At 57.7% G+C, this 57,671-nt stretch carries 37 protein-coding genes, 22 pseudogenes and 1 other annotated feature (2 of these 60 cut by a window edge); of the genes and pseudogenes, 21 read left to right on the top strand and 38 right to left on the bottom strand.

Annotated elements, in window-relative coordinates; genetic code table 11:
- From J1C56_RS23990 to J1C56_RS23940, 11 genes and pseudogenes are all read right to left on the bottom strand, one after another.
- Positions 1 to 1,072: the 5' portion of an ABC transporter ATP-binding protein gene (locus tag J1C56_RS23990; RefSeq protein WP_214392512.1), read on the bottom strand. It extends 20 nt beyond the left edge of the window; 1,072 of the gene's 1,092 nt are visible here — the first part of the coding sequence; its start codon is at positions 1,070 to 1,072; its stop codon lies beyond the left edge, outside the window.
- Positions 1,073 to 1,076: 4 nt separating this feature from the next.
- The gene (locus J1C56_RS23985) at positions 1,077 to 1,904 is read right to left on the bottom strand and encodes an ABC transporter permease (protein ID WP_214392511.1); all 828 of its coding nucleotides are present in this window, start codon (positions 1,902 to 1,904) and stop codon (positions 1,077 to 1,079) included.
- A gap of 5 nt (positions 1,905 to 1,909) precedes the next feature.
- Entirely contained in the window at positions 1,910 to 2,758 is an 849-nt protein-coding gene (locus J1C56_RS23980; protein WP_214392510.1) for an ABC transporter permease, read from the bottom strand.
- A 49-nt stretch (positions 2,759 to 2,807) separates the two neighbouring features.
- Positions 2,808 to 3,896, bottom strand: coding sequence for an ABC transporter substrate-binding protein (locus J1C56_RS23975; protein WP_214392509.1), 1,089 nt, complete (start codon positions 3,894 to 3,896; stop codon positions 2,808 to 2,810).
- Positions 3,897 to 3,972: 76 nt separating this feature from the next.
- Positions 3,973 to 4,680, bottom strand: a complete 708-nt coding sequence (locus J1C56_RS23970) for an aspartate/glutamate racemase family protein (RefSeq protein ID WP_214392508.1) — start codon at positions 4,678 to 4,680, stop codon at positions 3,973 to 3,975.
- 488 nt (positions 4,681 to 5,168) lie between these two features.
- The gene (locus J1C56_RS33060) at positions 5,169 to 5,321 is read right to left on the bottom strand and encodes a hypothetical protein (protein ID WP_246591860.1); all 153 of its coding nucleotides are present in this window, start codon (positions 5,319 to 5,321) and stop codon (positions 5,169 to 5,171) included.
- A gap of 361 nt (positions 5,322 to 5,682) precedes the next feature.
- Positions 5,683 to 6,312 carry a hypothetical protein gene (locus J1C56_RS23960; RefSeq protein WP_214392506.1) on the bottom strand — a complete coding sequence of 210 codons (630 nt, stop codon included), beginning with the start codon at positions 6,310 to 6,312 and terminating at the stop codon, positions 5,683 to 5,685.
- A 255-nt stretch (positions 6,313 to 6,567) separates the two neighbouring features.
- On the bottom strand, positions 6,568 to 7,038 hold the full coding sequence (locus tag J1C56_RS23955) for a 2,4'-dihydroxyacetophenone dioxygenase family protein (protein WP_214392529.1): 471 nt from the start codon (positions 7,036 to 7,038) through the stop codon (positions 6,568 to 6,570).
- A 261-nt stretch (positions 7,039 to 7,299) separates the two neighbouring features.
- Positions 7,300 to 8,557: pseudogene (gene hisD, locus J1C56_RS23950) on the bottom strand (histidinol dehydrogenase).
- Between the two features lie 214 nt (positions 8,558 to 8,771).
- Positions 8,772 to 9,321, bottom strand: a pseudogene (locus tag J1C56_RS33500) (cupin domain-containing protein).
- A 484-nt stretch (positions 9,322 to 9,805) separates the two neighbouring features.
- A pseudogene (locus J1C56_RS23940) lies at positions 9,806 to 10,063 on the bottom strand (DDE-type integrase/transposase/recombinase); the annotation flags it as partial.
- Positions 10,064 to 10,166: 103 nt separating this feature from the next.
- Between J1C56_RS23940 and J1C56_RS23935 the strand changes: the two are divergent.
- The 3 genes and pseudogenes from J1C56_RS23935 to J1C56_RS33045 all read left to right on the top strand — a co-directional run.
- Positions 10,167 to 10,259 (top strand): annotated as a pseudogene (locus J1C56_RS23935) (AAA family ATPase); the annotation flags it as partial.
- Between the two features lie 415 nt (positions 10,260 to 10,674).
- Positions 10,675 to 11,379, top strand: coding sequence for an aspartate/glutamate racemase family protein (locus tag J1C56_RS23930; protein ID WP_214392505.1), 705 nt, complete (start codon positions 10,675 to 10,677; stop codon positions 11,377 to 11,379).
- A gap of 193 nt (positions 11,380 to 11,572) precedes the next feature.
- Positions 11,573 to 11,728: pseudogene (locus J1C56_RS33045) on the top strand (IS1595 family transposase); the annotation flags it as partial.
- A gap of 25 nt (positions 11,729 to 11,753) precedes the next feature.
- Here J1C56_RS33045 and J1C56_RS23925 read toward each other — a convergent pair.
- From J1C56_RS23925 to J1C56_RS23885, 9 genes and pseudogenes are all read right to left on the bottom strand, one after another.
- A complete protein-coding gene (locus J1C56_RS23925; RefSeq protein ID WP_214392504.1) occupies positions 11,754 to 13,190 on the bottom strand; it encodes an amidase in 1,437 nt (478 codons plus the stop codon).
- A gap of 427 nt (positions 13,191 to 13,617) precedes the next feature.
- Positions 13,618 to 14,640: an ABC transporter ATP-binding protein gene (locus J1C56_RS23920; protein WP_214392503.1), complete on the bottom strand. Its 1,023-nt coding sequence runs from the start codon at positions 14,638 to 14,640 to the stop codon at positions 13,618 to 13,620.
- The gene (locus tag J1C56_RS23915; RefSeq protein ID WP_214392502.1) at positions 14,633 to 15,640 is read right to left on the bottom strand and encodes an ABC transporter ATP-binding protein; all 1,008 of its coding nucleotides are present in this window, start codon (positions 15,638 to 15,640) and stop codon (positions 14,633 to 14,635) included. Before J1C56_RS23915 ends, J1C56_RS23920 begins: the two co-directional genes overlap by 8 nt.
- Positions 15,637 to 16,569 carry an ABC transporter permease gene (locus J1C56_RS23910; RefSeq protein WP_214392501.1) on the bottom strand — a complete coding sequence of 311 codons (933 nt, stop codon included), beginning with the start codon at positions 16,567 to 16,569 and terminating at the stop codon, positions 15,637 to 15,639. The genes J1C56_RS23915 and J1C56_RS23910 overlap by 4 nt, the downstream gene beginning before the upstream one ends.
- Positions 16,566 to 17,555, bottom strand: a complete 990-nt coding sequence (locus J1C56_RS23905) for an ABC transporter permease (protein ID WP_214392500.1) — start codon at positions 17,553 to 17,555, stop codon at positions 16,566 to 16,568. Before J1C56_RS23905 ends, J1C56_RS23910 begins: the two co-directional genes overlap by 4 nt.
- Complete coding sequence (locus J1C56_RS23900) at positions 17,552 to 19,234, bottom strand: ABC transporter substrate-binding protein (RefSeq protein WP_214392499.1); 1,683 nt, start codon at positions 19,232 to 19,234, stop codon at positions 17,552 to 17,554. Before J1C56_RS23900 ends, J1C56_RS23905 begins: the two co-directional genes overlap by 4 nt.
- 605 nt (positions 19,235 to 19,839) lie before the next feature.
- Positions 19,840 to 20,790, bottom strand: a pseudogene (locus J1C56_RS23895) (IS3 family transposase).
- Positions 20,441 to 20,557 (bottom strand) — a sequence feature (AL1L pseudoknot). It overlaps the preceding pseudogene by 117 nt.
- Positions 20,791 to 20,805: 15 nt before the next feature.
- Positions 20,806 to 21,771, bottom strand: coding sequence for an IS481 family transposase (locus J1C56_RS23890; RefSeq protein ID WP_214392498.1), 966 nt, complete (start codon positions 21,769 to 21,771; stop codon positions 20,806 to 20,808).
- A gap of 237 nt (positions 21,772 to 22,008) precedes the next feature.
- On the bottom strand, positions 22,009 to 23,292 hold the full coding sequence (locus tag J1C56_RS23885) for an ATP-grasp domain-containing protein (protein ID WP_214392497.1): 1,284 nt from the start codon (positions 23,290 to 23,292) through the stop codon (positions 22,009 to 22,011).
- A 135-nt stretch (positions 23,293 to 23,427) separates the two neighbouring features.
- Here J1C56_RS23885 and J1C56_RS33740 point away from each other — a divergent pair.
- Positions 23,428 to 23,877: pseudogene (locus J1C56_RS33740) on the top strand (helix-turn-helix domain-containing protein); the annotation flags it as partial.
- On the opposite strand, the pseudogene J1C56_RS33040 reads toward J1C56_RS33740, so the two are convergent.
- Positions 23,845 to 24,093: pseudogene (locus J1C56_RS33040) on the bottom strand (IS110 family transposase); the annotation flags it as partial. The pseudogenes J1C56_RS33740 and J1C56_RS33040 overlap by 33 nt on opposite strands.
- A gap of 178 nt (positions 24,094 to 24,271) precedes the next feature.
- On the opposite strand from J1C56_RS33040, the gene J1C56_RS23875 reads away from it, so the two are divergent.
- Positions 24,272 to 25,312 carry an IS110 family RNA-guided transposase gene (locus tag J1C56_RS23875; protein WP_214392495.1) on the top strand — a complete coding sequence of 347 codons (1,041 nt, stop codon included), beginning with the start codon at positions 24,272 to 24,274 and terminating at the stop codon, positions 25,310 to 25,312.
- A 616-nt stretch (positions 25,313 to 25,928) separates the two neighbouring features.
- Positions 25,929 to 26,267, top strand: coding sequence for a hypothetical protein (locus J1C56_RS23870; protein WP_214392494.1), 339 nt, complete (start codon positions 25,929 to 25,931; stop codon positions 26,265 to 26,267).
- A gap of 3 nt (positions 26,268 to 26,270) precedes the next feature.
- Here the strand turns inward: J1C56_RS23870 and J1C56_RS23865 are convergent, their stop codons facing one another.
- Together J1C56_RS23865 and J1C56_RS23860 are read right to left on the bottom strand one after the other, a co-directional pair.
- Entirely contained in the window at positions 26,271 to 26,990 is a 720-nt protein-coding gene (locus J1C56_RS23865; protein WP_214392493.1) for a GntR family transcriptional regulator, read from the bottom strand.
- Between the two features lie 304 nt (positions 26,991 to 27,294).
- Positions 27,295 to 28,569, bottom strand: a complete 1,275-nt coding sequence (locus J1C56_RS23860; RefSeq protein WP_214392492.1) for a pyridoxal phosphate-dependent decarboxylase family protein — start codon at positions 28,567 to 28,569, stop codon at positions 27,295 to 27,297.
- Positions 28,570 to 28,831: 262 nt separating this feature from the next.
- Between J1C56_RS23860 and J1C56_RS23855 the strand changes: the two genes are divergently transcribed.
- From J1C56_RS23855 to J1C56_RS23835, 5 genes and pseudogenes are all read left to right on the top strand, one after another.
- Entirely contained in the window at positions 28,832 to 30,607 is a 1,776-nt protein-coding gene (locus J1C56_RS23855) for a M81 family metallopeptidase (protein ID WP_214392491.1), read from the top strand.
- Entirely contained in the window at positions 30,604 to 31,974 is a 1,371-nt protein-coding gene (locus tag J1C56_RS23850) for an amidase (RefSeq protein WP_214392490.1), read from the top strand. The genes J1C56_RS23855 and J1C56_RS23850 overlap by 4 nt, the downstream gene beginning before the upstream one ends.
- Before the next feature lie 608 nt (positions 31,975 to 32,582).
- Complete coding sequence (locus J1C56_RS23845) at positions 32,583 to 33,512, top strand: cyclase family protein (protein ID WP_338001494.1); 930 nt, start codon at positions 32,583 to 32,585, stop codon at positions 33,510 to 33,512.
- Between the two features lie 525 nt (positions 33,513 to 34,037).
- Positions 34,038 to 35,030, top strand: a pseudogene (locus J1C56_RS23840) (IS110 family RNA-guided transposase).
- Between the two features lie 579 nt (positions 35,031 to 35,609).
- Positions 35,610 to 36,017 (top strand): annotated as a pseudogene (locus J1C56_RS23835) (IS110 family transposase); the annotation flags it as partial.
- A 117-nt stretch (positions 36,018 to 36,134) separates the two neighbouring features.
- Here the strand turns inward: J1C56_RS23835 and J1C56_RS23830 are convergent.
- On the bottom strand, positions 36,135 to 37,028 hold the full coding sequence (locus J1C56_RS23830) for a TauD/TfdA dioxygenase family protein (protein WP_214392488.1): 894 nt from the start codon (positions 37,026 to 37,028) through the stop codon (positions 36,135 to 36,137).
- Between the two features lie 1,401 nt (positions 37,029 to 38,429).
- On the opposite strand from J1C56_RS23830, the gene J1C56_RS23825 reads away from it, so the two are divergent.
- Positions 38,430 to 39,191, top strand: a complete 762-nt coding sequence (locus tag J1C56_RS23825) for a LuxR family transcriptional regulator (RefSeq protein ID WP_214392487.1) — start codon at positions 38,430 to 38,432, stop codon at positions 39,189 to 39,191.
- A 294-nt stretch (positions 39,192 to 39,485) separates the two neighbouring features.
- On the opposite strand, the pseudogene J1C56_RS23820 reads toward J1C56_RS23825, so the two are convergent.
- The 9 genes and pseudogenes from J1C56_RS23820 to J1C56_RS23775 form a co-directional block, all read right to left on the bottom strand.
- Positions 39,486 to 40,653 (bottom strand): annotated as a pseudogene (locus tag J1C56_RS23820) (IS66 family transposase).
- 311 nt (positions 40,654 to 40,964) lie between these two features.
- Positions 40,965 to 41,139: pseudogene (locus J1C56_RS33735) on the bottom strand (transposase); the annotation flags it as partial.
- A 658-nt stretch (positions 41,140 to 41,797) separates the two neighbouring features.
- Entirely contained in the window at positions 41,798 to 43,063 is a 1,266-nt protein-coding gene (locus J1C56_RS23810) for an ATP-grasp domain-containing protein (protein WP_214392485.1), read from the bottom strand.
- Between the two features lie 476 nt (positions 43,064 to 43,539).
- Positions 43,540 to 44,325: an SDR family oxidoreductase gene (locus tag J1C56_RS23800; RefSeq protein WP_214392484.1), complete on the bottom strand. Its 786-nt coding sequence runs from the start codon at positions 44,323 to 44,325 to the stop codon at positions 43,540 to 43,542.
- Positions 44,326 to 45,065: 740 nt separating this feature from the next.
- On the bottom strand, positions 45,066 to 46,094 hold the full coding sequence (locus J1C56_RS23795) for an IS110 family RNA-guided transposase (protein ID WP_214392483.1): 1,029 nt from the start codon (positions 46,092 to 46,094) through the stop codon (positions 45,066 to 45,068).
- Positions 46,095 to 46,229: 135 nt separating this feature from the next.
- Positions 46,230 to 46,418, bottom strand: a complete 189-nt coding sequence (locus tag J1C56_RS23790; protein ID WP_246591855.1) for an IS3 family transposase — start codon at positions 46,416 to 46,418, stop codon at positions 46,230 to 46,232.
- A gap of 22 nt (positions 46,419 to 46,440) precedes the next feature.
- Positions 46,441 to 47,214 (bottom strand): IS3 family transposase, encoded by a 774-nt coding sequence (locus J1C56_RS23785; RefSeq protein ID WP_246591854.1) that lies wholly within the window; start codon positions 47,212 to 47,214, stop codon positions 46,441 to 46,443.
- A 95-nt stretch (positions 47,215 to 47,309) separates the two neighbouring features.
- Positions 47,310 to 47,444: a helix-turn-helix domain-containing protein gene (locus tag J1C56_RS33730; RefSeq protein ID WP_214392481.1), complete on the bottom strand. Its 135-nt coding sequence runs from the start codon at positions 47,442 to 47,444 to the stop codon at positions 47,310 to 47,312.
- 197 nt (positions 47,445 to 47,641) lie between these two features.
- Positions 47,642 to 47,809 (bottom strand): annotated as a pseudogene (locus J1C56_RS23775) (ISNCY family transposase); the annotation flags it as partial.
- Between the two features lie 203 nt (positions 47,810 to 48,012).
- On the opposite strand from J1C56_RS23775, the pseudogene J1C56_RS33725 reads away from it, so the two are divergent.
- From J1C56_RS33725 to J1C56_RS33715, 3 genes and pseudogenes are all read left to right on the top strand, one after another.
- Positions 48,013 to 48,159 (top strand): annotated as a pseudogene (locus J1C56_RS33725) (IS5/IS1182 family transposase); the annotation flags it as partial.
- Entirely contained in the window at positions 48,120 to 48,209 is a 90-nt protein-coding gene (locus tag J1C56_RS33720) for a hypothetical protein (protein WP_420797428.1), read from the top strand. The pseudogene J1C56_RS33725 and the gene J1C56_RS33720, both read left to right, overlap by 40 nt.
- A gap of 310 nt (positions 48,210 to 48,519) precedes the next feature.
- A pseudogene (locus J1C56_RS33715) lies at positions 48,520 to 48,765 on the top strand (integrase core domain-containing protein); the annotation flags it as partial.
- On the opposite strand, the gene J1C56_RS23760 reads toward J1C56_RS33715, so the two are convergent.
- Both J1C56_RS23760 and J1C56_RS23755 read right to left on the bottom strand, forming a co-directional pair.
- Positions 48,716 to 50,026, bottom strand: coding sequence for an aminotransferase class I/II-fold pyridoxal phosphate-dependent enzyme (locus J1C56_RS23760; protein ID WP_246591853.1), 1,311 nt, complete (start codon positions 50,024 to 50,026; stop codon positions 48,716 to 48,718). The pseudogene J1C56_RS33715 and the gene J1C56_RS23760 overlap by 50 nt on opposite strands.
- Positions 50,027 to 50,646: 620 nt before the next feature.
- A complete protein-coding gene (locus J1C56_RS23755) occupies positions 50,647 to 51,018 on the bottom strand; it encodes a hypothetical protein (RefSeq protein WP_214392480.1) in 372 nt (123 codons plus the stop codon).
- Between J1C56_RS23755 and J1C56_RS33915 the strand changes: the two are divergent.
- Positions 50,969 to 51,106, top strand: a pseudogene (locus J1C56_RS33915) (IS110 family RNA-guided transposase); the annotation flags it as partial. The gene J1C56_RS23755 and the pseudogene J1C56_RS33915 overlap by 50 nt on opposite strands.
- On the opposite strand, the pseudogene J1C56_RS23750 reads toward J1C56_RS33915, so the two are convergent.
- Positions 51,083 to 51,808: pseudogene (locus J1C56_RS23750) on the bottom strand (IS21 family transposase); the annotation flags it as partial. The pseudogenes J1C56_RS33915 and J1C56_RS23750 overlap by 24 nt on opposite strands.
- 205 nt (positions 51,809 to 52,013) lie before the next feature.
- On the opposite strand from J1C56_RS23750, the pseudogene J1C56_RS33030 reads away from it, so the two are divergent.
- The 3 genes and pseudogenes from J1C56_RS33030 to J1C56_RS23735 form a co-directional block, all read left to right on the top strand.
- Positions 52,014 to 52,169: pseudogene (locus J1C56_RS33030) on the top strand (IS1380 family transposase); the annotation flags it as partial.
- 76 nt (positions 52,170 to 52,245) lie between these two features.
- Positions 52,246 to 52,883, top strand: a pseudogene (locus J1C56_RS33710) (IS6 family transposase).
- A 540-nt stretch (positions 52,884 to 53,423) separates the two neighbouring features.
- A complete protein-coding gene (locus tag J1C56_RS23735) occupies positions 53,424 to 54,464 on the top strand; it encodes a phosphotriesterase family protein (RefSeq protein ID WP_214392479.1) in 1,041 nt (346 codons plus the stop codon).
- Between the two features lie 171 nt (positions 54,465 to 54,635).
- Here J1C56_RS23735 and J1C56_RS23730 read toward each other — a convergent pair.
- Both J1C56_RS23730 and J1C56_RS33495 read right to left on the bottom strand, forming a co-directional pair.
- Positions 54,636 to 55,078 (bottom strand): annotated as a pseudogene (locus tag J1C56_RS23730) (ATP-binding protein); the annotation flags it as partial.
- A gap of 13 nt (positions 55,079 to 55,091) precedes the next feature.
- Positions 55,092 to 55,253 (bottom strand): annotated as a pseudogene (locus J1C56_RS33495) (IS630 family transposase); the annotation flags it as partial.
- A gap of 157 nt (positions 55,254 to 55,410) precedes the next feature.
- Here J1C56_RS33495 and J1C56_RS23725 point away from each other — a divergent pair.
- Positions 55,411 to 55,673, top strand: a pseudogene (locus tag J1C56_RS23725) (transposase); the annotation flags it as partial.
- Between the two features lie 202 nt (positions 55,674 to 55,875).
- Positions 55,876 to 57,671 carry the 5' portion of an asparagine synthase (glutamine-hydrolyzing) gene (gene asnB / locus J1C56_RS23720; RefSeq protein ID WP_338001493.1) on the top strand. 106 nt of this gene lie beyond the right edge of the window, so 1,796 of the gene's 1,902 nt are visible here — the first part of the coding sequence; its start codon is at positions 55,876 to 55,878; its stop codon lies beyond the right edge, outside the window.

The following is a 57,671-nucleotide window of genomic DNA, read 5'->3' as shown; positions in this document are numbered from 1 at the left end:
CATCGGAGGCTGCGAAGCAAAGCCGCACGGGTTGTCCCGGCACGACCGTTGGAATCCTCCCGACATTCTTTCGGATTACCTGCAACCGAGTCTCACCCGGTAGGTCGACGACCACATGCACATCGGCCCCCAGAGGCGCCACGTCGACTACGACACCCTCTAAGAGATTCTGGTCTGGCTCATCACTCACAACACCCTGTGTGACGTCCATGAGTTCAATATGTTCCGGTCTGATGCATAGATCGGCACTTCCACGCCGGTCTGTCGGCGCTGATCTCGTGCGTATCTCAATTCCATTGCTGGTGATATAGGAGCTAAGGTCTCCACTTGATCGACCACGTCTGGTTGCGCAGAACCAATTGGATCTGCCAACGAATTCAGCTACAAACTTATCTGCGGGCGCCTTGTAGATTTCTATCGGAGAACCGCGCTGAATCACCTTTCCCGCATGCATGACAACGACTTCGTCTCCGAGGCTCAGAGCTTCCTCCTGATCGTGCGTAACGACAATGGTGGTCGCGCCTACTGATCTGAGGATTTCCTTTAGCTCGATACGCAACTCCAGGCGAAGCTTGGCATCAAGTGCGGATAGTGGCTCGTCTAGCAGGACGATTTGGGGGTCAGTTGCCAGCGCCCGGGCAAGCGCTACGCGCTGCTGTTGTCCACCGCTTAGCTGGCTAGGATATCTGGCCTCCATACCGAGCATGCGCACAAGTGACAGCATCTGCTGGACCCGAGAAGGTATCATCGGTTTCGGTGTTCCGCGGTACCGCAGTCCGTACGCGACATTCTGCTCCACCGTCATGTGTGGGAAGAGCGCGTAATCCTGGAACAGAAGCCCAACATTGCGTTCGTAGGGCTTTAGATGGTCAACGTTTTCGCCAGCGATTGCCACTGTGCCGCTGTTCGGCGTTGTAAACCCAGCTATCATGCGTAGCGTGGTCGATTTCCCACAACCACTCGGTCCCAAAAGGGAAAGAATCTTTCCTTCTTCTATTTCCAAGCAGACGCCTTCAACAGCGACAAATTCGCCGTATTTCTTGGTGACGTCTTTCAATTCAAGAACATTCATTGATTCAAGCCTTATAGATGCCGTGGCCGATAACCCGCTCGAGACCAAATATGCGATCGAGCACAATCAAAATGATGACAGTTAGCCCCATCAGAAAGACGGCGGCCGCAGCGAGCGTGAGATCGAAGTTCGACCTCATCAGACCTACGAGAGCGACGGGAAGCGGATACGTATTAAAGTCGCTCAAAAAGAGGCTGATTGTTAAATCGTCCATGGAGAATGCGAAGGCAAAGATCGCACCAGCGGCGATACTATTCTTAGCAAGCGGCAAAATTATCGTGAAGAAAGATTGGCGTTCATTGGCGCCAAGGCTCAATGCCGCTTCACCCAGCGTCGCACTTATGCCAGCCAGCCCAATCAGTGTCATTCTGATCGTAAAGGGAACTGTGATGAGAAGGTGCCCAGCGAGCATTTTAAGAAATGTTGGAACCGCGCTCAATGCCGAAAATGCCATCAGCAACGCAAACCCAATGATAACTCCTGGCAGCACTAGAGGCGACAGGAAAGCCGTCGTGACAGGATCCCGCCATTGCGCAGTCATTCGACTGATGGCCAGCGCGGCCAAGGCTCCAACCGTCGTCGCGCCGACGGTTGTCGCGGTCGCCAGCAGAAGGCTCGTGCGGAGTCCGGACCAGAGATAGCCATTATGGGCAAACTTGGTGAACCACTGCGTCGACAGACTCGGCGGAGGAAATTGGCCAAGATAGTTACGCGAGTCAAATGACATGATTACGGTCATCACCACTGGGAGCAGCAAAAACACTGCCGTCAGCGCGATTGTTGCCTTTAGGAGTACACCAAGACCGGCGTCTGTGTGTCGCTTGCTAAGCATTCTTACTATGTCCTGTCAAAGAACGTTGCAATCCTAGATATGATAAAAATCATCAGAAGCGATAAGACCAACATGATAATCGATATTGCAGCCCCGCTGGGGTAGTTAGATACTTCACTAAACCGACTGTAGATAATGTTTGAAATAAACTGTACCCTTCCGCGCCCCAGGATCCAAGGGATTGCGAAAGCGCTTACGCCAAATGTCATTGAAACCAAAAATGCAGACACGATTCCCTTAATGCACAGCGGGATAGTTACTGAAAGATGTGACTCTATTGCCGATGCGCCAAGAGACTGCGCGGCTTCAGTCAGGCGAGGGTTGAGATTCAGTATCGCCCCTATCATGATCAGGATCGATATCGGTATAGCATAGTGGAGCAATCCGACAATGATGATGATGTTAATATATGCAGTGCCGTTCATGTTGACACCAACAAAGGACATGAACGGGGCGAGTATCCCGACAGAACCGAATGTCAATTCGATCGCATAGATCCGAACCAATGCGCTCAAGAACATTAGGCCGACGAGAGCTGAGATCCAGATCTTTCGCACACTCGCAGATGCATTCTTCGCAATATAATAAGCGACCGGAAACGCTATGATGATAGCGATCACCGACGCGAAGAAGGCCAACACATAGGTTTGGCCAAAATAAGTCGCATAGACCGGGCCGGCGAATTCCGTATAATTCTTAACGGTAAGCGGGGCTCCCGCTACAGCCCCGATACGGCCTGGCGTGAATGTGCGAAAGCTCTCCGCAATGACCGTCCATAGGGGAAGGACAAGGAAGAAGAGATATACGGCTGCCGCCGGAAGCAGCAGCAGTAACTGGGATTTAAAATGTCTCATTTAGACCTCTGGCCGAAGCGCTTGCGCTGAGATACGCCCCGGCTTTCCGCTAGAGTAGAGGCTGGATTTCCTGCTCCCAGCGCTTCATCCACGCATCGGATTGTTCGGAAATATACGACCAGTCGGGAACGTAGGCGTACTTATTCATTTCATCGTTGTTGAACATAAAGGGTTTGGCCTCGTCAGAGACAGCGGCCTTGATATTGGCAGGCATAGCTCCAATAATCCGATTGTATTGCTCGTTTTTAGCGGGACTAATAAGGAAATTAATCAACTTGAACGAGGCGTCTGTGTTCCCGCCTTTGAGTACGCACCAACCTTCCTGCAAGTAGAACGTCCGGAACCCTGTTGTCATTGGATCCATCCTGTTAAGTAATCGCATTTTGAAGTTACGACGGGTCAACTCTGTGAAGGTCCCATTATTATTAAATGTTACGCTAGTCTCTCCGGAGGTGAGAGAATTTGATGTGTCAACATCAGCGTTCGCGACTCGCCCGATGTTTCCGCTGCGCGCCAATTTCTTTACGAATTCCCATGCCGGCTCCATATTTTTTTCGTCGCCGCCTTTGTAAAGCGCCAACGAGACCATCTGGACGTTCTGATTCAGTGTGGGAATAGGAAAGCAGATCTTGCCCTTCAGACGGGGGTCTAAAAGGTCGTCAAGCTTGGCAATTTCGAAGGGTGTGGTATCTTCCCGGTACATCCAGGACAGGGCTGTAATCGTACGAGGGATATTTACGATGTTTCCGGCGCCATCCTTGACGAGCAATTTTTGTGGAATATCGGCGAGATTCGGAACCTTTTCCAAGGTAACCGGCTCCGCCCAGCCCTCACGGGCGACTGTTTGCCACGACACGTCCCATCCGGTCAGAACATCAATGCCGGGGTGTGGCCACATGGCCTTGATCTTCGGCAGAATAGCCGCGGAACCACCTGTATGCAGGATCCAATTGACATTAATGTCCGACTGTTCGGCGGCCATTGCCTTCATTGCTTCGAAGTAGTCTCCGCCCCATTCAACCACAGTGATCGTCTCGGCAGCACGCGCCCCGGCTATCCGCGCGAGCGAGAGACCAACACCAGCAGCCCCAACCGAAGCTGCACTCTTTAAGAGATTTCGGCGTGACATTGTGAACATGATCGTTCTCCCATTGTGAGTATCACGGCAAGTTAGGCGCTAGGCTCGACGCGTAATTTTGACGCGCTCACCTCCCTCAGGCGACGGACGCCAAGGTCATTCGGCAGAGCGTGGTAATGTCGTAGACAGGCAGACCTGTCATTCGCCGGACCGCCGGCGCCGTCAACGGCATTGCCGTGCACTCGAATAGAAAGGCCTTGAGATCTGGATGTGAACCGCGGAGTCGCTCGGCGCACGCCAAGACATCTTTTTCTATATCCGCCATATCCGTCGGTGGCGGTGGTCGCATATTCTCATTTCGCACGAGTGCGCTATCTTCAATCCCTCCGATGACCACCCTGGCCCGTGCAAACGGATCGGTGAGCCCGAGCATATCTTCGCTCAAGTGCTTCGGCTGGGCGACCAGAACGGCGAGCTTAGCGGCGGCCGGCAATTGGCCGAGTAGCGCCGGCAGAAGCAGCAGGCTCGAAGACACCACGGGGACATTCACGGCCGCCGCCACGGCAGCTTGGTGTCGGATAAAGTAGCCACAGTTGGCGCTAATTGCCACCGCGCCGCGCTCGACTAGGCGCTTCGCTGCTGCAACGCAGGCGGACTCCAGTTCGGGCGCGCCAGGGACAACGAGATCCACCCATGCACCCACAACGGTTTCCGAAATGACGGGAAAATCGTAAGTAGCTGAACTCATCAAGGAGCCGCGTGGTGGCACCAGCGGCATGGCGTCTCTTGCCTCCCCACGTTCCAGATTGAGAATTCCTAGAGAGCGCTGCGGTTGCGGTGCCATTCAGGACTCCGTTGGTGTTAGTATGGTGTATCGTCGAAAACATTATCGCGAAATGACGCCTAGATCCGGGCAAAGCCAGCGGGTCGACCGGTTACCTTTAGGTTGCCGGCATCGCTCCAACTAGGTGATCGCAGTGGACAGCAGGCGGCCGCAGGCGTCCAATTCAGTTTGTAGATTGGTGTCTTCTGGCGACGAGATGCCGGCCTTTTCGAGCCCCGATGCCCATCTGCACTCTCCAAAGAACCATCCTTCCAATCCGTCTTCTGGGAGCAGAAAATGCCGCTTGGTGGCAGTCCGAATCTGCCGCCCAGTTCCGAATCAATTTCGTCCGGTCTATACCTAAACATCCAGTGTTCATCGCGTATTGAGGACATAACCGCGGAATAGCGTACGAGCAAAGCGACGTTAGAAAAGACAGCCACAGCCGAGACTGCCGGCCTGATAGCGTCCGAAGACCTCGGCATGAAGGCGATCCATGAATTTGATGTTCAGAATATGCCGGTGATCGTGGACGTCGATGCGGCGGGCGCGTGTATCCGCACGTCCGCTCTGCGGAATGGCGGCAGCAGATAGCAGCTGATAGCATCGCCCGTAATGCCGTGATAGATTTCCAGGCGTGCCGCTCCGCCGACGGCCACCATGAAGGCTCTTGATGGCCTGACGATCGACTCGACCGCGGCTGCATCCGCGTTCGGCCTTGCCGACCACGGCAAGAAGCCCAGGGGGCGGCAAGGACCTTTTCGGTGAACGCATCCATCCAGTACCTTGGGAAGATCCGATCACACAAACTGGCAAGGTCTTCATTTCTATGACGCTTAAGCTCGGTCGTCCGATAGGACGCACCATTCCGCCAAGAACAACGCCATGGTTTTCGTCACACGCTTGACTGACTCCAAGTCGACACGCTCATCAAAACCATGCGCCTTTTCCACCGTCGGCCCATAATTTACGCCCACGTATCTTGGTAAAGGTTGAAATACCGGGTATCTGAGGATGCAGATGTCACCACCTCACGCATCGTCGTGCCGGTAATTTTCGCGTGGCTCGGCGGAGGATATCTTCCGGGACTTCAGTATGTTTTACGAAATAGCCAGCCGACATGTGTCCAAAGTATTCGATCACAGGCGGGTATGACGTACGCCGATGGCGCGAAGTAATGATCGCCGACTTGGCTTGCCGGAGCTCGTCAACTTCAAGACCCATTGAAACTGCGACCATGCCAGCCGTTTCCAAGAGTCCGGTATGGCCAATTGTGCCATCTTTGGCTCCCAAAGCGAACTCGGATTCGGTAAGTCCCGCACCAATGTGCCTCATCTCGTCTGGCCCGTAGGGAGAAAAGTCTACTATACGCCGTCCATCTACTCGGTTGACCTGCCAGCAAGGCGAGGATGCTGAGATTGGAAGAAGGTCGAGTATAAATCCAGGATTAATCCCTACAGCGGTAACGCGTGCACCTGCCGCCTTCGCCTGACGATCAATCTCCTCTGCAATGCCGACATTGGAGCCAAGCGGGAAGAACAGCTCCTGCGTTATAGTTACAACGTTGATGCCTCTTGCGATCAACGATTCGATAACGGGATATGCCTCGGCTGCGAAAGCCGTCGTCGCGTGCAGAGCAACATCGGCCTTCATTTGTTGCGTCGTCTCCGGACACCTGAATACCGTTGAGGGTCGGCTCCTGAAGCAGGTCGCCAAGATCACGACCGATTTTGTTTCGATCGTTGTCAATTGCGCCGACTATGGTTACGTCGCTGCGTCTCGCAAGCAGGCGAAGCATCAACCCACCCATTGCTCCTACGCCATATTGTATAATTCTCATTGTTGGTTTCTCCCAGTAGAACCGGATCGTATTGTCAATCAGCTACTCGGCAGATGGAATGCTGGTTGCTAACGAAGAAATTGCTCTATGTAGCCAGCGCCTCGACCGAGCGCTTCATAATGACGCGAAGCGGCAGAGATTTTGGTGAAAACGTCCTCATATCCCAAAGCCACGCCCTGAGGATCAACATAGACGTACCCGCCACTTGCATGGAATAGCGTAATCATCTCGCTACAATCTTCAGGCACGACGAGCGTATGCGTCTCGCCCGGCGGCTCGAAAGCATAGTCGCCAGCTTTGACGATCCAATCGTGTTCCAGATAATGCCACGTTCCTCGAAGTATTATCGCATGAACCGGGCCGCTGTGGCGGTGCCGAGAAAGGACTCCGGATTTTGTGACTCGAAGTAAATTGACGTAATATCCCTCGCTAACAGAAAGCAGAAGCGGTTTGAACCAGACGCCTTCAGCCTGGGGGACCCAGGCATCTTGGTCCGTATCGAGATCAAGGGCCCGGGACAAGAACAGGTCGGGACGCATGCCAGGCGGTTGGGGCATTTGGTATGGTTGTTTTGAAAAGTCGAGTGCTCTATTCACGAAATGCCTCCTCTTGAGACGAGGCAGGAATGATCACTGCCTCTGCGGGTTATTAGGCCCTCGATTCCTGGCTACGGGGTGGAACAGTTCGATTGCACCGAGCGGCCCTCGTAATGGCCAGGATTGTGACCCAGTCTACGTCAAATCAGATTTGCCTGGGCCGTTTGCACGGACCTCGATGAGCCAATTGGTCGCTGTAATGGCTTAACCAACTGAGGTCAGTTGCTTTGGGCTAAGCCGGCGCGCGGCAGCACGGCGGTGACCTTCCAGCTTTTCGGTCGCACACTGGCGCACGGCAGCCGGAGCCACCGCGGCGACGCCGCGCTCGTCCAGCCACTGGTGGGTGGCGATCTTAACGTAGGAGCCAACCCAAAGACCGCCGGTATAGCGAGCCGCGGCCATCGTCGGTAGGGTGTGGTTCGTACCGCAGCACTTGTCCGAATAGACGACGCTGGCGAGCTCACCGACAAAGAGCGAGCCGTAGTTTCGAAGCTTCTTTGCCGTTGCTTGCGGTATCGCGTGTGTGGACCTGCAGATGCTCCGTCGCGATGTAGTCCGAATAGGCAATCATCGTGTCTTCGTCCTCCACAACGGTAATTTCGCCGTAATCCTTCCATGCGGCCCCCGCTACCGGAGCCGTCGGCAGGTCTTCGAGCTGTCTTTCGACTTCCTTGAGAACGTCTGCAGCAAGCTTGCGGTCAGTCGTCACGAGGCCAACACGGGTGCGGACGTCATGCTCGGCCTGCGCCAACAGATCGGACGCGATGGTTGCGGCATTGCCGGTTTCGTCGGCGACGATGAAGATCTCGCTCGGGCCAGCAAGCTGGTCGATCCCGACCTGACCGAACACTTGGCGCTTTGCTTCGTTGACGAAGGCGTTGCCCGGGCCAACGATCTTGTCGACTGCCGGAATTGTCTCGGTGCCGTATGCCATGGCCGCAATCGCCTGGGCTCCGCCAACGCGGAAAATGCGATCTGCTCCGGCAAGGTGGCAGCCTGCGATCATGGCGGGGTGGGCGTTCGGCGGAAGGCAGGCGATTACCTGGTCACAGCCGGCCACCTTGGCCGGAACGATGGTCATCACTGGAGCCGACAGAAGCGGGTAGCGACCGCCAGGCAAATAGCAGCCAACGATTTCAATAGGAATGACGCGGTGGCCAAGATGAAGTCCCGGCAAGTTTTCGAATTCGAGGGGAAGAATGGTCTTCAACTGGGCCTCGGCGAAGCGGCGCACGTTAGCGATGGAAAATTCCGTGTCTTTCCGGGTCTGCGGATCGAGATCGGCGACAGCTTTCTGCTTCTCCTCGGTGATTTCGAAGTTGGTGACGTCAGCCTTGTCGAAGGCAAGCGAGTAATCACGAACCGCAGCGTCCCCACGCTTGCAAACGTTCGCAATGATCTCCTTGACGGTTTTCTCGACCGGGGCCGTGTCTGAGGCCGCGTCCCGGGAGGGCTGCTTAATTTGGGTAAATTTACCTTTCAGCGCTATTCATCCTCGACTTGCCGGCACTTTGGCTCAGCTACTGCCCGGGCGTTGGTATTGTCGTGATTTGCTGCGGCACGCTCGGGCAGACAGACCAACCAGGGCGCTGAGCATGCTTTCACCGGTTGGCCCTGTAGGACTTTCCGTCGTTCGAACTTCATCATAGTTGCAAGCGCCACGGGTACGGGTCATCTCAGTATGTGGGCGGCGTGATCGCGCTCAGTATCTCGCTTTCCCGGTCGCAGACGTTGCGGAACCTGTGCGGCAAACGGCTGTCAAAATAATAGCCGTCACCTGGCCGCAGAACCTTTTTTTGATCTCCAACGGTGACCTCAACCGCACCGGAGATAACCATTCCAGCTTCCTGCGCTGGGTGGGTGAATTCCTCGCCAGAGTCTGCTCCTATGGCGTATCTCTCCTGAAGCATGAGCAGTTGCCGGTTCGGGTGATTCAGCCCGATCACCCGGTATGAGATCGTCTCAACTTTTCCTATCTCCACAAGATCGTCGGCCGCATAAAACGGCGGGTAGGGCAGAGTCGACTGGAGGTCAGAAAAGAATCACGTAAGCGTCGTTCCAAGGGCATCCAACACGGCCCCAAGGGTGTCGATCGAGGGGCTGATTTTTATCGCGTTCCATCAAGGAGATCGTAGAATGGGAGATACCGGATCGAATGGCGAGTTCTCGAACGCCCAGGTCGCGCCTGCGCCTCAGCTCCCGAAGCTTGCTTCCGATCTTGGGCATGAGGACCTCCTATTGTCTCAACAGGTATGCCTAGCCGGCACTCGGCATGAAGGAAGGTCGCGCCTGGTTAGAGAACGGCTCCACTGAGATGTAGCTGATGACTGAGGAACAGTCACACTCCCAGCTTTGACTGATCCTATGAATACCATGTCTGCGAGGACCATCGCCAATTGCGGTGATGCAGGACAGGAGCGGCAGACGTTGCGCTTCAGCCGAGTGAGGTGATCGCAGACGCCAAGATCAAGACCGACAAGATCAATGCGACGGTGCTGGCACATCTGCTCCGAGCTAACCGTCCCTGGTCCATCACCAATTCATGAGGGGCTCCTCGAGCAGACGTCGGAGCAGCGGAGTTCAGCGAAGGACGCGCTAGTCATCTGAAAACGCGATGGCACCGTCCGAGACATTATACATGGCAGGGCATCTCCCGGGTTGTGTCGCAAACGCGGAACGACGGTACAGAAAGGGATGGTCCCTTGGGTCGTTATGCCACGAGGATCGCGAACTGCTCGGCGATCGACGGGCTGGGATTGAAGGGATAGCGCGCCTGTCGTTTGCGCATGATGTGAACCATCTCGATGCCGGACAGGATAATTTCGGCGGTCCCCTCCGACTTGAAGCCGAGCATAGACCTGATGCGGCGCTTGATGCGCCGGTGATCCTGTTTGATGCGATTGTTGAGATACCGGCTCTTGCGGATGCGGATCGGCGTCGGCGATCGCCGCAATCGCTCCCGCAGCCGGCTTTCCGCGCACGTCGCGCCTGCGCATTTCGCTCACGCTCAATGTCGACGAAGCCGCCATTTCGGCCATGATCGAGGCGCTCGTCGAGGTGTTGGCCTCGGCATGACCAAGCGCATCGTCATCACCGGAACAGACACCGGGATTGGCAAGACAGTGTTTTCGGCAGGGCTCGCCGGGCTGCTCGACGGCTTCTATGGAAACGGCGAAGGGACTACCGATGTATCCCGATCGCTTCTTCTTGGCGAACCGAAGCTGGCTAATCGGTACCTACAGCAGCAGCAAACCCGACTACCATGAGTCGCCAAGCTCGCGAAGACACGAGGGAACGATCGTTAAGTGAGCTCGATACCAACTGCCTCGCGTCGTTCGGCAGTGAGATGAGCTTGAATCCTGGGCCAAGCCCCACCGAGACGTGTATTTGTTTGCCTCAGGTATCCGCGTTTCCTTCAATTGCGACGCAGCGGCCCGGCACTATCTATCTCGGACGCAGATGGAATCCATCTATAGTCGATAATTGGCAGGCCCGGCGGATAGGACTAATTACTTACTAAAGCATCCATGGCTGTCGAAAACCAAGGGCCTTGCGTCCAAACTTGAGAAAGCTTTCTCGATGACAACTCAACCACAACGAGCCCTCGGAATTATAGGACTGGACATCGGGCCCGCGCCCGGTGATTTTTCGCCTCCGCAGCCGGGCTCGGTCTTCAATCCGGCAACCTTCGACTTCCCAATAATCATAGAGACGGCGGTCGGCGCTTGGGCGGAGAAGGTCATCCCCGGCGATCCCACTCTTGAGGAAGCCTACGTTGCAGCTGCGCGGCGGTTGGTCGATCGCGGAGCCGTCGCAATAACCGGGGACTGCGGCTACACTATGCGGCATCAAGCGGCGGTGGCTGCATCGGTTAATGTACCTGTGGCGATGTCCAGCCTGCTCCTGGCGCCGACTTTGCTTCGCCAACTGCCGCCAACTGCCAAGCTCGCCGTCGTGGCCGCGCAGGCCGGACATTTGGGTGAAGATCTTCTTGGGATCGATGATCCGGCCGAACGTGCGAGGATCGTTATCGGCGGCATCGACGGCAGCAAGTTGGTGCAGAATGAGAACATGCGACCGCCGGCGCCCACTGACATCGCCGACATTGAGAAAGACGTTGCTGAGTGCGTCGCGGAACTCCGCGCTGCGCATCCGGAAATTGCCGCGCTGCTGTTTGAATGTACAATGTTCCCGATGGTCACGCCAGCAATCCGCCGTTTAACAGGCCTGCCCATCTATGACACCGCAACGCTTTATCGGATGACGTTCGCAGCCGTCGCCTAACCGCTCGAGGCTATCCTAAACTAACTCGTCAGGTCATGTGTGAGCTTAGTGAGAAGGGCCTAGAGCACGTCCGCTGAACGCGGAGTCGGAATTTTGGTGACGAGCACATCTCGGTGTGATTCCCTGCCTTCGGATCAGGAGGTAGAGATGGCACTAGCAGCGAGGACCGTTCCTGCAGGCATCGACAGGCGGGATGTCTGAAACGATGCTGGCAACGCTTTCCAACATTCGGAAAGTCGGAGACATCATCGTGGCGTTCGAGGATGAGCAGCAGTGCCGGCGTCGCCCGGAAGGCGTCGTGCGGCCGGACGGCAGAACCTGCCCAGCTTGTGGTTACAAACGCTCGGTCCAGCCGTAACATCGCAGCGCTTCCACTAATCCTCACTGTTTTCTGCCCAGACCATTGGTCGCCGTTTGCTCCATGGTCTGGCCTCCTCCAGATCGCGTGCGATACGAACTAGTGTAGCCTCGTCGCCAAAGCGACCGACGATCTGAAGGCCGATCGGCAAGCCGTTCGTGCTTTGCGCCAAAGGTAAGGACACCGAAGGTTGTCCTGTAATATTGAAGACTCCGGTGTACTGACAAACTGCGCCATCCGCTTCTATGAATTCCTCTGCGGACAGCGTCGAGTGGGTAGTGCTGTAGATGCCACCATGGGCAATGGCCAAGTGGGGCACCGTGGGGGTCAGCAGGATGTCGAACGCTTGGATCGCCTCGCCCACGCGGAACCGCATCCTTCGCAAGGCCTCGTGTGCGTTCCCCGCTGGGCTACTTGAAGTTCGGCCATATTCATATAGCTTCAAATTTATCGGCTCCAAAGAGTCCGCGTTGATTGTACGTCCCATGACCAGCGCGGCGTCATCAAGAGACTTCGCGCTGTAGCTTGACAGGCCTAACCATATTCTACTGTACTCGGACTCGTACGGCACCTCCATGTCCGAAACAAAGTGGCCCATTTCTTCGAGAAGTGTGGCCGTCGATTCGACAGCCTGTAGCACTTCCGGCTCGACATCGATCGCGCCCCATTTGGTCCTCGCGACCCCAACCCGCAGAGTGCCGGTGGGCTGTGAAAGTTCCTCCACGTAGGGGCGGTCCGGCTGGACAATAATGAATGGATCACCGGGGTGAGGACCGGAAAAAACGTCCAACGCGGCGGCCATATCACGCACCGTCCGACAAACGACAAAGTTTCGCGAAAGGCCAAAAGAGGAGTCCTGCTGGTCCGGGCCACCGGAAATACGTCCGCGTGACGGGTTCAGCCCGACAAGGCCGCACCAGGACGCTGGAACGCGAATTGACCCGCCGTCGTCACCACCGTGTGCAATCGGAGTAATGCCGGAGGCCACCGCCGCTGCGGCTCCGCCGGAAGAGCCTCCTGCCGAGCGTTCCACATCCCATGGATTGCTAGTGATGCCATTAAGAATGGATTGGGTCATTGTGCAGCTCGCAAGCTCCGGCGTTGCTGTTCTTCCCATGGTCCGGAGACCCGCGTCCCGGGCGCGACGAAAAAAAAAGCTGTCAGTGTTGGGGCGATAGCCTTTGAACAGACGGCTTCCCTTTTCCTGGAGGCGGCCAGCTTCGCTGGGTCCAATATCCTTGCGAAAGAATGGCACGGAGTTGAAGAGCCCAGAATCCGCGCCGGCGACAGTCTCGGCATCTTCGTAGAATTCGATTACCGCATTGATGCGCGGATTAATTTGGTCGTAGGCCTCGCGGGCTAGCCGCGCCAGTTCCACAGCAGTCACTTCGCCTGCGCTCACGAGAGAGGCCAAACCGGTGGCATCGTACCTTGCGTACTCGTTTAGTTTCATGCGCAGACTCCTCTTATTGTTTGGCGCTTGCGAGAATACTGGTGTTAGTCGCCGTATGCGCCACTAGACAGTTAACGGATTGGCTGTCTACGAACATGTTATTGCGGCAGACCGAGTACCTATCGGAGAAACACCGGTGCCCCGCGGATAGATCCCGGGTTTGCGAATTGTCCAGAGCTCGACAACCAAGCGACGCCCCGTCATTCCGACCATGATGTCGGACACCGGGAAAACGCGTCTAGTAATGTTTTTCTTTCATGGTCATTCTCTCACGAGATGAAATAAAGCAACTAGTACAGATATGTTGACGCAATCTGTATTTCCTTGCTTATGCCTCAGCGCTTCAGAGTTTTTGATGCTGCGGTCGGTCGCCTCGTCAATGATACGAAGATTGCTTGCAGACAACTGACTTGGACTGAGCGCAAGCCTAAGAACTGCGGGATCGGCCATCATTCGCCAGCCAGCACGCAGACAAGTGCTGCGGTCCCACTTCAATGGGCGGCGGTTCCTCTTCCCGGCAATGGTCGAAGGCCAGTGGACAACGCGGATGGAATCGACAGCCCTTCGGCACGCGCGCAGCACTTGGAACCTCGCCCTGCAGGGCCGGCGACTCGGCGCGACCTGCATTGCCGCCAATCTGCGGAGTGGCGTTGCGCAAGGCGACCGTATACGGATGGCGTGGGTTGAATGTGATTTCGTCGGCGGTGCCGATCTCAACCAATTTTCCAAGATACAATACGGCAATCCTGTCGGCGATCAACCAGGCGAGCGGCAGATCGTGGGTGATGAACAGCAGCGCCATATGGTGCTTGTCACGTAGGTCAACCAGGACCTGAAGAATCTGGGCGCGTATCGAGACATCGAGCATCGACACAGGCTCGTCAGCAACGATGAGCTCCGGCCTAACGGCAAGCGCTCCGGCAATTACGACCCGCTGGCGCTGGCCGCCAGACAGCTCGTGCGGGAAGCGGGAGAAGAAATCACCGGGTGGATTGAGCCCGGCGGATGCAAGAGCCTCGCTCACCCGCTCGGCGAGTTGGGTGCCGTTCTCGACCAGTCGCAGTGAACGCAGTGGCTCAGCCACAATATCGAAAACGGTGTGTCGCGGGTTGAGCGCCTGATAGGCATCCTGGAATATCATCTGCACGCGATGCCGGTAAGGTCGCAGTGCTGAGGACCCTTGAACTGACGTCATATCGCGGCCTTCGAAAAGCATTCTGCCGCCTGTCGGCTGGGCAAGCTTGGTGATGACGCGGCCCAGAGTCGTCTTGCCGCTTCCCGATTCCCCGACCAAGGCGACGATCTCGCCACGTCCGACGTTGAGATCGATCCCGTCTACCGCACGCACCGCGCGGACAGGTCGGCCCAGGACACGGTCGAGCATCCCTCCCTGGATAGGAAAATGGACCTGCAGGCTCTCGAGACGCAGGATGTCGGCGTTATCAGGCATGAGCTGCGACCTTGTCTTCTTGCGAGGACCGGTGAAGATGACAAGCCACACGTGACCGCCCGAACTTGTCGAAGCTGGGGACGTCGGTCGCGCAAAGCCCCATGGCAGACGGGCAACGTGGATGGAAAGCGCAGCCTGAGGGTCGATTCACCAAGTTGGGGGGATCACCTGGGATTGGCCGGATCATCTTTTTGCCGTTCGCCGGGTTTGGGATCGAGTCGATCAGCAATCTTGTGTACGGGTGCTTAGGCTTGGCGAAAATCTCAGCGACAGTGCCGTCCTCGACGATGCGGCCCGCGTACATGATCATCACGCGATCACAAGACTCAGCCACCACAGAAAGGTCGTGAGTGATCAGAATGAGGGCAAGGTTAAGCTGCGATCGCAACTCCCCTAGGAGCTTGAGGATCTGAGCCTGTGTAATGACGTCGAGCGCAGTGGTCGGCTCATCACCAATGATGATCGAGGGGCGACACGCAAGCGCCATGGCAATCATCACCCTTTGACGCATGCCGCCGGATAATTCGTGGGGATAGGCGGCACCTCGATCTGCTGGAATACCGACTAGCTCGAGTAGCTCCCCTGCCCGGGCGGTCGCCTCGCCGCGCGGCATCCCAAGCTTAAGCATACATGGCTCGGCAATCTGCTTGATGATGCGGTGTACCGGGTTGAGCGCATTCATTGCGCCCTGGAACACGACCGAAGTTTCGCTCCAGCGATGTGGACGCATGGCCGCATCGTCTTCGATCGGCAGTCGGTTGCCGCGATAGCACACTTGGCCGCCGCTGACCCGCGCGTTGGGCGAAAGTAGACCAGCGATCGCCATCGCGGTCGTGGTCTTGCCACTGCCCGATTCTCCGACGAGGCCAACGGCCTCTCCGGCTCGGAGTGCGAAGCTTACGCTGTCGATCGCACGCGACGAAACGCCCTTGAGCCCATAGTCAACAGAGAGCCCGCTGACTTCCAGAAGCGGAGCCTTGTCTTGGGAGGAGCCTGTCATGGAATCACCCTCCGCCGTGGATCGAACGTGTCCTCGAGGGCATTGCCAATCAGGACGAAGCTAAGCGAAACCGTAAGTACGCACAGTCCGGGGGCACCGAGGTACCACCAGGCTCCAGCGCTTGCCGCACCGGCGCGTTGAGCGAGCGAAAGCAAAGTGCCCCATGAGGGCTGCAGCGGATCGCCAAGCCCGAGGAACGAGAGCGATGTCTCGACATAGATGGCGCCGGTGACGACCAGCGCACCATTGGCTGCGATTTGAGGCACGAGATTGGGGAGGAGGTGCCGCACCATAATGCTGAGATTACTGCTGCCCGCAACGCGTGCGCGATCAATGAATGTTCGCTCCTTGAGCGACAGTGTCTGGCTGCGAACGATACGGCCGACGAAGGCCCAACTCGTCAAGCCGATAACGACAATGATCACGAAAAGAGAAGGACGAAAGCCAAGGATATCTCGGCCCCGCCCTATCACCTCGAGAACCACGGGTGTAATGACCAACGCCAGCACGAAGGAAGGTACGACGAAAAAGAAATCCGTCAAGCGCATCAGCCAGACGTCAACCGGGCCGCCAAAGTAGCCCGCGGTCATTCCGACCGTGGTTCCGATGACCAGGCTAATCACAGTCGCCAACAACGCGATCGTGAGCGATATGCGAGCACCGTGCACGACCAAATTGAGCACGTCCCGCCCCACCTCATCGGTCCCCAGCAGATGCTGGCTTGAAGGGGGCTCGAGGAACTCGCCGGTTGCATTGATCGCAGTCTGAAGCGGCCCCACCAGAATATTGGGCATCGCTGCCACAACAAGAAAGAAAACCAGACAAACGAGGCCCACCTGAGCGCCGCCGTAGCTAAGAAATTGACCTAGGAAGCCTTTTATCGCGCGCGCACGGCCTCGCGGGGAATACGGGACAATAGCATCGCTCATTGCCGTACTCGCGGATCAAGAATGCCGTAAGCTAGATCGGCTACGAGGTTTGCGAGAACAATCGAGGCACCGAGCAAGAGGAAAACCCCTTGAAGGACTGGGTAATCCCGCGCATTGAGCGCCTCTACCGTCAGCCCACCTATCCCCGGCCAAGCGAAGACGGCTTCAACAGTGATGGCACCCGCCACCACGTAGCCGAGATTGAGGGTGATCAAGGTCACGACCGGCAGCATTGCATTGCGGAATGCATGACGCATCAGCATCTGTCCGCCGGTCAGCCCCTTGGCCCGTGCGGTTACCATATAGTCCTCGGTCACAACGTCGCTCATCGCGGCCCGGGCGACCACGACATATTGCCCAATCAGACCAAGCGCTACGGCAGAGACCGGTAGCGTGAGATGCCGCAGGTAATCGAGCACCTGGTCAAGCGAACGCGTAGAAACGCCGGGCGAATATGCACCGTAGCCGGGAAGCCAGCCCAAAGCCGTGCTGAAGATCACGATCAGGATCATCGCGACCCAGAACGAAGGCGTTGAATATAGCAGCAGCGAGGCTCCCGTGGCGATATGGTCGACGGCTCCTCCCCGGCGCCAGCCCGCATATAGACCAAGCATAACCCCACACACTATGGCGATGAATTGAGCTAGGCTGACCAAGACAATGGTGGCGGGCAGGCGCTCCACAATCAGGTCAGCGACACGCCTGCCCCTGAACTTGAAGCTGTAGCCGAAATCGCCCCGGAGAGTTGCCGACAGGTAATCGACCGCCTGGTCCGGAAACAGCGGCCGATCAAGGCCCCAGTTTTGGCGCTGTGCCTTCATCTGCTCAGCGGTCACGCTGATGCGCGCCCCGCCAAGCAGAAGCGATGCAGGGTCACCTGGAATGACCCGGAACAGGAAGAAGTTCAGGACCGCAACCATCAAGAGGGTTATGATCGCCCTGACGAGGATGCGCCCGAAGTGCCGGCTCGTCCGTCCCCCGTTCACGGCGTTGGCTCGGGCTTCAGGCGATCAAACGGGAAATAGCTCACCTGCGACACCGCAGCGTCCGTCCCCCAGCCCTTGAAACAATCCTTACGATGGGCCTCGAGCACGGAGGGGTAACATAACATGATATACGGTGCTTCGACATAAATGATCCGCGCCGCCTGGTCGACCAGTTCCCGGCTCTTTTTTAGGTCGACGGTGCGGTCGACTTCCGACAGGAGCCCGTCGAACTTGTCATTTGTCCAATACGAACTATTGCTGACACCGATTTGCTTGCTGCTGCCCAGCGCGAGGATATCGTGAGGTGAACGAGACAACCAGCTACCGGCAACGAGTAAATCCCAGCCTCCACCGCCGTCCGCCGGCGCTACCGTGCGGGCGGTGAGCGCACCTGAGTCGAGTTGGGTCACCGACACGGGAATGCCAAGTTTCTCGAGCCAGCCAGCGACAAGTTGCACTGCCGCAATCGGCATCTCGATCACAGTCGCGAAAGTTCCGGTGATCAGTTCAAGCTGGAAACTGTTACCTTCCTTATCCTCTCGGACACCGTCTCCATTCGTGTCTCGATAGCCGGCGGCATCGAGCCGCCGCCCTGCCTCAGCAAGGTCGAAGCGACGCATGATGTCGCTCAAATACGAGTAGTAATCGGCCGCCACCGGCATTGCGAGTCCAGCCCCTGGGTCGGCGTGCCCGCGGAAGGCCCGATCGACAATGGTCTTCTGGTCGATTGCGAAGCCGATCGCATCGCGAAACACCGGATCTTGCAGAGCCTTTGTGCTGCCCTTTCCCTGCCCGGATACTGTGTTGAAGGCCAAGTAGTTGCGCTGCTCGGTGGGCACTTGGCCAACCACAATGTCAGGATCTTTCGAGAGGTCATCCCACTGGGCGGCTGTCAGGCTGAGGGCATAATCGAGACTGCCGCTCTTTAAACCTTGGGCAATCGGATCGGCCGTGCTGAAGAGATTAAGGATCATACCGGCTGTTGCTGGTTTTCCTGTGCGGAAATATTCGTTCGGCGTGAAGCGCACAAACTGGCCCTGCTGATATTCCCTTACGATCATCGGCCCAGTCCCCACAAGAGGCGGGTCGTTGCGGAAAGTGCTCCGCGCATCAGCATAGCTGATGTCTTTCCAGATATGCTCAGGTAGTATTAGAAAGGAGTTGTCAATTAGCCAGCGTGTAGGAGCCTTGGTTACGATCTGCAAAGTCTCGTCATCAATGGCCGCAACGGATGCAATTTGTTCCATGCCGTTCGTGCTGTTTTGGCCAATATTCAGTTCATCTGGCTTGCCTATGGAGCCAAGCAAAAAGTTATAAGTGAACGCGGCGTCTCTGGCGGTGGCGGGTCGGCCGTCCGACCACTTCAGACCTGGCCATATCTTGAAGATCCAAGTGAGATTGTCGTCAGCAACGGACCACGTCTTGGCGAACCCCTTCCGGTCCGAGTAGAGTTGGGCGTCGCTGCCGACTAGGAAGTCATAAGTGAAAATGAGGGGCCAGAACGAGCTAGAGGTTGCGAAGGGATTCAGGGAATCGGGAGCGGCAATTGCCGCGATGCGCACGATGTGATCGTCGCACGACGACGAGGCGAAAACTTTTGAGCTCATGACCCAAGGTGCTGCCGATCCCAGCAGCATTGCTTTCACGACGGCGCGGCGACTGAATGGCCACTTGTTCATAGTCTTTTTCCTCCTCATCCAAATTATGTGTATCTGATCGCATTCGGAACAGGCTGGCGACGCAACACGCGCGTCATTCCTGAACCAAGAAGCCGCGGTTCCCCTAATAGCGCTTCCATTGGAGTTGCGGTTGCTCGATCCCACAAGGATATTTTTTATATTGCAGGTATCTGGACTCCAGATAGCTGTCCGTCGTTTCGAGGCCAAAGTGGGTGCCGCCTGCGGGCCTTCACCACCCGCAGCCGGCCGGGAGGGGCGAAGTCATTGCGCCAACTGTCGGGTCGATCTGGTTCCGTATGTTCTCCCGCATCTTAAGCGGCAGAGTGTAGAAATGGCGTTTGCCATTACGAATCTGCAGCCTCAGTTCGGAATCAACTGCGTCCGGGTTGTACCTAAAAAGCCAGTGTTCATCGCGATTGAGCGCATAATGATCGAACCGGGGTACGTTCTGTGCTCGACGGCTACATAGGGGTGTCGGCTCCCCAATATGCGCTCCCAAAATGCGTCTTTGCGTCCCAGGTGTAACGAGCGAATAAGAATTCCCAATCTCCGGCGACGTCACGAATTGAACCGCGCCGGGTTGATCGGAGGCCGTTTCGTTTGAGTCACGCGGCCATGGCTGGTTCTTCCAGCATGGCATAGTAGCGTTCCTCGGCTTCGGCCGCCGGGATGTTGCCGATGGGCTCCAGCAGGCCGGCGATTGTTGAACCAGTCGACCCATTCCAACGTCGCGAACTCGACGGCCTCGAACGAGCGCCATGTGGTCCGCGTCGATGGATCACCTCGGCCTTGTAGAGGCCGTTGATCGTTTCGGCGAGAGCATTGTCGTAGCTATCGCCGACACTGCCCACCGAAGGCTCGACGCCGGCCTCCGCCAAGCGCTCAGTGTGAGACCCACAGCATGTTCGGCGCCGAGGCATGGAACTGGCGATTGACGTGATCGAGAGGGCATGGTGCCGCCTTGTCGCTCACCGTGGTGCGGATCGGCTTGCCGCGGATGATGCCTTCGGGCCCATGGCTTTCATCAGGCGGGCAACTGTGCAGCGGGCGACATCGAAGCCCTCGCGTTGCAACTGCCGCCAGACCTTGCGAACGCCGTAGACGCGGAAATTAGCCTCGAACACGCGTCGGGCCTCATCCTTCAAAGCCTCATCCCGCTTCACCCGAGCCGACAGCCGCGCTTGGCGACATGGTCGTGTAGGTCGACGGAGCGATCGGCAGCACCTTGCAGATCGGCTCGACCCCATGCGCCCCTCGGTGATCGTCGATGAACGCGATCATGGCTTGAACCGGCGGTCGAGCTCCGCCTGGGCAAAATACGCGGAAGCCTTGCGAAGGATCTCGTTGGCCTGGCGAAGCTCGCGGTTCTCGCGTGCCAAGGCCTTGAGTTTCGTCGCCAAATCCGTAGGCACACCGGCTCGCACGCCACTGTCGCGCTCGGCCTTCTTCACCCACTCATGCAGCGTCTGCGCCGTGCAGCCGATCTTGGCGGCGATCGACGACACCGCCGCCCACCGCGAGGCATGCTCGCCTTCGTGATCCAGAACCAGCCGCACCGCACGGGCTCGGACCTAGGTGTTCAGTCCCGAGGTCAAGTGGACCGGATCGATGCGGAAGCGATCTGGCTGTTTGGCCCATGCCGTGCAGATAGCTTCGTAAAGTGTAAGGCCATGAAGGGTCTTGAGCCGCCTGGCGAAGTTGTATCCATCGAGGAAGGCGGCAAGGTGATTTTCAAGTTGCCGGTGGGTCTCATAGTGATATCGCCGGACGGTTGCCTCCTTCAGCGTTCGGTTCATCCGTTCGACTTGGCCGTTGGTCCATGGGTGGTTGGGCTTGGTGAGACGGTGATCGATGCCATGCCTCCAGCAGGTCCGGTCGAAGGGGTGGCCGCGCCAGCGCGCGGTCGGGCCATGCCGGTTCTTGGGCAGGTCGGCGAACTGGATGCCGTTGTCGGTGAGCACGGTGTGGATTTTGTAGGGGACGGCTTCGACCAATTCGTCGAGGAAAGCTCTGGCGGTGACTGTGGTCGCCTTCTGCATCAGCCGAGCGAAAGCGAACTTCGAGGTCCGATCCACTGCCACGAATAGGTAGAGCTTACCCTCCTCGGTTCGGACCTCGGCGATGTCGATGTGGAAATAGCCGATTGGGTAGCGCTTGAAGGGCTGTTTGGCTGGCTTGTCGCCAGCGACCTCGGGCAGGCGGCTGATACCGTGGCGCTGAAAGCAACGATGCAAGGACGACCGCGTCAGGTGCGGGACCGTCGCCTGCAGTGCATAGAGACAGTCATCCAGAGGCAGCAGCGTATGCTTGCGGAAGGCGACTATCGCCGCTTCCTCCTCGGCAGTCAGAACGGTGGAGCGTACGGTCTTCGGGCCCATTGGCGCATCATGGACGAAGGTCCGCTTGCGCCACTTGGCGACAGTTTTCCGATTTAGACCGTGCTGCGTGGCGAGTTCTTTGAGCGGAGCTTTCGATCGCTGTATCGCTGCTCGGATGGCGTGCGTGGTCGTGGCGCTGCCGTGGAGTATCTCTCCCATAGCTGATCCCTGAATGAAGGGGCAGCTTGACTGATTCCCCTACACTCTGGGACCAGACACCTAGGGAGAGAACTTGTTGGTCGTCTTGCTTGTCGTGGCTCCACCTTCTCAGCAGTTGGAGCCTCCGATCAACCCGGCGCGGTTCAACTGCCAACGGACCTACTGGTTGATGTTGTCAAGGCTTACATCAAAACTACCCGTTCCTCTCCTGCTATCAATACCAATGCTTGACCACGATCACTTCTTACCCGGCCCCTGCTCTGGTGTGGGTGTAGGGGCCGCAGATCGTTCCTTGCCACCGGTCGGAATCGGTTTGATAGACCAGTCGACTAAGTCAACAGCTCGCTGAAGTATCGCCTCTGTCTGAGCAACGTTGGGTGAAGCGGCCATGACCTGCCCGATGCAATCTGAGTCTTCGCCTTTGCTAGTTAACGGCGTCTTGGGTCCAACATACAATTTGATCTCGGTAACACCTGATACGGCCGCCGCCCGACTTGTGTCGATCCATTCGAGGATGCCATCGCAATCGGGGCGTAGGAACCGCGCGGCCGCAGTGTGCGAATGCCTTCTGCGCAAATCGCATTTCTTACCTGTCACAAGCTTGATGTGCTCCGTGATGAGATCAACACCGCAAGCCAACTGAATCAGTTGGGGATCAGGAGCGCCGGCAAGACGCGGATTTACTTCGATGACTACCGGACCTCGCTTTGTCCACCTGAATTCAATGCACGTTGGTCCCCAACCAAGGCCGAGGGCTCGCAAACAACTCAGAGAAACATCTGCGATGCGTCTATACTCATAATCAGTCAGCGGGGCCGGAAATGTCATGCCACTAAAGAGGAAATGGGGTAGAGGGCCAAAGTAACCTGCGGTAATCCCAATGATCTCTGCTTCCATGATCTCAGCGATATAATGCGGGCCTTGCGCGAATTGTTCGATCAGTATCCTCGGTGAACACCTCCATGCGTAATCTCCGCACAATAAATGTTTCGTATGTTCGGCCACCTCATCGCGATTGCGGCACAATCTAACGCCTCTGCTCCCGGCGCCCATTACTGGCTTGAGAACCACCGGCAAGCCGACCTTTGCGGCAGAGTTTTCAACCTCCTCCAGGTTTCCCCCAACGCCATAAGCAGGCATTGGAACACCGGCCTCCGCTAGGTATTGACGTTGAGCGAATTTGTCGCAGCATCGTTCAATGGATTCAGGCTTCGGCCCCGGTAGCTCGAAATTTCGGCAGAGCTTGCCAACTGTCGCAGACAACGGCTCATTTTTGAATGCAAAGCCAGTAATGCCAGCAAGGTCATAGGTCGCACGCAGGCGGGAACATTCGTCGATGAGCGCATCGACATTGTCTGTGTCGACACGGATTGTCTCAGCGCTTTCCGCTGCAAGATAGTCGTACCGAGTTGGATCAGTCGACAGGGTGATTGGGTGAAGACCAAGACGCTGGGCCGCTTGGATGTAGAGCGGACCGTTACCCGGATGACCTTCGACCAGAATCAGCGCTTTTCTTGCCATGGATTTTTGACTCGGAAGTTGCGTGCGGTGCGGTCCAAGTCGGCATCAGTTTTTTAAGCCGCGCAAACCTCGGACGTTGGGTGAACGTACCATTGTCGGCGGTTTGCGGTCGCAAAGGTTCTGTGAAATTTTGTGATGAGCAGTCGAAACCGGCGATCGGAACGGTCTGGACGGGTGCCATTCCCTTCACCAGGACGGCCGCCTTTGGCGGGCGCGATGAACAGATTAGATTCTGGCGGGCGATCGAAGCGGGGCCGAGCAGCGAAGATGCTGCGCTCGAACCCGGAGTGTCACAGCCTGCAGGAACCAGATGGTTCCGAAAGGCGGGCGGTATGCCATCAGCGACGTTCAGATCCTCGGCGAAGCCGCTCTCCGGGCGATACCTGTCATTGATGGAGCGCGAGAGATCGCACTTCTCATGGTATAGGGCCATTCGATGCAGGAGATTGGGCGCCGCTCGGTCGCTCCCCCTTGACAATCTCCCATGAACTGCGGCGCAACGCGGCCACTCACAGCGGCGGGTTGGAGTATCGGGCGACGACTGCCCCGGTGGCTGCATTCATGGCCGAGCGATCGGATCAGCCGATAGAGACCGTAGCCGGTCGGGCCGGCCTCATAGCAAAAATATACTCGATGGAACTTGGCGGCGATCCGCTGGACAACGCGGCGCATGCTCGTATCCGAGGCATCGACCTCGCCGAAGAAGCGAACCTCTCCCTCCCGGCCCGCGTCCGCAATCGCGATGGCGTTCCTGAGCTTCGCGACATCAATTCCGACAAATGCTTCCCTATAATCTGACACGGCTCGTCCTCCTGTGATGAGGATCGGCTCGGACCGCCCGAGATGGGGTATTCGGCTTGAGCCTCAGCTTCGGGCGACTATGGCATGGTGGATAAGCTTGAAGATGCTGCGCTTCGAGGCTGAGGTTAAACGTGGTCTGCATGCCCGCAGCCACAAGCATCTCAGGGAGAAGCGCAGCATGACACATTATGCAGGATTGGATGTCTCCGTGAAAGAGACCGCAATTTGCATTGTCGACGAAACAGGCAAGATCTGCCAGGAGATGAAGGTGCCGAGCCATCCCGAGGATCTTGTGCGGGTGCTCTCGGATCCTGCCTGGACCTTTGAGCGGATCGGCCTCGAGGCCGGACCGCTGTCGCAATGGCTGTTCAGCGGCCTGGCCGAAGCCGGCCTACCCGTGATCTGCATCGAGACCCGCCACACCAAGGCGTTCCTGGAGGCGCAGCCGAACAAATCCGACCGCATTGATGCCCGTGGCATTGCCCAGATGATGCGGGTCAACCTGTTCCGCCCGGTCCATGTCAAGACGCTGACAAGCCAGAAGCGGCGGGCACTGCTGACGGCGCGCAAGCTCTTGCAGGACAAGGCGATCGCCATCCAGAACGACATCCGCGGGCTATTGCGCAACTTCGGCCTCAAGGTCGGCATGGTCGGCGCCGTCAAATTCGAACACCGTATCCGCGAGATCACCGAAGGCATGCCCGACCTGGCCGAGATCGTCGAGCCGCTGCTCGATGCTCGCCGCAAGTTGCGCGAGAATTTTGCCGCGCTTCACCGCAAGCTTCTGGCGATCGTCCGGGATAACGAGGTCTGCCGGCGGCTGACGACGATACCGGGCGTCGGTCCGGTGGTGGCGCTGGCCTATACCGCGACCATCGACATTCCGGCCCGCTTCCGCAACTCCGAGGCGGTCGGACCGATCTTGGGGCTGACGCCGGTGCTCCATGAGTCGGGCGAACGCCGCCGCATCGGCCGGATCTTCTGCTGCGGTGATGGCATGATGCGAACGCTGCTTTACGAAGCCGCGCAGACCCTGCTGACGCGCGCGACGAAATGGTCGTGGCTGAGGGCGTGGGCGATGAATGTCGCCAGGCGACGCGGCCGACAGAAGGCCATTGTCGCATTGGCCCGTCGGCTGGCGGTAATCATGCATCGCATGTGGCGCGACGGCACAGAGTTCCGCTGGACACGACAAGACATCATACCGAGGGCCGCCTGATCGTTCGCCGACCATTGCAGCCTGCCGCCCGTGCGCATGGGCCCGTCAAGGGCAAGTCGCTGCGAGATGGCCCGTGGCCCTTGACGACCTACCTGCGCGCGGGCGGCCAGCGCAAAGAAGGTCGGGACGAGGAGATGGTCGCCAGCAGTCGAACGCGGAGATGAAACATGATCGCAGAGCGAGCGTGACAAGGATCACCCCATAAGATTCCACCTGCCGGTGGAAAAGGGGCGTCCTTCGCGGGACGATGAATGAGGTGAGTTCGCGAGGGTTGCAGTACCGGTCGCATCACAACGATCAGGACGCTTCCGAGATTGTTCCACCTCATTCTCCTGAACCCCCATTAAGGGCAGGGCCAAAGCGCCGATCCCGGAGAGAAGCAAGACCCCGCGAAAGATGCGCAACGCCGGCGAAGCGGAAGGCTCGAAAAGCGCTTGACTTCAACACGCCGAATAGAGAAGCAACACTCGGACGCACAGTGTAGGGCGAGCCACCTCACCGACAGAGGCGGACATATGGTCTCTTCAGCCAGTTCACAGGGAGGCCAGAAGGCTCAGGCCTAATTCCTCTTTTGGCCGATCGCTTCCGGATCAATTCACGCTCTTTGGATGGAGGCATGCCGGCGCCACAGCGTGCCCGCCGGCGAGGTAAAGTCAGTATCCAAGGTGTTCCAAAGCTCCAGCGTTTTGCAGCGGAACATCATCCAAACCTTGTAAGCAAACACATCGGGACGGTGACCCTGGTCGGACCTGCTCAGGTGCTGGCCGCGCAACAGCGCACTGCCTACAAAGCACCCCTATGCTGGGGAGAAGACACTACGGCTGTGCTCTTAAAGGTGCTTAGCTATTCATCGGCGGCGGTTGATCGATTGATCAACGACGGCGTGTTCAGCGAACCGATAAGGAATAATTGCGAACTCCAAAATCCCGCCAACATGCCGGCAGCCCCCGCCTGACGATCAGCCAACGAGCTGCTGCGAAAGCAGGCCATTATCAAGAATATAGTCCGCCGCCCCTTTCAAATCGGCACGGACTGACACCCTCACCCACAGCGGGTCCCTAGCAACAAGAGCCCTTAGGATTTCTTTATGCCGATCGTTGCCACGCCATCCCGTTGTCTCGGAGTGCAGCAGATTGAAGTATGGCCCGACCTGGAGCCAAAGCGACTCGATTACGTTCATTAGCGCCGATGAGTCCGAGATCGAGTAAATCGTGAAGTGAAAATCCTTGTTCAGTTTGAGGTATTCCTGAACGTTGGCGACGTTGTGCGGCAAGCTTGCAACCTCGCACATTTGCACATGAAGCGACCTAAGACGCTCCAGAATCTCATTGGTGAGGAACGGAACGCTTGCCTCGGCGGCTGCCGATTCAATGAGAACTTTGGCCTTGGTGAGGTCTCTGTACCTATCTTCCGATAGTGTCGGCACACTCACGCGCCGATTCGGAAGCAGCTCCAGGGCGCCGGTCGCGACGAGGCGGTTGACGGCTTCTCGTACCGGCATCGTGCTGGTGCCCATTGCTGTCGCGATCGCCCTCAGCGGGACCCGCTGACCGGGAGCAAAGCGCCCACTCATCAACTCCTCTCGCAAGGAGGCGTAAACTTGGTCCGGAAGCGAGAGCTTACTTACCGTCCCCATACCCTCGAAGGGTGTGAGCACGGATTGAGATCGCGCGTTCATTTAATCCGTTCCTTCGAGTCGCGTTTGCAATTCGCTAGATCGATTCAATAGCGTTGTGATCACAGTCCTACAAGCTGCGTGCAGATGGTTGGCTCGAACAGATGGACTTGCGAACAGCTGGCTTCGCACATACTGGCTGCCATACCCCCACCTGCGGTCGATGTTCACAGCCCGCCGCCGATCAAGTATGACAGTATTGTTCCCGTGCTCTACGGATCGCAATCGGTCCGCAGAGCACGGCGCCTTGGGAGGCCTGGTTTAACTCTTCTGGACTTCACGCAGTCGACCTGCCCATACGCGACGATCAATAAGAATGCTCATCGTATTTGGCTGACAGCCTGCGGCTCGTCACGAAATTGACAGCTGCTGAAACTTCCGAAAGATAGTCGTCTACGACGGGCAGGTGAGCCGGGTTAACGCCCTGATGAATCCCCAGTGGTTCGCGCATGCGGCCACGGAACCACCCTCTCTTTTCGAGGCGATCGGCAACGGCCATGATGTCTATGGCCGGATCAGTGGCGACAAAGGTGACGAGATTTGCTTCACCTGTTGGTTCAAGGCAGACCAACCCCGGTATCTTGTTGATGCCTTGAACCAAACGCATTGTTGCATCCATAGTCTCTCGAGTTGCTTGTAAATAGCCTTCCTCGCCGAGATATTGCATCACAGCCCAAGCTGCGGCGATGGCTCCGCCTGGCTTTGTACCCATGAAGGTCGGCGTAACGTATGTTCCGCGCGGCCAGTCGCTGAACTCAAAGCGTTCGTACTTTTGCACTTGAGCGTCTCGATAGAGGACTAGGCTCGCGCCTTTCGCCCCATAACCAAACTTGTGAATGTCTGCTGACAAGCTGGTAACCCCCGGCACATTAAAATCCCATTCGGGAATTGGATAGCCGAGCTTCTTTGCAAAAGGCGAAATGAACCCGCCCCAGCACGCGTCGACATGGAGCCAGAGCTGACGCTTCTGAGCCAGCCGGCCCATATCAGCGATCGGATCAAAAACGCCGTACGGATAACAGGGGGCGGACCCATAGAGCATTATTGTATGTTCGTCTATTGCCTGCTCCAGCGCCGCGAGGTCGCCACGTCGCTCGGCGTCGAGGTCAACCCGTTTCACCGTGACATCGAGTATCTCGGCAACCTTGCTTAGGCAAGGATGAGCTGTAAGCGGTGTGACGACGTTGTAGTAGCCAAATTTTTCCTCCCGCATCGCGCGCGCCTGATCTCGGGCGGTTTTGACCGCCTGAAAAACGCTCTCGGTGCCGCCAGAGGTGAAAGATGCCCCCGACCCGTCCGGTGCGTTGAATAGCTCCAGCCCGATCGCAAAGATGTCGTCGATCATGCGCGATAGGCTCGGAAAAGCCCTTCCGGCGCCCAGTCCGTTCTCGGACATGAATTCACAGTAGGCCTCCTTTTGAACCCTCAGAGTTTCGTCATTGAAAAAGTAGGTATAGGACGGCACGCGCCCTTCCCGCCATTTGAAGTCACCGCCCTTCAATTCCTCGAGCTCAACGCGCAGCGTGGACCACTCGATGCCCTTTTTAGGCAACCCGCGCCGCTTGTGCTCAATGTTCGACATTCCATTCCTCGCAAATGATCTCGGATGACTAAACCCAATTAGTATAATGTGATCACTTTTTTGGCAACACAATTTGCTTTTTCAGTCGATCCGTCGCCGGACCTGAAATTTGGCTGGAAACCGTCGCATTCCGAGGACTTTAACAGGCTGGCCCACCGATTGCCGTAGCGTTTTCGTTGACATTCGGCCATAGAGCCCTTGCAACCGTCGAAACCATGTGATCACATTCTGAAAGTGAGGCTGCGCAAGTGGTTTCGGGTGAATGCCACAGCTGCTGAGTGCGAGCGCATTCGAGGATTTGAATGGCATCTTTCCCACCGTTTACGACGCAAACGTGGATTACAATACAAGAGCCCCAGGATCAGAAGGCACACCCATGAAGGTTCTCTGCGCCCAACTTCAGCATGAGACGAACACGTTCAACCGTCGCCCAACCACACTCGATCACTTCGCGAAATCGGGAATCCTGCGGGACGATGAGATCGCTAAGACGTTTCGTGGAACACGTACGGATTGGGGTTGCCTGTTCGAGAAGGCCGACGATTTTGGTTGGAGCCTGATCACGACGATTCACGCAAACGCTGTCCCCTCAGGTGTGGTGACGGACCAAACCTTTGAACAGCTTTGCGCGCCGATCCTGGAAGCCGCTGAGAGCGGGAAGCCAGACGCTGCGTTGTTGATGCTGCACGGCTCAATGGTAGCGGCTTCCTTCGATGATTGCGAAGGGGAATTGCTTAACCGCTTACGGGCTTTGTTGCCTGAAGGTGCACCGATCGTGGTGACGCTCGACCCACATGGCAATGTGTCACAAGCGATGACCGCCGCGGCAAGCGCGTTGACCGCCTATCGAACGACACCACACGTCGACCAGTACGAGACGACGCAGAGAGCTTGCGAGCTTTTGAAGGAGATCAGCGAAAAGCGCCTGCGCACTCGGATCGTCCTGGCACAGCCACCCACAATTGACGGGCTGGATCGCGGGCGCACGATCTCCGGATTTGGTCCGATGGTGGATATATTGCGCATGGCTAGTGCGGCCATGGAGCACGAGGCCGGAATCCTGACGATCAGCATCCAGGCTGGTTTCGTCTTTTCTGACATTGAGAATGCCGGACCAAGCGTCGCGGTAACCGGCCTAGCCGAGGCGTCCGGCCTTGAATTGGTCGCCCAGCGACTGTCAGGTTTCATCTGGGCGACGCGTGCGACAAAGACGATCGCCATGTTATCGATAGACGAGACAATCGCGGCGCTGAGGGCGGATCAAAACGGGCGCGCGCCGTTGCTGATTGGCGACTACACTGACAATCCGGGTGGCGGTGCAGCTGGCGATGGCACCGCGCTTCTAAAGGCGATGATCGATGCGGACATTCGCAACGTTGCCTTCTTTTCCATCGCGGACCCGATTGCTGTTCAGACTTGCTGGCAGGCGGGGGGTGGGGCCAAAGTTGAACTTCAACTTGGCGGTCGAGCCAATCCCGATCTTGGTGGCGGCCCAATCGGTATCCACTGCACAGTCAAAGCACTTTCTGACGGCCGCTATGTCCGCAAAGGCCCTTACTTCAACGGCGTCGAAGCAAACCTTGGACCAAGCGCGCTCGTCGACGTCAATGGGATCAAAGTCATTGTCTGCACCTATGCAAATCAGACAGAAGAGCGGGAGCAGTTTCGCATCTTCGGCATTGAGCCGGAGGCGTTCGATTATCTTGCCTGCAAGGCGATGAACCACTTTCGCGCCGATCTCGGCCCCATTTCTCGTGGTCTGATCTATGTCGACTCAGGGGGAATCTGCACACCGCACCTGTCGCGCCTTCCATACCAGCGCGTCAGGCGTCCGGTCTGGCCTCTTGATGAAGCTGCCAGCGTCAGCGGATCAGGCGAACTAGGGCACGTTGCACGGCACACAGCCACGAAAACGACTTCGCCATTGGACTTGCCTGGCAATGTTGCTGAACTTGCAGTGCGTATCCGACGCCGCATACCATATTCTGTCGGTCCACTGTATCTTCCGGCCAGCTCCAAGAGCGACGTCAAACAATGACCGATTTCCTGCCGCGAACCATCGCCGAGGCGGCGCAGGCGATACGTGATGGCTCGTGTTCGCCGCTAGAGCTGACACAGATTTTCCTTCAGCGCATCCGTTCGCTGGACGATGGCATCAACTCCTTTGTACTTGTCGATGAGGCCGGGGCTGTTGATGCGGCGAGGCGATTGACGGATGAGGCGCGAAACGGCGCCCTGCGGGGACCCCTTCACGGTATCCCGCTTGCGATCAAGGACATCATCGATGTGGCCGGCATGGCGACAACAGCGAACTCGCACGTCACGTCTCGAAAGCCCGCCGAGCACGACGCGCCGGTCGTCAGACAACTTCGCGAGACTGGCGCCGTCATTCTGGGCAAGGTGGTCACGCATGAATTCGCCTATGCCGGTCCTCCGGCCGATCTTCCCTATGGAGCGGCTCGCAATCCGTGGGACACGCGTCGCGACACCGGGGGCTCGAGCAGCGGCTCTGCGGCGGCCGTTGCTGCCGGGTTATGTCTTGGCGCACTTGGCACCGACACCGGCGGTTCGATCCGCAATCCGGTATCGTATTGCGGCGGGGTCGGCATCAAGCCGACCTGGGGCCTCGTCGACACATCTGGAATAATACCACTTGCGTTTAGCCTTGATCACTGCGGACCGATCGCCAGCACCGTGGCCGATTGTGCCATAATGCTGAATGCAATGGCGAACCCAGACCGAGGTGCGGACAAGGACTTCAGCTCTGCACTTGGCCAGCCAGCCAGGAACTGTCGCATCGGAGTCCTTCGCTCATTCTATGACTATGAAGGGGGCGCCAGTGACGAAATGCGTGCAGCTCTTGATGCAGCGGCGGAGACGTTCCGCTATCTCGGATGCACCACAGTGGACATTCAGTTGCCCGACATCAGAGACTTTGTCGCATGCGGCCGGATCATTGTGCTCAGCGAAGCTTATGCTCTCCACTTTGAGGATCTGGAAGCGACGCCTCGGCGATTTGGGCGCTGGACACGTGACAGGATTATGGCCGGACGCTTGCTTTCGGCAAAGGACTACATCCAGGCGCAGCGCGTGCGACACGGGCTGCGAGCGGCCGTTGAGAATGCGTTCGCGCAATGCGATGTCATTTTGACAGCCTCGGCCCTCGGCCAGGCCCCGCTACTCGAAGAAGACGGCAATGACGCCTATTGGCAGACGCGCTATCCCACGATTGCGTTCAACCTGACGGGGCATCCGGCGCTTGCCATGACATGCGGCTTTTCTGGCGATGGCCTGCCGCTCGGCATGCAGATTGTCGGCAGGCTGGGAGCCGAGCCTTTTCTCTTCGGGATTGCGCAGGCTTATGAGACGGCCACCGCGTGGCCAAATCGTGCTCCGATGACATGACACAGAGTCGTAAGAAATGTTCGCTGAGAGATCGTCTGGCGCATCCTCATGTGCCGGCCTGCCGAATTTTCCTATCGTCCGATGCGCTGAGCAGCTTTGCGACATAACCAGCCGCCTCTCCTCGACGCACTCCATGCATGTGGCCAAGGAACGAGAAATGTCATGAACCCGCTGGTCGATCATTCTAAATCCGTCGTCACGTTCAAGAAAGCTCTGACGCAATGCCAGGGTTCAGTGTGACCTACGAACTCGTCCAAAAACGCCTGAGGGCTGCGCCGGGCCTTCTTGAAAGGTTAGAAATCTCCAGCGAAGTGACAAGGTGGGGTTGCGAGTGATGATGAATCGCAAAAGAAGGCGCTACTGCAGACGCAGGAAATCGGCTTTCACAACGCCCCGACTATTCCGCTCGGCATCTTCTTCAACAAGACCGCCCACCGCAGTTCATTGCCGGGCGTTTTTAAGGGCATCGCGCCCTATCCGTGGAACGTGAAAGGGCCTGAGGATTGTCTTCGTCAAATCGCTGGCGTCATCGTCCCCCCGGTTCGAACTGGGGGGATTTTGGCGCCGACGACCAACTCGGGCGGCTCAATCTGCTGACGCCAGGGCGGGTGCTCAAGGCCATGGAGGAGGTGTGGGAGGGCCGCACCTTCTGCCTGAGCCTTCCTCTCGAATATCCGGGCGGCAGCAAGCTAAATCCGCGGCGGAAGCCGCCGAGGATCTTTCCGACGGTCCGTGAAAACGGTTGCCTCACCTGCAATTTCATCATGAGCGAAGGCAGGCATGACGGTACCGATGTCGTCAACGACGACGTCGCTATACTGAGCCTCCAGTACTCGTCGCACTGGGACGCCTTCTCCCACTACGGATCGCTGTTCGATGCCGACGGCGATGGCATTGCGGAAATCGTCTACTACAACGGGTTCTCCGGTGCGGATACTATCGTCACCCAGGCGGATGACGCCTCGGCGACCAGGCAAATGTGCGCACTTGCGCTCGGTGTGGAAAACATCGCTGCGAGCGGCGTGCAGGGCAGGGGCGTTCTCGTCGATCTACGCGCCGTCCTTGGGGATGAAAGAACGCTTGTGGGATATGAAACGCTCTCATGGATCATGCGCGTGCAGAATGTGCAGGTCGAGGAGGGCGACATCCTTTGTCTACACACGGGTTTCGCGCAGAAGGTGATCGAAAGCGGCCTCAACCCTGACCACAGGACGCTGCATGAAAGCTGCGTCGCGCTTGACGGGCGCGACAGGGCGTTGCTGGACTGGATCGACAGGTCGGGCCTAGCTGCGATCGTCGCGGACAACTACGCCGTGGAAGGCGGACCCTATGACGACCTCCAGGGGCATGTTGCCCGGATGCCGCTGCACGAACATTGCCTGTTCAAGCTCGGTATCCCCTTGGCCGAGTTGTGGCACCTCAGCCCGCTGGCCGAATGGCTTCGCCTGCACGGGCGGACGCGCTTCCTACTGACGGCGCCGCCCATCCGCCTGACCGGTGCAGTTGGCGCACCGGTGACCGGCGTTGCGACCGTCTGATTTTCACGCGACTGGCAAAAAAGTGCGTGTTTCGGTAATTCCCGGACACCCTTGGAGTGCACTGGAGTGCACCCCCAGACTGAGACAACGCAAATCGCGGACACCTCCCGTGTACGGCTTATGCGGCCTTTTCCATCTCTCGTCTGCGTGAATGCTTCTGTTCGTAGTGACGTTGCCCCCAAGTTTTATCCAATCCTGAGTTCGCTCCGGCGATCAATGTTGCCCAGGTTTGAGCGACGGGCATAGGCGCGGAGTTGATCATGGTGCGCAGCGCTGTGTCCCGTCGCGGGGTGAAGGTGTGGGCGAAATCGAGGGGGGTCTGCCATCCGAGCCGCGAATGTGGGTGATTGAAGTTGTAATCTGTCCGCCCCCGGCCAAAACCGCGCGAGCCTATGCCAATGTGGTGAACAGCATCTCGTTCAGCAGTCCGTCACGGAGGTGACCGTTGATTGGGGAAGACGGCCCCGCTCCCCCAACGGGACCGTATGATGGTCCCGCATTTCATCGAACAGGGAGACTACAAAAATGGAACCAGCAACCATTGGCCTAGATCTAGCAAAGCACGTGTTTCGCGTTCACGTTTCCGACAGTGCAGGCAATACGCTGCAGAGCAAGAAATTGTCCCGAAGGATGTTCTGCCGTTCTTCGGGGTATTGTCACCGTGCGTGGTCGGTATCGAGGCTTGCTCCTCCGGTCACTATTGGGCTCGGGAGATCAGAAAGCTCGGACACGACGTGCGGCTCATTCCACCGTCCTATGTTAAGCTCTACGTTCGCCGGGGAGCGAAGAACGACGCTGCGGATGCTGTGGCCATCTGTGAGGCTGTCTCTCGACATGGCATGCGGTTTGTGGCGATCAAGTCCGAGCAAGATCAGGCATTCCTGATGTTGCACCGAGTCCGCGGCCTCCTGGTGCGGCAGCGGACAATGGTCGCGTGCGTGTCTGGCGGAGTACGGTCTGATCATCCCGCAAGGGCGGCACCGTATCGATAGCCTTGCGATTGCTTTCGAAGAGGTCCGCGAGGCGATGCCGATTGAAGCCTGCTTTGCGATCAGTACTCTGATTACTCATCTCGGCGAACTGAACACGCGCATTGGCGAGATTGATGATCGGCTGGTGCAGATTCATCGCAACCATCCTGTTTGCCGATTGCTCGCCTCGGTCCCCGGAATCGGCCCGATCACAGCGACCGCATTTGCCGCGACCATACCCAATCCGTCCGCGTTCCGCTCCGGGCGCGAGTTTGCTGCCTGGCTGGGCCTCACGCCTCGGCAAAACTCATCCGGCGGGACATGCCGTCTCGGCGGAGATCGCTATCTTCGACATCTCCTTGTACTCGGAGCAAGAACAGTGGTGCGATATCCCAAAGCGCGCGCCACCTTGGATGGATCATGGATTGATGGGCTCCTTGAGCGCCGGCGTCCCATGGTTGTCGCGGTTGCGGTTGCCAACAAGCTTGCTCGCATCATCTGGGCAATGATGACGACGGGCGAGTTGTTCCGTTCTGCGAAAATCTGAGATCTGGGAACCAGGACAAATACGAATGGCTCAAGTGCAATGACGACGTGACGGCAAGCGGCGAAGCTGGGATCGAGAAAGCCCGAAGAGCTTTATGCGCGATCAGCGTGACCCGTTGATGAGGCCTCGATCCGCGATCTCCATCAGGGCCAGCGACCATGTAGTGGTCGCATGAACAGGCCGAATTATAGCGCGACAATCTGATTGACGCCGCGCTCTCACGTTGATTGCCGCGCCGCACCGAATACATAAACGCACCCACCGAATGTCATCTGTCTCAAAACCACTTGCGCCCGCGGGGCCGTCTATACATGAAGCTCTCGATGAAGCCGTTATCCGGCATGTTGTTTTCGGTGCCATCGTTTGTTCAGTCGTCAGGTTCGTTAAACTTGGCGCATCCGGGCCACGGGGCACCGGGAGCGCGCAAGTGCGGGCAGGCCGTCGTATGCAGATGAACTGCGAGTTCGAGCACGTTATCTGGCCGCCCCTACGACTCGCCCGGATGCGCTGCGAGCGCGGATCCGTATTTTGTCGTGTTGCCTGCTGGCTCCCTGTTCGTGACCAACGATGGAGGGAACCGTGCGTATTATCGGCATGGACATACACCGCGTAGCCGCCGAGCTCGTGTCGTTGCTTTATGGCGAGATCGTCAAGCTCGGCCGCGTTCTAATGCTGCGCAATAAGCTCGAGGAGTTCGCCAGGAGGGAACTCACCCACGATGATCATGTGGTGATCGAGGCGACCGGCAATGCCACGGCCGTCGCTAAAGTGCTGTCGCCCTAAGTGGATCGGATCGTGATCGCCAATCCCAAGCAGGTGCACATGATCGCGCACGCGAAGGTGAAGACTGACACGATCGACGCCACTGTCCTTGCGAAGCTCTATGCCTCGGGCTTTCTGCCGGAGGTCTGGGTTCCGGATCCGGGGACCCTTGCCCTCCGAAGACAGGTCACCAGGCGGACACAGCTGGTTCGCCAGCGTTCGCGCTGATCCAGTCAATCCTCCACGCCCCCCCTTCTCACAGATGTTGCCCGACGAGAAACAGGAGAAGCCATCGCCGTCCTCCTCGTCGATCTCTCCTCGTCTGACACTGGGGGGTCCGTTCTAAGTTTCGTTAGGGGTCAGTTTCTCATCTCGCCCGACGAATTTGAAACGCGCAACGCTGTACCGGCCGTCGACACTGACAGGCACCTCGCCCTCAACGGTCGCGCGACGAACGACGCGGCGTTGATCGCCGCAGTCGTTGGTTGCACAATGCATCGTTGCTCGATTGTCCCAGATCGCGATATCACCTTGCTTCCACTTCCAGCGCACCGTGTTTTCCTGCGCGGTGACGTGAGACTCAAATAGATCGAGTAGCCTTTGGCCGTCATATTTGGATATGCCAACGAAACGTGTGACATAAACGCCGAGCACAAGCGTGCGCTCCCCGGTCTCTGGATGGACGCGTACGACTGGATGCTCTGTCTCGATCATCGGTCCAGTATGGGACTCGGTAGAAGACCTGAGATAAGATCCGGGGAAGCTGTGAACAGCCCAGAGTTCGTTTGCAAGCCGTTGCAGCGGCAACGGTAAGTCGAGATATGCGGCCGCGGTGTTTGACCAGACGGTGTCGCCGCCGACTGGCGGGATCACAACGCCTCGCAGCACCGCGAACTTGGGGTAGGCGTCCATGCAGGACCAATCGATATGCCAAACATAAGCCCCGATATCGCCACGTGCGGAATCAATGTCGAAAATCGGCGTCGTTCCCTCCGGAAACGGCGAGGGCTTCCCGAATCGCAGAGCAAAACGCTCCTGCCCAGTGTCGTCGAGATGACCCTGGTCGCGGAAGAAGATGACCTTGTGCTCAAGCACCAGGCCGTTTATCGCAGCGATGGCTTGGTCCGGCAAATCGGCCGACAGCTTGATGTTCCTGATTTCAGCCCCGATGCGCGCTGTGCATTTAACAACATCGGTACGTGGAATAAAGTTGGCGATCAAATCCATTTCACTCATAGCGACGCTCTCCTTGTTTGATGCGAAATCTCTCCAACCCGGAAACAAAGTATTAAAGGCGTTCTAACGGATCTATCTGACGCGCGCTGCTGGAACCGCTTATCGGAAGATCTTGATTGTCTTATAGAATGTTCACTTTTTAGGAACGATTTACGGTCGAAAATTCTTACCAAATGAGGTATTCTGATGTTTTACTTAAAATACCGCCTGCCTAGCGCGCCGGGAGAATCAATGATCAGGGCTAATTTTTCTCAGGAGGAGTGCGCCAGCCCGGCGCTTTGCAAGTACTTCTAGATTCTGTAGTTTATATCCTTCGATCGGGCATCAGGGCCATTGGCTCTCTCGCGGGTTCGAACTCGATCGTATGGCTTGCATACTGTTGTCTCCTGTTCGCTGGGGTAGTGTTACCGTGTCTCCAGTTGCACCGCATCCTACCACTCCTAGTAGGTCGATCTCACCCAGGCGAGACCGGCCTGACGTTTCGGCTATCGTGGTCGAGCAGCTCAGCATTGGCTTTCGCCCTCACATTGGAGTACCCCCCGCTCGACAGGGTAGCCAAACACCCGCAGGGAGGCGCCAGGTGAGACTGACGACGCTGATATCGATGGCCGCTATGCGGACACGTCAATTTTGCGGACCTTGGAGGCACCGATGAACCGACGTCTGTCTTGGATCCCGCAATCCGACATCGTCTCGTCTGTGCATTCCACAAAGTCCTGAGATTGGGGTTCAAATGCCAATAGCCTCATATGCGTCCGCGGCCTTCCGACGTAAGCGGCCGTCCTGTAGTTGTAGAGGTCCGGCTGCTGCTCCTCAAGCAGGTCGGCGACGCGACCTTGTGCTGCGCATGACGTCCACCAGGCGGACCGGACCAGATCAATCCTTCCCCGGCCGCCACGGAACCGACCCGTGCGCCGCACTCTGGAGCGGCGCATCCGCGCCTCAAGGTGAACGCATGGCGGCGTTTACAATTTTCGTGAAGCACCTCACGACCTTACCCCTTCGAATACATCTGATCTGGATCCAATTAGTGCACCCACCGCCCGGAACACCAGGTTCAGAAACTTACCACCACCAATGTAGCTTGACACGCCCTTGCCTAGCGCGGATGACGTTGCGCTTCTTTATCTTTGTTGCGCTCGCATAACGATAGCGCATCACAGGTTTTAAATTAAATTAACTTCGCCAATTGCAGTGAGATGCTAGAGTTCTGACGATGTTGGCCTGCCGACGACGGCTGCGGAGCCGTAGCCTCACAGCCGGAAGCTTTGGTGCGCCAGGGGCAACATCCAACGCAAATGGCTACTGAGCAGAGACTATAGAATGCCCGCGGATGACTGCTGTCTCTGAACTTCGAGGGCTCTCAACCAAAGTGTCCAACCAACTTTTTTGTTCCCCAGGATGAATTTCCCTGAGGCTTCCAGCGAAGCGTTTGCGGTCGAGTTCGCCCGTTTTCTCGACCAGACCGATGGTACCGGAAAACCCGAGCAGTTGTTCGACTTGTTATCTGCCTTTGCCCTGAATTTTGATTGTCCGTGGGTCGCCTATAGCTCCCTTGCACCAGACCAAAAAGGCTTAAAGCCGGCGCGAGGCGATCCGGCGGTCATGCTGAACTATCCTGATGAATGGCAGGAGCGCTATTTCGAAATGGGTTATGACAGGATGGACCCCACCATTAAGAGAAGTCGGAGGCGAGCAGAAGCCATTCGGTGGAGCGAGGTGTACAACGACGAAAGCACGACTGAAGACGAACGGCGCGTTTTCGACGAGGCTGCCAAGTTTGGCTTAAGATCAGGCATTAGCGTCCCGTTGCACGGCCCCGAAGGCAGCTTTGCGATCATGAACTTTGCTCACCCCTGGGACGGTGAACTCCGAGAGAGAACGATCACGTACTTGCAACTTGCTGCGTTACATTTCCATCTGAGAGTTGCGGAGTTCGCTAATTCGAGCCACATTGGGGAGAAATCTGACCTTTCTCCAAGAGAAAAAGAGTGCATCCTATGGACGGCGAAAGGGAAATCCTCATGGGAGATAGGAAAGATTGTAGGGATATCTGTAAATACCGTTAACTTCCATATAAAAAACGTAATGAGAAAAATGGATACTAACAGCAGAACAACTGCGGCAATAAAAGCTCTAAAGCTACAGATAATCAAATTGTAAACTCGACAAGGAAACTGTCACTGGAAACACTTTGACGCCGAAGTGACGATTAGTCTGCTGCATGGCCCGAATAGGTCGAGTTTGCCATCGCTTCCAGTCACCGGGTGTTCGGGATCGCGTCCTTCTGTCCTGCGGCAAATTTCGGTCCGGCGTGCCCTTTACCCTGCTTGACGACGAACGCTTTCTGCGCGTCTGAAACCCCAATTGCCTTCGGTTGTCCGTACGCATACGACGAGGGCCGCATTGGCACACGCGCGTGGGCGCGGTGGACTCTATGATGGCGTTGCGTGAAGGTCAGGCGGCCTGCTGATTGGCGGGCTTGTCTGCTTTGCGCAGGCGCTTCCATTCCCAGGCAGTAGTTCGTGCAGACGCGAGGCGGGAAGATCGGCAATGCGGGCCAGGACGTCGGCAAGCCAGGCTTTCGGGTCGACGTCGTTAAGGCGTGCCGTGGTCCGGTAAGCATGCGGCGGCGCGATCGGCGCCGCGCTGGGAACCGGCGAAGGTCCTGTTGCGCCTTCCCAAGGCAATGCCGCGCAAGGCTCGTTGTTGCTGAGGCAGATCCTGCCATCGTCGACGAAGCGGCGAAGTCGGCCCAGCGCTTGATCATGTAGTTGATCGGCTTCAGAACCTCGGAAAAGCGCGAGAGGGTTTCGCGTCGAGGCGCCTGACCGCCTTCAGCGCAATTGGGGAGACCGGTTTGCCATTCCTCTTGCCCTCGCGAGCATTCTTCTCGATGTCGGCCAGCTCGAAGTAGCCCCGCCGCGCATGGGCGAAGCAAAATGCCGGCGTGATCGGCGGCACCTTCTTGTGCGGTCGAACAGCGGTTCGAAGCCATTGTAGCAGTCGGCCTGCAAGATGCCGGCTAAGGCGGCCAAATGCTTCTGTGGGTGCTCGCCACGTCGGTTGCTCGAGGCATAATTGACTGCGGCCGGTGGTGCAGGCCCACTGAAGGCTGGCGGCTGGCTGATCTTCTCGCAGTCGCGGCAACTGAACTTCTCGCGCACCGTCTCAATCACCTTGGACCGGCGCGGGATCTCCTCCAGCGTCTCGGTCACCTCCTCGTCCAGCTTCGACAGCCGCGATCCGCCGCAGCAGGCGCAGGCGGTGGGTGGCTCGATGACTATGCGCTTGAGCTCGATGTCGGCCGGCCATGGCTTACGCACCGGCCGTTTGCGCGTGATGGAACGCACGGTCTGGGTTTTCGCCGCCGCGGCGGCCGCGGCAAGCTGGTCCTCGCTCGCCGACGTCACGAGGTCTTCGAGTTGCAATTCCAACTGCTCGATCCGCCGCGCCGTGCGCTCGGAGCGCTGCCGTACAGTTCGCGTTTCAGCTTCTCGATGCGCAGCTTGAGATGCGCAATCCGCGCCTCGGTGTCGGACAGCATGGCTTGCGCGTTGGCCGCTTCGGCCTGCCAGTTGGAGACCTCCGTCTGCGCCACGTCGCGCTCGGCTTCGACCCGCACGTGCTTCGCGTTCAACCCCGTGTCACGATTCCGACATGGTCGACAGCGCGGAACTCGGTTGATGCGACTCAGCAAAGCATCCATATTCTGAAACGAGCGCTCCGATGTCGGTCTCCCTTCATAAGCCTGTTTCTGATCGGAATTCGAGCAGCGGCCCTTCGACGACGGTTCTTCTTGGAAGCGAACGAACCGCGTGCGCTGCACCGGCTGCGGTGCCCACAAAGCGGCCCACCAGACCGCGACTGCGAGTGAGGCTGCGAGAATTGTGATCGCGACCGACATTGCTTACAACAGTCATGCGGGCACAGTCATCTGAACAGCCGCGACAGAACCCGTACGGCCAAGAGGAACTCCGGCCGACCGGTGTCCCAGCGCTGGCCGTCCAGCATGGGCCGCCGCCCGGTACGACGCAGTGTATATGCGGGTGATGGTGCAGATTCCGATCCACGTGCGCAACGCGGCGATCACGCCGATAGCTGTGCCTAAGACCGTGTCGCGTTTTAATGGATTCAGGATCCCGCTTGATTTGAGTTCGTATGCGTTGCGGCTGAAGAAGAGGTCGGCTGCGCCGGGTAAGCCAATACCGGCGGCCTCCGGCGACTGGGCGGCGGCGAAGGCGCCGTCGCCGGCCATTTCGCTGCGACCGCGGCGCGGCGTGCGGTGAGCGAAGGTTCGATCCTTATCCTGCAGGACGGGACCGAATTTATCTACAGCCGCGCTGCCGGGCAAAATCGGCTTCATCAAACCATCAACGCCGGGCGCTACAAGGCCGGGCAGCCCAACGTGCTAACCTTGTGCGGGGTGCTGATGCATCGAGCGTGCCCTCACCCTCACCAGCACACCCCTCGGTCTGACGGCGGCGAAGTTCTGGACAAGAACGAAATTCAAGGAAACGCTCGCGCTCAAAGCGGCACATCAATCCCGGGCGCGTGCCGATCGAGGCGAAGGAGAGCTACCGCTGGCTGGAGAACCTATGCCAGTCCATCGCGCCCGTTGGCGCGCCCGAGCGCTGCGTACACGTGGATGACTGGGAGAGCGACATCTACGGGGGCTATCGCACCGCGCAGAACCTTGGTACGAGCTTCCTCGTGCGGGTGCAGACGGACACGCTGGCCACCCTGCCTTTGCAAACCACCTCCCGTCATCACGGGAAATCAGAGGCCGCAAATTGTTCCCGTTCGCCTGGAGTCGCAAAGGGCGTGATCGGCCAATCGATTAAGTCGACGGCACGCTGGAGTGTCGCTTTGGTCTGGGCACGACTCGGTGAAGCGGCGATGACATATCCGATGCAGTCTCGAGAATCGCCTTTTGTGATGATCGGCGTCTCGGGCTGAACATAGAATCTAACCTCGGCGACACCTGGAATAGCAGCCGCCCGACCGTGGCCATTGATCCGTTCAAGGATCCCATCGCGATCGGCGATCAGCTTTCGGGCAGTCGCAGTGTGCGAATGGCTCTTGACCAAATTCCATTCGTCGCCGATGACAAGCTTGACGTGCTCTGTGATAAGATCGACGCCGCAAGCGAGCTGGACCAGTTGTGGGTCGGGAGCACCGCCAAGACGCGGATTGACCTCAATCATGGCTGGGCCGCGCTTCGTCCATCGGAATTCAATGTTTGTTGGCCCCCACCCCAGGCCTAGAGCTTGCAAGCAAGTTCGCGAAACATCGGAAATACGTTCACGTTCCTGATCAGGTAGGAGGATCGGAAAGGTCAACTCCCGAGAGACGAAGTGCGGCGGGGGACCGAACTCACTCTCGGAAATTCCAATAATCTCACTGCCCATTATCTGAGCATTATAAAGGGGGCCTTGTACGAATTCTTCGATTAGTATCCTTGGCGACGACCGCCATATGTACTTGCCCTTCAGCAGATAGCTCGTGTGTTCGACCAACTCATCAACGCTACGGCACAATCGGACACCCTTGCTTCCGCTCCCTTCGGCAGGCTTGAGAATTACCGGCAAGCCAATCTCAGCGGCAAAAGTTTCTATCTCCGTCGCATTTGCTGCCAAGCGATAAGCAGGCATTGGAACGCCGGCCTCCGTTAAGATCTGACGTTGAACGAACTTGTCGCAGCACCGTTCAATCGATGCGGGGTTCGGCCCCGGTAGATCGAAATGTCGGCAGAGCTTGGCAACTGCCACATAGACTAACTCGTCGTCGCCCGAGAAGCCAGTAATGCCGGCAATGTCATACCCGGTGCGTAGCTGCAAACATTCGTGGATCATTGCGTCAAGATTGTCTGTTTCGACACGGATTGCCTGAACACTTTCCGTCGCAACGTAGTCGTACTGAGCTGGATCAGCGGACAGAGTAATTGGCTGAAGGCCGAGGCGCCGGGCTGCTTGGACGTATGCTAGACCATTACCCTTATGGCCTTCAATCAGGATAAGAGCTCTTCGTGCCATTGGTTTGTTGTCTCCGACGTTGCCTGCTGGACGACAGCCGAGACAAATCGGTATCAGCTTTGTCAGCCGACCGCGGTCTCAGATCTTGTGATGAATGTATCATCGTCGGCAATTTGTGGTCACAAAGGTTCTGTAAATTCTTTTTGACGTCTCTGTTGCAATATTAGGCCGAAAACTCATGAGCTGACTACCGCTTTGTGACGAGTTCTGATTCAAGGCTTCTTTTGGAGGCTTGAATGCGTCGTTACGAACTGAGCGACTTCGAATTGAGTATCATCCACCCGCGTCTGCCCAACAGGGTTCGCGGTGTTGCCCGGGTTGACGACCGCAAGGTTTTGAATGGCATCCCGAAATCCACTCGCCAGCGATATAGGCGGGTTCGATCAGAATCCGCCCGTCGCGCCGTCAGCCCGATAGGTACGCGCATACCTGGAACTCCAAATTTTCACGCCTTGTAGTTTCAGCGGCTAGGCGGATCAGATCATGAACGAGCCGCCGTTAACATCTAGCGTCACACCAGTGAGGAAGGCAGCGTCTTCAGATGCCAGATAGGCGACCGCGGCGGCGATGTCTTCGCCGGTGCCAAGTCGGCCGACAGGAATGCGGGCGACATAAGCCTGGTTAAGCTCGGCACCAGCTGCGGTAGCCATTGGTGTTTCGATGCGGCCCGGCGCAATGGAATTCACCGTGATGTTCGCTGAGCCAACTTCAACCGCAAGTGTGCGGGCAAGGGCCATCATGCCGGCCTTGGACGCGGCATAGTGGGCTCCTGCAATCTCGGTTTTCGTTCGGCCGGCTACCGATGCGATGTTGATGATCCGGCCCCATTTCGCCGCCCGCATATGGGGAAGGCAGGCCCGGCAGCAAAGGAAGGCGCCTGTCAGGTTAACTTCCAGAACCTGCCGCCACTCCGCAGCCAGCATCTCTTCAACCCTTGCCTTCCGTCCGCCGTGTTTCGGAGAGATTCCAGCGTTGTTGACCAAGATGTCGACCCGCCCGAATCGGGCCGCTGCGGCCTGGACCATTCGCGTGATATCAGTGTCTTTGGACACATCCGCACGCACCGCCAAGGCCCGGCCAGTATAGTCCGAAGACAGGGTCGAAATGCTGGCGTTCAGGTCGCTCTCGGAGAGGTCCGCCAGCACCACATCTGCACCGGCGTTGATAAATCGCGTGGCAATCGCAAATCCAATGCCCCGCGCCGCGCCTGTCACCAGAGCCACCTTGCCGGCGAATGTGGTTGCCTGTGAAGTTTGGTCCACGATCTACTTCCTCTTTCACTGTGGCGACGGGTACAGCGGCGAGCTGAACGACCTGGCAGACGCACGGGGGTCCTTCACAAGTAAGCTTTTATAAGACTTGGCTCGTTGCGTTATACGAAGAGGTTGCTGCCGATATTTATCCAGAAATACCATGACATGCAGTAATCGTATGTGAAATTATGATTAAGACTCCTTCGTCGATGATTTAATAAACATGACCGTATCGTCATAATTCCTGTTAAAAAACAGAGGCGGGCTGTCCGGTGTGGACGTGACGAAGCCGTCCGCGGAGAAGGCGAAATGGATCAGAGTGCGGCGGAGTTCGCAGCGTGGCCAGCTGCAGGTTCCATGATGACGCAAGCACTGCGCAGCCATTCAACAAGGGGTCTCGTCCTTGGCCGGGCCCCCCATTAGGGTCCGGATCTGTAATTTGCGGAGCTTGGCGGTGTATCCCTTGAGGGTTTCAAGGATCTGTCCGCACTGGCCGAGCCGGAGTGTCAAACGGCCCTTTAATTGCGGGTAGTTGTCAATCCGGATCTCGCACTGCCATCGCCGGGGTCATGGTCCTTTCCGAGGTCGAGTGCCTCATGATGATGTTCGGGTCGGGCGCCTCAACGTTTCCAACGAGATGCAGATGAACTGCTGTCAGCCGTTTGACCGAGGTCGCCGCAACCACCGTCCCGGCGGGGACATCACGGGTTCCGGAAACGGGCCCGCGAATTAGGTCGAGTTCGGATCTGCTATGCCATCTTTTCACTACCCCATTCAAAGCTTGTGCCGTCGACCCACAGGCAATGAAGCAGAACCGCGATCTTCCGTGCGACCGCCACCTTTGCCTTCTTCAAGGCGATCCGCCTCGACAGACGCATCCCCCAGGCTTTCAGCGTGGACCATTTCTTCGTCCGGTGCAGGAGGACGCTGGCCGCCTCGTAGAGATAGGTTCGCAACAGTCGATCGCCCCAGCGTGAGACGCGGCCATTGATATCCGTTTCACCGGACTGCTTTCGTCGCGGCGTCAGGCCGAGATAGGCACCCACGTTTGCGGCCGAGCGAAAGCGCGCGGGATCGTCGATCGTGTGGCGGAAGGTGAGCGCGGTCACCACGCCAATGCCGGGGACCGTCATCAGCCGGCGTGTGGTTTCGTCTTCACGAGCGAGATGCCGGACCTGCCGATCGAGCTTCTCTTGTTCACAGCAGACCTGCTCGTGGACAGACAGAAGCGCCTGAACCAACGACCGAAGCGGATGCCCGTCAGCAACAAGTTCCCAAACCTTTCGCCGGAACTGTGACCCAATCGATCGACTGAACTGCAGCCCGTATTCCTTCAGCATCGACCGTGTCTGGTTTTCGAGATCGCGCCGGATCTCGACAAGTCTTGACCTTGCGACGAGCATGGATCGGGTGGCCTGGCTCTCTGCGCTCTTAACCTTCACTTCCCGATACCAACCGACGCGAACCAGTTCGGCCAGGCCGCGGGCATCGTTCTCATCACTTTTGTTCATTCGAACTGAAAGTGCCGCCTTCGCATGTCGAGCATCAATGCAGACAACCGGCAATCCGACCCGTTTAAGCTCATGCCAGAGCCAGCTGGACATGGCGCCCGTCTCGAATCCGATGCGCTCGGCGTGAGGTGCGCGTTTGCGGAGCAACTCGGTCAGTGCTCCCGGATCGGACTTCACTTTCCCTTGGAAGACAGACCTTCCAGCATCGTCGACGACGCAAACGCTGGTCTCTCGCTGCGACACATCCAATCCGACATATTGCTTCACTGCGGCCTCCTCGATCTCAATGGTCGGCGGCTTTTGCCGTCAGCCGAATCTTCGTTCAAAGGAGCGACGGCAGCAATTACGTCATCGTTTCCAAAACTGAACTCTCGATTGGAGTGCGGCCCTTGGGGCGATTTATCAGGCGGCGTTTTGACCGGTCTGCCGGACGTGTTGATCCTCAAATTGCTGCGGGCTGAGATATCCCAGCGCCGAATGTAGCCTTCGTTTGTTGTAGACCTCCTCAATGAAGCGAGGAAGGTGCTCGGTGACTTCCTCGAAGGTTTCGAACGCCATCGGGTAAACGGCCTCGACCTTGAGCGTCTTCATGAAGCTCTCGGCCTTGGCGTTGTCATAGGGATTGCCCTTGCGTCCCATCGAACCGATCAGCCCTGCATCTGCAAGGAGGTGTCGATAGGCTTCCGCCGCATATTGCGATCCGCGATCGGAATGGATGAATGCAGCCAAGCGGCGGCTGTCTTCCGGCAATTGCCGCTTGCAGGGCAGCGACTGTCAAACGCGCGTCGATGGACCGGCCAATGGCGTAGCCGGCGACGAGACGCGACCAGGCATCAAGAATGATGGCGACATAGACGAAGCGCGTCGGCAGCGCCACATAGGTGATGTCGCCAACCCAGAGCTGGTTCGGGCCGTTCAGGAGAACATCTCGGGCCAGATTCGGACAGATCGGCCAGCCGTGACTACTGTCCGTCGTTGCTATGAAGCGGCGCCGCATCTTCGGCTGCAGATCGTGCTCGCGCATCAAGCGCCGGATCTTCTTATGATTGACGACAGGGCCCTGTTGCCGCAACGCAGCTGCGATCCGGCGGTAGCCGTAGTGCGCGTTGCCGAGAGCCATCTTCTGAATGAGATCGCGCAAACCTGTCTCGGCCCGGGCGGGGCCGAATCCAGCCAGTGACGGTAATAACTCGCGCGGCTGACGCCAGTGAGCCAGCACATTCTGTCGATGTTGAATTCGCCTTGCGACAGGCCGGTCGTCATCTTTTCGATGACTTTGAAGATCCCGTTTCGCCAGGAGCGCTGCTCCGACGATGATCTTCCTCGAAATGCCGCAAGGCTTCGCGAAAAAAATCGAGAGTTGCTGCTGCCCGACTTTCTGCTTCAATTCCCTGATCGGGCGCCTAGCCTTGGTCAGCGCCTTTTCCTGAGGTGCCGGCGTGTCGACAGCGCTCTGCAGCTGCGCGGCCCCGTCAACTCCTGTTATCGATCTGACCGGCCGCGCCGACGTGACTTCAGATTACCACGAAGCCTGAGGTGATCACGCCACTCGTAAAGTCGTTGGCGACTGATGCCAACCTCGTCTGCTAACTTGCTGACGGTTTCGCTCGCCTCCATGCGCTGGAGAAGCTCCAGCTTTTGGTCCTCATCAATAACTCTTTGCCGTCCGGCCATGCCCCAGTTTCCTCTCTTGCAGGGAAACTGTCCGCGATTTTCCTTTTCTCAGTCTGGGGGTGCACTCCAATAGGTGCCGCTTGAAAGCGCGTTGACCTGTCTGGGATCCGATCAGCGGACTTCATCAGGGCCGCGGCATGCGCCTGACCCCAGACGGCGATGTCGCGCTCCAGCATCGGCAAGAACCGCTCGAATGTCGGCCGGTTTCCGGCTTCGATGACGAGGTCAAGCCCGCTTCGGCCGGTGGTCAAATTGAGCCTGTGGCCATAATCGACTTAGCGGCTGCCCTTGACGATGATGTCGGCATACCATGTCGAGAAGATAAAAAAAGTGGTTTCATCAACCCCTCTCGAATACAATTCCAAACCGTTCCGCTTCATCAGTCGCACTCTCGTAGACATCGATAATAGCCTCTCCGCCAGGCGACTTGACCAGCGCAGCCAATCTTCGCAAGTGGGGTATTTCCGACCGGAGGCTTTCAAATGTCGCTGGATTATGATTCACGCTCAACATGAGCCGATATGACCTGACGGACTTCGAATGGCGTGTGATCGAACCGCTGCTACCCAACAAGCCGCGAGGCGTGCCGCGCGTCGATGATCGAACGGCATTTTCTGGGTGCTGCAATCCGGCGCGCCGTGGCGCGATCTGCCCGAATGGTATGGGCCGCGCACTACCCTGCTACAACCGCTTCGCGAGATGGCGTAATGCTGGCGTTTAGGGCCGGATGATGGACCAACACTTATGACGGCGAGATCCAGATGATCGATAGCACCTCCGTTCGCGCCCACCAGCAGGCTGCGACGGCAAAAAAGGGGGATTGAGATCATTGTCTCGGTCGATCGCGCGGCGGACTCACGACCAAAATCCACGCGGTGGTCGATGCGTATAGACTACCGATCCGGCTCGGACTGACGGAGGGCCAAGCGCATGGCGGGCAGATCGCCGACACGTTCCTCTCCCATCTCCGGCATGCACCATTGTGCTGACCGACAAGGCCTATGATGCAGACCGCATCCTCGAGCACGTCAGGACAAGGCCCTATACGCCCAAGACCAACGGCAAGGCCGAGCGCTTCATCCAGACAGCAGTGCGCGAATGGGCTTATGCCATCGCCTACCCGACTTCAGATCACCGCGCCGCAGAGTTGCCGGTCTGGCTGCATCGTTACAATTGGCACCGTCCCCACGGGAGCCTAAAGTCCAAAACGCCTATCAGTCGCCTCGCTCTAACCGAGGACAACCTGTTGAGGCTCCACAGCTAGCTATGTCTCCGATTGACTCACAAAGCTGGGTGACTTCTTCCAGACTATGGTCTGCGGTCAGGCATACGCGCAAAGCAGCCTTGTCGCGGGGCACCGTCGGATAAAATGCTGCGGCCACATAAAAGCCACGCCGCAATAGCTCTGCCGCCGTATCCACCGCTGCCCTTGACGCACCAATCGGGACCATCCGGATTGGCATTCCGTCACCTGACGATTGCGTCGGCATTTTCTCGTCAAAACATTGAACAACCCTACTCAGGCGGGCCTGGCGCTCACCCAACTCCGCAGACCGATGAATCTCTGCTGATGCCAAGGCACCTGCAATTCCGGCCAAGTCTGGCCCCATTGAGAATGCATGCGGGACGGCGTAACGTCTAAGCAGTTTCTCCTGCTCTTCCGTCCCAAGCATGAGAACACCGCCAGTCACTCCGAAGCCTTTGCTCAAGGAAGCCGCGATGATTGTGTTTTCGCCTAGATCTGTGATTTGGGATTTGGCATATCCTTGGCCATTCCTTCCCCGGATTGAGATGCCATGAGCATCATCGATGTAGATGAATAGCCCATAGCGTTCTTGGAGACGCAAAAGCTCACGGATTGGAGCATTTCCGCCCATTGAATACACACCATCGCATATGTAGGCGACGCGTGTGTGTTTCCGACAAATACCCTCCAGTTCCTCAATGTCGTTGTGCCCAATTTGCAGAACCTCTGCATCTTCGGCCATAACAGCCTTGTGGTATGCCAAAGTGGCATGGGCAAATCGGTCGAACACAAGTACCGGCTTGCGTCCTCTGGTAAAAGCCCCGCATGCGAGTAACGGGAGCGCGCTCATGTTCGCCGTCAGAACCAACGAGTATACGACAACCCGTGCATCGAAAAGTTCAGATAAGCTGTATTCGAGATCTCGGGTTAGCGAGAAATTCAATCTCGTGCGTGCACCGGACCATTGTATCGAGCGATATGACGCTAATGCTGCTATCGCAGCGTCCACGATCATCGGATGGTTATCAAGCCCGAGATAACTGCCTCTCGCGAATTCTATAACCGATCGTCCCGGCTCGAGCTCCACATGTCGCCGCTCAAGCGAGCGGGCATACAGTGTCATTATTCCTTTGGAGTACGCATAGTCGAAATCTGGTCTGGACTTCTCAATTACGCTCGCAAGATCACGAAATCTCTGCTTGTCCACATGACTCTCCATCAAAGATAATTTACGCTTGTCATCATCGGCAACCCCGCCCACGTAGCCAATGTGTCCCATCAAAAGTCGTGCCAACTTTGCAGGAGGGAGGCTGAACTAAATCTTCTTCTTGTCTGTCAACCACTTGATCAGGATGCAGCAGCAATCAGGCAGGTCCCGCTACGTCGTGGGCTCGACAAACCTGACAAACGTATCAGGTGCGGGTTCGGGGGTTATGCGAGAAACCGCCGGTTCTGTTCTTCTTGGGCGGGATGTTGGTCCATGCCTGTTTCTGTGCGGCAAGGCTGCGATGGCGATCGTCCGAACCGCGCCCTTAGAGAGGCTCATACCCAAAAATGGTTCGACCAGGCGCTCGCCGGCCCTCGTGGGCGGCCCCCAGACCCTGATGACGGCGACCATGATCGGACAGCAGACGACGTGCTCGACGGGCCATTCGCAGAGCCACCGGCGCTTAGGCAAAGGTATGGTTCTGCGCCACGGGATGCCCCAGACCCAACCGCCGGCCGCGATGCCGCCGATACCAATGCAACCAAGATCGGAAGTCGCGGTCGTCGCCATCAGCCAGCTGATGGCAACAGTCTGCATCAACCAGGCTGGAAACCTGCGGCCAAATGCCGACGACAGATTTCCGGCGGTCCAAAGGACCATGTGTAGCTTCGGGTTGCCGCCACCTCGGATCGTCATCGGCAGACCCTGCTGCGGGCCCTGCCAATTGGGGTGTGCCTTGTTCTTCCTCTTCCTGCGTGCTCCATCATGCCGCACGCCCGATGATGCCCTGCGGCACCTCGGGCGCGGTGACGAAACGCCACAGCGCAATCAGCAGCTTGCGCCAGCGCCACGATCATCGTGTTGCGCGTGGTTTTGCGGCCGTCGGTCGTGCGTGCTTGGAACCATCGGGCAAGGTCGTTGTTCTTCTGGAAGAGGAGAAAGCGCCAGGCCAACTGGATCATGCCGCGCCGCACGCGGGCATTGCCGGCGTGTGCCAGCGCGCAGATCATCGCCGTCAGCGTCGAGACTGCCGGCATGCTGGTCCACGAGATGCTGTCGCGCAAGCTGCGCGACCGCCGCGCCGTGGCGCGCTATGCCGGCCTCACGGGGTCACCGGACGAGAGCGAGAGCGGCAAACGTCGACGCGAGAGACGAGTAGGCGGCCAGATCATCGAAGTCGCTCGACCCCCTCATCAGGAGCGCATCATGGATCGCACGCTTGAGGTGGCCGTGAGAACCTTCGATGGAGCCCTTCTCGTGCCCGATGCCGGCATTGTTGCGGGTTGCGGTCATGCCGCAGTGGGCGATGAGGTCCTCGTAGCGACGCGTCAGGTCCGCGCAAGCATCCCTGTCCAGGTTGCGGAACGCTGCGGACAGGCTGTCGAAGCCGGAATAGGCGAGTCGGAAATGGTAGAGCCGATGATCGAGCAGCTGACCGACGATTATAACGCCGGCGCCGCTCATGTCGGTGAAGTCCGACAGGCCGACGCCGCCGGGCTCGTGCACCTGCCGGAAGATGACTTCCTGTTCCTCGCCATGAACCGCGCGCCAGGATCGAACGCGGCGCTCGACCGCGCGGCGAATGCCGGCGCCCAGTTCGGGATGGCATCGCAGCATCTCCTCGAAGATGGTGATTGGCCAAATGCCGAGCGCCGCCTTGAGCAGCGGCACGATCTCGGCCCGAAAATGTCGCCGAGCGGATCAGGTCTGCGGCGATAGCCTCGAATCCTTCTCCATGCGATACGCCGTGGCCGTGCGGATCGACGTCTTCGCCGCCGCGACGGCCGTCGTGTGGGTTTGCCGGAACTTCATGAAAAGCCTCATCTGGTGATCGGTTACGTGGCGGCCGGGCACAAAGTGATTCCTCCAAATCGGAAAAACCACCGGCATACCCGGTCGACCGCGACCACAAGACGATGCCCGGAAGGGATCGCCGCCGGCGGCTTGAAACTCCCGTCACGCTACGCCCTCCCTGCGTCTCAAGCCGCCGGCATTCTCATCCTGAATCGACGCTGCGCTCTCACGTTGATTGCCGCGCCGCAGCCGATCCTGCCGCGACATCTCGCGAGCCACACCCGCCGTGTCGTTCTGTTTTCCAGCCGTCGGTCGCAAGCAGGTCACAGCCGCGCTTGACGGTGGCCGCATCACTTCGGGCGGCGGCGTTATGCTTCTAGCAGCGGCCGAGCGGCGGCTGCAACTGGCCGACCGAGAGGCTGCTGCTGAGAGAGCTGATAATGAGGTGAAAGAACAAGAACCCGTTCAAGGGTCGAGAGTTTACGGCGGAGGTCGTTCTGTGGGCTGTACGCTGGTACCTGCAATTCCCGATCAGCTCCTGCGATCTTGAGAGCATGCTTTCCGATCGGAACGTGCAAGTAGACCATACGACCCTTTTTCGCTGGATTCAGGCTTATGTACCCGAGTTGGACAAGCGCATCCGCCCGCATCTGCGCAAGACAAACGGCTCCTGGCGGGTGGACGAGACATACCTTCGGGTAAAGTGTGAATGGGTGTATCTCTATAGTGCTGTCGATGCTGCCGGATAGACGATCGACTTTAATCGAGATGCCTGTGCAGCTCAGCGCTTCTTCCGCAAGGATTTGGGACAGCCCCATACGGTCAATCCGCGGACCATCACGGTCGACAAGAACGCGGCGTATCCCATTGCGGCAAAAGCCAGGAAGCAGAACGGTGAACTCTGGCGCTTTGCCAAACTCCGACAGGTCAAGTTCTAGAACAACATTGTCGAGCAGGATCACCGACGCATCAAACATCTAGTCCGACCGGGGTTGGGCCTCAAAACCGCCTCAGAGACGATCGGCGGCTATGAGGCGATGGCGATGATCCGCAAGGGACAGACTGTCAGCGCACCAGCGAATGACATGGGCGCTCAGCGTACTTCATTGCTACCCTATTCGGCGAAGTCTCGTAACCTGCGTCCCTGTTGGCCTTTGCCGACCTATGTCAGGAGTTGCAACGGAACCGACAGGCATCCATGGCGGGGCTCCTGGATCGTCAAACAGCCCGCCTCCGCTCCTCGGCCCAGCACCAAACCTTACGGTAAATCAACTACTTGCATCGAGCAATAAAATAGCTCACCAGCCTCTAAGAACCATCTCGCTTCCAGATGACGATGATATGAAAACTGCATTTGACGGAAAACGCTGGCAAGTTATCCATTGAGTAATGGCAAGCGCCAACCTGTCCAAAAAGAGCAGGCCAAGGATCAGAGAAGAGCCGGGAACAACAGATGCCACAGCGCTAGGACTCGGCTCAACCAATATTACCGCCTTTATTGGCGTTTTTGAGGATAATTTCTTGTCTCACGCGTTAATTAACAATGCAAATCTACTGTCAAGACGTTGCATATCGATGTACGTCAACTGTCTTTTTGCCTATGTGCTGTTGGTCGAAGGTGGGCTGCTTCCGACATGGGGCTTAGACTTACTCAACATGATGGAGTGAAACGATAATGCAATTAACTCGCGAAGTGATGAGGGGTAACGCCCAGACTGCGCTAGGGCTCGTTGACCCTTCCGAGCTTGGTTCCACGCTAATGCACGAGCACCTGCTTTGGAATATCACTGCACCAGCGCGTCGTCACGAACCACTAAAAGAGCCAATTGATACTGGACGCTACTGGGACCATCTCAACAATAAGATAAATATCCCAGCGAACACTACTCAAAAGGACGTTTCTGTTGCAATCGAAGCTGTTGCCGAGATTATCGCCCACGGCGGAAAGACAATCGTCGAGTTAACTATCGGTGGCTTGGAGCCTGACCCAGCTGGGTTGGCTGCAGTAGCTCGCGCCACAGGCGCTCATATAGTCATGGGCTGCGGACATTATGTTGATGATCTCCAGAATCCAAGCAACCAGGAACGATCGGTTGAGAGCTTTGCCGAAGAGATTATTGCCCAAGTTCAGCAGGGTGCTTGGGGAACCGACATAAGGGCAGGTATCATCGGTGAAATCGGTTGTTCTTGGCCGTGGACTGACTTGGAAAAGCGCGTGCTCGCAGGAGCTGTTATTGCTCAGCAAGAAACCGGAGCGGCATTGACTATCCATCCGGCCCGCCACCAAGACCACCCGTGGATGCTAGTCGAGTTCCTCCGTGAACATGGCGCCGATCTAACCCGTACAATAATTGACCATATCGACCGAACAATATTTGATGACGATAGGCTTTTCCAACTCGCCGACGCAGGCGTTGTCCTCGAATGGGATTTATTCGGTCAAGAGAACACCTATTATTCGCATTCTGACATTGACATGCCCAATGACGGCGCTCGTCTGAAAGCGATCAGGCGCGTGTTAGATCGCGGCTATCGTGATCAGATAGTGATCAGCCAAGACATATGCCACGTTGTCCAACTTTCGAAGCATGGTGGTCACGGCTACGCACATATCTACAAGATGGTCATTCCACACATGCTAAAGAGATCTTTCACCGAATCCGAGATAGCCGACATCATGGTCGATACGCCAAAGAGACTCTTGACATTTGTTTGACGCACAATCGTCGGCTTAGCGTAGGATCGCCTCGACGCTCGGTCTTAAATATTCGTACGAACAGGATGGCACGCCCGGCGATCTGCGAGCGCAATCCACCGTCGCCCTTAGGTGCGACGTGGTGGCTTGATCCTGGGTCTCGTTGATGTTTGGGTTGGGTTTTGTTTCAGGTCAAGCTTCGGTGTTTTCGGGTGCGATCGGCGGACGCTGTTTTCGCATGCTTTCACCGGTGATCGATGCGATAGGCGTTGTGAACGAGGCGATCCAGGATGGCGCCGGCCAAAGTTGGGTTTGCAATAATCTCCCACCAACGATCCACGGGCACCTGACTTGTGTGGTTGAGCGTCGTTCGTAGCAGTAATCCTCAATGATCTCCAGGAGATCGCGGCGTTGGTCGTCATTGAGTTTTTCGGGTCCCCAGTCATCGAGGATTAGCAGGTCGGTCTTGGCAAGCGATTTGAGGATCCTACTGTATCACCTCTTGCAAGCGCGAGGGCGGTGAACAGCCGGGGAATCCGGTGGTAGGCAACGGAGAAATCCTCGCGGCAGGCCTGGTGGCCAAGAGCGCAGGCAAGCCAATTTTTGCCCGTAACGGTCACGCCAGCGATAGGCAGTTCGCTTGGTTTTGCCGGTCGTCCGCACAATCGGGGTGACGCCGTCGCCGCCCGCCCACAACCGCACGATCCGCGCCCGCCAAACCAATTTCTGTGGCGAGTTGCGGTCCGCCACCCAACCTTCCAGCGTCGCCCGATCCTCAGGAGACAACCGGATGTCCGGATCACTTGACATGCCCTCTGACTCGCACGTCAAGCTAAAGGGGAATTCCTTCCTTGAGACGGTACACTAGCGGAGGATAGGGGCGGCGGCCTATCGTTAAATCTGGCGGATTTTTCATGCGCATTCGTGTTCGTCAAATATTGATTGTCGCCGCCGACGCGCTCGGTCGGCGATGGGCGCGAGCGGCGTCTCCAAGAGCCAGGAGAGCCGGCTCTGCGAGGAGCTTGACGGCAAGGTGAAGGCCTTCCTTGAGCGGCCAATCGAGGTGACTTGCCGTATTTGTGGATCGATGCGACCTACCTGAAGGCGCGCCGCGGCCGCATGTTGTCGGTCGCCATCATCATTGCCGTCGGCGTCAACAGTGACGGCCGGCGCGAGGTTCTGGGCATGGAGATCGGCGCCTCGGAGACCGAACCTATCTGGACTGAGTATGCAACTTAACCATCAAGACGATTCGGAAAAGGTGCCTCGACGCAATCGCTTATCCTCGAGGCGCACTCTTTTGCACGAGCAAGATATCCTCCTGACCCGCAAGCGTTTCGACTTCGGCGCCGTCCGCTGTCCGACAACGTCGGACACGCAACTTAGCTGAGCCAAATCTATCCCTTTGCCTCGAAACGGTTTCTCATTTGGCATGGCGCATGCGTGCTCATCGGCAAACCACGTCATGGACTCGACATTTACCCAGGCAAGGAGTCAAAATATGTGCGGCATCTGTGGATGGATTGATTTCGATCGTGACCTAGGAAGTCCCGACGCGCGGAGGGAGCTTGCCGATATGACGGCCACCATGGCCTATCGTGGTCCGGACGACGAGGGGGCTTGGATCGACGGGCCTGCGGCACTGGGACACCGCCGCTTGGCGATCATCGATTTCCAGGGCGGCCGTCAGCCGATAACGCACCAGGAGGATGGCCGACCGGCTTTGGTGCTCGTCTACACCGGCGAGACTTACAACCACCGCGAGCTGCGTCAACGGCTTGCCTCCCAGGGCCATCGGTTCGACACGAGTAGTGACACCGAGGTGGTGCTGCGCGCCCACCGCGAGTGGGGCCAACGTGATCCGCGCAGAGCCGTGAGCGAACTCAACGGGATGTTTGCTTATGCACTGTGGGACTCCGGCAAGCGCGAACTGCTTCTCATACGCGACCGTCTGGGCATCAAGCCGCTTTACTACTATCCCACCCAGCATGGAGTGTTGTTCGGCTCCGAGCCAAAGGCGATCCTCGCCAATAGTCTCGCCGAGCGGGCCATGGACGCCGACGGGCTTCGGCGAACACTATCTCTCGTCGCCGACCCGCATAACACCGTGTTCCGTGGAATGCGTGAGGTACGGCCCGGCCACATCGTCCGCGTGACCCGCGAAAGCATCAAGGAGATGAGCTACTGGCAACTCACCGACAGCGGGCACACCGACGACGTGCCTACCACGGTTCGGCGCGTCCGAGAGTTGCTCGAGGACACGATCCAGCGGCAGCTCGTCGCCGACGTGCCGCTGTGCACACTCTTGTCGGGCGGGCTTGATTCCTCGGCTATGACCGCCCTGGCCGCGCGCTTCAGCGACGAACGGATCCGATCCTTCGCCCTCGACTTCGTCGGCTACACTGACAACTTCATTCCTGGCCCGGCGCACCCCACACCCGACGGGCCATTCGTGCAGGATGTCGCGAAGTTCGTCGGTACCGACCACACGGACATTACGTTGTCGGCGGACGAACTCATGGACTCGAACGTGCGGGCCGCCACCCTCCACGCCCGCGACCTGCCGTTGACCTACGGGAACCAAGATAGCTCCGTTTACCTGCTGTTCCGAGCCATCCGGCAACACTCGACGGTGGCCCTGTCCGGGGAGGGTGCCGACGAGCTTTTCGGCGGCTACCGGTCTTTCCACGATCCCTCGTACGTTCAGGCCGACACGTTTCCCTGGATCGATGACAGCGACGATATCGTGCGGCGGTGCTTAGACCCTGGCCTTGTCGAGAAACTCGACCTCCCCGGGTACCTCGACGAGCAGTACCGCAGGGCACTTGCGGAAGTACCGGCCCTGACCGGGCCGGCCTCGGCCGATCCGCACGAGCGTCGCATGCGCGAGATCTCCTACCTCTTCCTGACGCGTTACCTGCCGATGGAGCTCGACCACAAGGACCGGATGAGCATGGCTTTGGGTCTTGAGGTGCGGGTCCCTTACTGCGATCACCGTCTGGTTGAATACGTGTTCGGCACCCAATGGGCCCAGAAGGCCTTCGACGGGCGCGAGAAGAGTCTGCTGCGGGCCGCCACGATGGACCTGCTCCCGCAGTCGGTGGTCCAGCGTGTGAAGAGCGCGTATCCGATTATCCAGGATGCCACCTATGACAGAATGCTCCGCACGCGGTTTTCCGCGCTGCTGAATGACCGCAATGCGGCCGTGGCCCCGCTATTGTCTCTCGA

Origin of the sequence: Aminobacter anthyllidis, assembly GCF_018555685.1 — a bacterium.
GTDB classification, from domain to species: domain Bacteria; phylum Pseudomonadota; class Alphaproteobacteria; order Rhizobiales; family Rhizobiaceae; genus Aminobacter; species Aminobacter anthyllidis.
This window is presented reverse-complemented; position numbering and strand designations above follow the sequence as displayed.

Excerpts from the sequence above, each read along its gene's own strand:
- J1C56_RS23985 (WP_214392511.1), bottom strand. The coding sequence starts at position 1,904 with ATGCTTAGCAAGCGACACACAGACGCCGGTCTTGGTGTACTCCTAAAG.
- J1C56_RS23980 (WP_214392510.1), bottom strand. The coding sequence starts at position 2,758 with ATGAGACATTTTAAATCCCAGTTACTGCTGCTGCTTCCGGCGGCAGCC.
- J1C56_RS23975 (WP_214392509.1), bottom strand. The coding sequence starts at position 3,896 with ATGTTCACAATGTCACGCCGAAATCTCTTAAAGAGTGCAGCTTCGGTT.
- J1C56_RS23970 (WP_214392508.1), bottom strand. The coding sequence starts at position 4,680 with ATGGCACCGCAACCGCAGCGCTCTCTAGGAATTCTCAATCTGGAACGT.
- J1C56_RS33060 (WP_246591860.1), bottom strand. The coding sequence starts at position 5,321 with ATGGTGGCCGTCGGCGGAGCGGCACGCCTGGAAATCTATCACGGCATT.
- J1C56_RS23960 (WP_214392506.1), bottom strand. The coding sequence starts at position 6,312 with ATGAAGGCCGATGTTGCTCTGCACGCGACGACGGCTTTCGCAGCCGAG.
- J1C56_RS23955 (WP_214392529.1), bottom strand. The coding sequence starts at position 7,038 with ATGCGTCCCGACCTGTTCTTGTCCCGGGCCCTTGATCTCGATACGGAC.
- J1C56_RS23930 (WP_214392505.1), top strand. The coding sequence starts at position 10,675 with ATGACAACTCAACCACAACGAGCCCTCGGAATTATAGGACTGGACATC.
- J1C56_RS23925 (WP_214392504.1), bottom strand. The coding sequence starts at position 13,190 with ATGAAACTAAACGAGTACGCAAGGTACGATGCCACCGGTTTGGCCTCT.
- J1C56_RS23920 (WP_214392503.1), bottom strand. The coding sequence starts at position 14,640 with ATGCCTGATAACGCCGACATCCTGCGTCTCGAGAGCCTGCAGGTCCAT.
- J1C56_RS23915 (WP_214392502.1), bottom strand. The coding sequence starts at position 15,640 with ATGACAGGCTCCTCCCAAGACAAGGCTCCGCTTCTGGAAGTCAGCGGG.
- J1C56_RS23910 (WP_214392501.1), bottom strand. The coding sequence starts at position 16,569 with ATGAGCGATGCTATTGTCCCGTATTCCCCGCGAGGCCGTGCGCGCGCG.
- J1C56_RS23900 (WP_214392499.1), bottom strand. The coding sequence starts at position 19,234 with ATGAACAAGTGGCCATTCAGTCGCCGCGCCGTCGTGAAAGCAATGCTG.
- J1C56_RS23890 (WP_214392498.1), bottom strand. The coding sequence starts at position 21,771 with ATGGGAGAGATACTCCACGGCAGCGCCACGACCACGCACGCCATCCGA.
- J1C56_RS23885 (WP_214392497.1), bottom strand. The coding sequence starts at position 23,292 with ATGGCAAGAAAAGCGCTGATTCTGGTCGAAGGTCATCCGGGTAACGGT.
- J1C56_RS23875 (WP_214392495.1), top strand. The coding sequence starts at position 24,272 with ATGACACATTATGCAGGATTGGATGTCTCCGTGAAAGAGACCGCAATT.
- J1C56_RS23870 (WP_214392494.1), top strand. The coding sequence starts at position 25,929 with ATGCCGGCGCCACAGCGTGCCCGCCGGCGAGGTAAAGTCAGTATCCAA.
- J1C56_RS23865 (WP_214392493.1), bottom strand. The coding sequence starts at position 26,990 with ATGAACGCGCGATCTCAATCCGTGCTCACACCCTTCGAGGGTATGGGG.
- J1C56_RS23860 (WP_214392492.1), bottom strand. The coding sequence starts at position 28,569 with ATGTCGAACATTGAGCACAAGCGGCGCGGGTTGCCTAAAAAGGGCATC.
- J1C56_RS23855 (WP_214392491.1), top strand. The coding sequence starts at position 28,832 with ATGCCACAGCTGCTGAGTGCGAGCGCATTCGAGGATTTGAATGGCATC.
- J1C56_RS23850 (WP_214392490.1), top strand. The coding sequence starts at position 30,604 with ATGACCGATTTCCTGCCGCGAACCATCGCCGAGGCGGCGCAGGCGATA.
- J1C56_RS23830 (WP_214392488.1), bottom strand. The coding sequence starts at position 37,028 with ATGAGTGAAATGGATTTGATCGCCAACTTTATTCCACGTACCGATGTT.
- J1C56_RS23825 (WP_214392487.1), top strand. The coding sequence starts at position 38,430 with ATGAATTTCCCTGAGGCTTCCAGCGAAGCGTTTGCGGTCGAGTTCGCC.
- J1C56_RS23810 (WP_214392485.1), bottom strand. The coding sequence starts at position 43,063 with ATGGCACGAAGAGCTCTTATCCTGATTGAAGGCCATAAGGGTAATGGT.
- J1C56_RS23790 (WP_246591855.1), bottom strand. The coding sequence starts at position 46,418 with ATGAAGACGCTCAAGGTCGAGGCCGTTTACCCGATGGCGTTCGAAACC.
- J1C56_RS33730 (WP_214392481.1), bottom strand. The coding sequence starts at position 47,444 with ATGGAGGCGAGCGAAACCGTCAGCAAGTTAGCAGACGAGGTTGGCATC.
- J1C56_RS23760 (WP_246591853.1), bottom strand. The coding sequence starts at position 50,026 with ATGGGACACATTGGCTACGTGGGCGGGGTTGCCGATGATGACAAGCGT.
- J1C56_RS23735 (WP_214392479.1), top strand. The coding sequence starts at position 53,424 with ATGCAATTAACTCGCGAAGTGATGAGGGGTAACGCCCAGACTGCGCTA.